At 37.6% G+C, this 57,671-nt stretch carries 55 protein-coding genes (2 of these 55 cut by a window edge); 45 read left to right on the forward strand and 10 right to left on the reverse strand.

The features are described 5' to 3' along the window. From dnaJ to recO, 21 genes are all read left to right on the forward strand, one after another. Window positions 1-848, forward strand: partial view of a molecular chaperone DnaJ gene (gene dnaJ, locus JNUCC52_RS21330; RefSeq protein WP_172772092.1) — the 3' portion only. Its footprint begins 274 nt before the window's first position; the window shows 848 of its 1,122 coding nt (coding positions 275-1,122); its start codon lies beyond the left edge, outside the window; its stop codon occupies window positions 846-848. Between the two features lie 21 nt (window positions 849-869). Continuing rightward, window positions 870-1,811 (forward strand): 50S ribosomal protein L11 methyltransferase, encoded by a 942-nt coding sequence (gene prmA / locus JNUCC52_RS21335; RefSeq protein ID WP_172772091.1) that lies wholly within the window; start codon window positions 870-872, stop codon window positions 1,809-1,811. Between the two features lie 77 nt (window positions 1,812-1,888). Further along, window positions 1,889-2,626: a 16S rRNA (uracil(1498)-N(3))-methyltransferase gene (locus JNUCC52_RS21340; protein WP_172772090.1), complete on the forward strand. Its 738-nt coding sequence runs from the start codon at window positions 1,889-1,891 to the stop codon at window positions 2,624-2,626. A 15-nt stretch (window positions 2,627-2,641) separates the two neighbouring features. Beyond that, window positions 2,642-3,976, forward strand: a complete 1,335-nt coding sequence (mtaB, locus tag JNUCC52_RS21345; RefSeq protein WP_172772089.1) for a tRNA (N(6)-L-threonylcarbamoyladenosine(37)-C(2))-methylthiotransferase MtaB — start codon at window positions 2,642-2,644, stop codon at window positions 3,974-3,976. Between the two features lie 196 nt (window positions 3,977-4,172). Further along, window positions 4,173-4,844, forward strand: coding sequence for a deoxyribose-phosphate aldolase (gene deoC, locus JNUCC52_RS21350; protein ID WP_139860630.1), 672 nt, complete (start codon window positions 4,173-4,175; stop codon window positions 4,842-4,844). Window positions 4,845-5,052: 208 nt separating this feature from the next. Further along, window positions 5,053-5,280: a spore coat associated protein CotJA gene (locus tag JNUCC52_RS21355; protein ID WP_139860633.1), complete on the forward strand. Its 228-nt coding sequence runs from the start codon at window positions 5,053-5,055 to the stop codon at window positions 5,278-5,280. Continuing rightward, a complete protein-coding gene (locus JNUCC52_RS21360; protein ID WP_139860636.1) occupies window positions 5,273-5,536 on the forward strand; it encodes a spore coat protein CotJB in 264 nt (87 codons plus the stop codon). The genes JNUCC52_RS21355 and JNUCC52_RS21360 overlap by 8 nt, the downstream gene beginning before the upstream one ends. 39 nt (window positions 5,537-5,575) lie before the next feature. Then, a complete protein-coding gene (locus JNUCC52_RS21365) occupies window positions 5,576-6,145 on the forward strand; it encodes a manganese catalase family protein (protein ID WP_139860639.1) in 570 nt (189 codons plus the stop codon). Between the two features lie 362 nt (window positions 6,146-6,507). After that, a complete protein-coding gene (gene rpsU / locus JNUCC52_RS21370) occupies window positions 6,508-6,681 on the forward strand; it encodes a 30S ribosomal protein S21 (protein ID WP_004227078.1) in 174 nt (57 codons plus the stop codon). A gap of 335 nt (window positions 6,682-7,016) precedes the next feature. Further along, window positions 7,017-8,345: an NfeD family protein gene (locus JNUCC52_RS21375; RefSeq protein WP_337980769.1), complete on the forward strand. Its 1,329-nt coding sequence runs from the start codon at window positions 7,017-7,019 to the stop codon at window positions 8,343-8,345. Between the two features lie 4 nt (window positions 8,346-8,349). Continuing rightward, the gene (floA, locus tag JNUCC52_RS21380) at window positions 8,350-9,354 is read left to right on the forward strand and encodes a flotillin-like protein FloA (protein ID WP_139860794.1); all 1,005 of its coding nucleotides are present in this window, start codon (window positions 8,350-8,352) and stop codon (window positions 9,352-9,354) included. 27 nt (window positions 9,355-9,381) lie between these two features. Next, window positions 9,382-9,882, forward strand: a complete 501-nt coding sequence (locus JNUCC52_RS21385; RefSeq protein ID WP_139860792.1) for a YqfB family membrane protein — start codon at window positions 9,382-9,384, stop codon at window positions 9,880-9,882. Between the two features lie 55 nt (window positions 9,883-9,937). Continuing rightward, window positions 9,938-10,198: a hypothetical protein gene (locus JNUCC52_RS21390; protein WP_172772087.1), complete on the forward strand. Its 261-nt coding sequence runs from the start codon at window positions 9,938-9,940 to the stop codon at window positions 10,196-10,198. After that, window positions 10,188-11,300 carry a sporulation protein YqfD gene (locus tag JNUCC52_RS21395; RefSeq protein ID WP_172772086.1) on the forward strand — a complete coding sequence of 371 codons (1,113 nt, stop codon included), beginning with the start codon at window positions 10,188-10,190 and terminating at the stop codon, window positions 11,298-11,300. Before JNUCC52_RS21390 ends, JNUCC52_RS21395 begins: the two co-directional genes overlap by 11 nt. Window positions 11,301-11,302: 2 nt before the next feature. Further along, on the forward strand, window positions 11,303-12,259 hold the full coding sequence (locus JNUCC52_RS21400; RefSeq protein WP_172772085.1) for a PhoH family protein: 957 nt from the start codon (window positions 11,303-11,305) through the stop codon (window positions 12,257-12,259). A gap of 719 nt (window positions 12,260-12,978) precedes the next feature. Further along, window positions 12,979-15,099 (forward strand): HD family phosphohydrolase, encoded by a 2,121-nt coding sequence (locus JNUCC52_RS21405; RefSeq protein WP_172772084.1) that lies wholly within the window; start codon window positions 12,979-12,981, stop codon window positions 15,097-15,099. 9 nt (window positions 15,100-15,108) lie between these two features. Continuing rightward, the gene (ybeY, locus tag JNUCC52_RS21410) at window positions 15,109-15,582 is read left to right on the forward strand and encodes an rRNA maturation RNase YbeY (protein ID WP_172772083.1); all 474 of its coding nucleotides are present in this window, start codon (window positions 15,109-15,111) and stop codon (window positions 15,580-15,582) included. Further along, window positions 15,583-15,933 (forward strand): diacylglycerol kinase family protein, encoded by a 351-nt coding sequence (locus tag JNUCC52_RS21415; protein WP_337980770.1) that lies wholly within the window; start codon window positions 15,583-15,585, stop codon window positions 15,931-15,933. 230 nt (window positions 15,934-16,163) lie between these two features. After that, on the forward strand, window positions 16,164-16,577 hold the full coding sequence (locus JNUCC52_RS21420) for a cytidine deaminase (RefSeq protein ID WP_172772081.1): 414 nt from the start codon (window positions 16,164-16,166) through the stop codon (window positions 16,575-16,577). Then, entirely contained in the window at window positions 16,564-17,481 is a 918-nt protein-coding gene (gene era, locus JNUCC52_RS21425; RefSeq protein ID WP_172772080.1) for a GTPase Era, read from the forward strand. Before JNUCC52_RS21420 ends, era begins: the two co-directional genes overlap by 14 nt. A 177-nt stretch (window positions 17,482-17,658) precedes the next feature. After that, the gene (gene recO / locus JNUCC52_RS21430; protein WP_172772079.1) at window positions 17,659-18,453 is read left to right on the forward strand and encodes a DNA repair protein RecO; all 795 of its coding nucleotides are present in this window, start codon (window positions 17,659-17,661) and stop codon (window positions 18,451-18,453) included. A gap of 35 nt (window positions 18,454-18,488) precedes the next feature. Here the strand turns inward: recO and JNUCC52_RS21435 are convergent, their stop codons facing one another. Beyond that, window positions 18,489-19,919, reverse strand: a complete 1,431-nt coding sequence (locus JNUCC52_RS21435) for an S-layer homology domain-containing protein (protein ID WP_337980771.1) — start codon at window positions 19,917-19,919, stop codon at window positions 18,489-18,491. 753 nt (window positions 19,920-20,672) lie between these two features. On the opposite strand from JNUCC52_RS21435, the gene JNUCC52_RS21440 reads away from it, so the two are divergent. Continuing rightward, complete coding sequence (locus JNUCC52_RS21440; RefSeq protein ID WP_337980772.1) at window positions 20,673-22,391, forward strand: HD-GYP domain-containing protein; 1,719 nt, start codon at window positions 20,673-20,675, stop codon at window positions 22,389-22,391. 288 nt (window positions 22,392-22,679) lie between these two features. On the opposite strand, the gene JNUCC52_RS21445 is transcribed toward JNUCC52_RS21440, so the two are convergent. Beyond that, window positions 22,680-24,065: a glycine--tRNA ligase gene (locus JNUCC52_RS21445; RefSeq protein WP_172772075.1), complete on the reverse strand. Its 1,386-nt coding sequence runs from the start codon at window positions 24,063-24,065 to the stop codon at window positions 22,680-22,682. A 488-nt stretch (window positions 24,066-24,553) separates the two neighbouring features. On the opposite strand from JNUCC52_RS21445, the gene ccpN reads away from it, so the two are divergent. The 16 genes from ccpN to JNUCC52_RS21525 all read left to right on the forward strand — a co-directional run bounded on the left by ccpN (window position 24,554) and on the right by JNUCC52_RS21525 (window position 39,615). Next, window positions 24,554-25,186, forward strand: coding sequence for a transcriptional regulator CcpN (gene ccpN / locus JNUCC52_RS21450; protein ID WP_172772074.1), 633 nt, complete (start codon window positions 24,554-24,556; stop codon window positions 25,184-25,186). A gap of 18 nt (window positions 25,187-25,204) precedes the next feature. Then, window positions 25,205-26,017 (forward strand): pyruvate, water dikinase regulatory protein, encoded by an 813-nt coding sequence (locus JNUCC52_RS21455; protein WP_172772073.1) that lies wholly within the window; start codon window positions 25,205-25,207, stop codon window positions 26,015-26,017. A 209-nt stretch (window positions 26,018-26,226) separates the two neighbouring features. Continuing rightward, the gene (gene dnaG, locus JNUCC52_RS21460) at window positions 26,227-28,059 is read left to right on the forward strand and encodes a DNA primase (RefSeq protein ID WP_173477651.1); all 1,833 of its coding nucleotides are present in this window, start codon (window positions 26,227-26,229) and stop codon (window positions 28,057-28,059) included. A gap of 32 nt (window positions 28,060-28,091) precedes the next feature. Then, on the forward strand, window positions 28,092-29,219 hold the full coding sequence (gene rpoD, locus JNUCC52_RS21465; protein ID WP_172772072.1) for an RNA polymerase sigma factor RpoD: 1,128 nt from the start codon (window positions 28,092-28,094) through the stop codon (window positions 29,217-29,219). Between the two features lie 255 nt (window positions 29,220-29,474). Continuing rightward, complete coding sequence (locus JNUCC52_RS21470; protein WP_337980773.1) at window positions 29,475-30,038, forward strand: hypothetical protein; 564 nt, start codon at window positions 29,475-29,477, stop codon at window positions 30,036-30,038. A 497-nt stretch (window positions 30,039-30,535) separates the two neighbouring features. Then, a complete protein-coding gene (gene cccA, locus JNUCC52_RS21475; RefSeq protein ID WP_172772070.1) occupies window positions 30,536-30,886 on the forward strand; it encodes a cytochrome c550 in 351 nt (116 codons plus the stop codon). A 155-nt stretch (window positions 30,887-31,041) separates the two neighbouring features. Beyond that, window positions 31,042-31,734, forward strand: coding sequence for a tRNA (adenine(22)-N(1))-methyltransferase (locus JNUCC52_RS21480; RefSeq protein WP_337980774.1), 693 nt, complete (start codon window positions 31,042-31,044; stop codon window positions 31,732-31,734). Between the two features lies 1 nt (window position 31,735). Next, entirely contained in the window at window positions 31,736-32,857 is a 1,122-nt protein-coding gene (locus tag JNUCC52_RS21485; protein ID WP_337980775.1) for a Nif3-like dinuclear metal center hexameric protein, read from the forward strand. A 9-nt stretch (window positions 32,858-32,866) separates the two neighbouring features. Beyond that, window positions 32,867-33,097, forward strand: coding sequence for a hypothetical protein (locus tag JNUCC52_RS21490; RefSeq protein ID WP_337980776.1), 231 nt, complete (start codon window positions 32,867-32,869; stop codon window positions 33,095-33,097). 346 nt (window positions 33,098-33,443) lie between these two features. After that, a complete protein-coding gene (locus JNUCC52_RS21495; RefSeq protein WP_337980777.1) occupies window positions 33,444-33,788 on the forward strand; it encodes a lactococcin 972 family bacteriocin in 345 nt (114 codons plus the stop codon). Window positions 33,789-34,123: 335 nt separating this feature from the next. Next, the gene (locus tag JNUCC52_RS21500; RefSeq protein ID WP_337980778.1) at window positions 34,124-34,552 is read left to right on the forward strand and encodes a lactococcin 972 family bacteriocin; all 429 of its coding nucleotides are present in this window, start codon (window positions 34,124-34,126) and stop codon (window positions 34,550-34,552) included. A gap of 81 nt (window positions 34,553-34,633) precedes the next feature. Then, entirely contained in the window at window positions 34,634-36,646 is a 2,013-nt protein-coding gene (locus tag JNUCC52_RS21505) for a hypothetical protein (protein WP_337980779.1), read from the forward strand. Window positions 36,647-36,668: 22 nt separating this feature from the next. Continuing rightward, window positions 36,669-37,295: an ABC transporter ATP-binding protein gene (locus JNUCC52_RS21510; protein WP_337980780.1), complete on the forward strand. Its 627-nt coding sequence runs from the start codon at window positions 36,669-36,671 to the stop codon at window positions 37,293-37,295. A 124-nt stretch (window positions 37,296-37,419) separates the two neighbouring features. Then, window positions 37,420-37,668 (forward strand): DUF2164 domain-containing protein, encoded by a 249-nt coding sequence (locus tag JNUCC52_RS21515; RefSeq protein WP_337980781.1) that lies wholly within the window; start codon window positions 37,420-37,422, stop codon window positions 37,666-37,668. 304 nt (window positions 37,669-37,972) lie between these two features. Next, window positions 37,973-38,509, forward strand: coding sequence for an NADPH-dependent FMN reductase (locus JNUCC52_RS21520; RefSeq protein WP_172772062.1), 537 nt, complete (start codon window positions 37,973-37,975; stop codon window positions 38,507-38,509). Between the two features lie 215 nt (window positions 38,510-38,724). After that, a complete protein-coding gene (locus JNUCC52_RS21525; protein WP_337980782.1) occupies window positions 38,725-39,615 on the forward strand; it encodes a PhzF family phenazine biosynthesis isomerase in 891 nt (296 codons plus the stop codon). Between the two features lie 74 nt (window positions 39,616-39,689). Here JNUCC52_RS21525 and JNUCC52_RS21530 read toward each other — a convergent pair whose 3' ends face one another. Both JNUCC52_RS21530 and JNUCC52_RS21535 read right to left on the reverse strand, forming a co-directional pair. Then, a complete protein-coding gene (locus JNUCC52_RS21530; RefSeq protein WP_337980783.1) occupies window positions 39,690-39,887 on the reverse strand; it encodes a YwbE family protein in 198 nt (65 codons plus the stop codon). A gap of 50 nt (window positions 39,888-39,937) precedes the next feature. After that, window positions 39,938-40,474: a tubby C-terminal domain-like protein gene (locus JNUCC52_RS21535; protein WP_172772059.1), complete on the reverse strand. Its 537-nt coding sequence runs from the start codon at window positions 40,472-40,474 to the stop codon at window positions 39,938-39,940. 281 nt (window positions 40,475-40,755) lie between these two features. Between JNUCC52_RS21535 and JNUCC52_RS21540 the strand changes: the two genes are divergently transcribed. The 4 genes from JNUCC52_RS21540 to JNUCC52_RS21555 all read left to right on the forward strand — a co-directional run bounded on the left by JNUCC52_RS21540 (window position 40,756) and on the right by JNUCC52_RS21555 (window position 45,484). After that, complete coding sequence (locus tag JNUCC52_RS21540; protein ID WP_337980784.1) at window positions 40,756-41,604, forward strand: MurR/RpiR family transcriptional regulator; 849 nt, start codon at window positions 40,756-40,758, stop codon at window positions 41,602-41,604. A 64-nt stretch (window positions 41,605-41,668) separates the two neighbouring features. Further along, complete coding sequence (locus JNUCC52_RS21545) at window positions 41,669-43,030, forward strand: GntP family permease (protein WP_337980785.1); 1,362 nt, start codon at window positions 41,669-41,671, stop codon at window positions 43,028-43,030. Between the two features lie 111 nt (window positions 43,031-43,141). Further along, complete coding sequence (gene garR / locus JNUCC52_RS21550) at window positions 43,142-44,041, forward strand: 2-hydroxy-3-oxopropionate reductase (protein WP_337980786.1); 900 nt, start codon at window positions 43,142-43,144, stop codon at window positions 44,039-44,041. Continuing rightward, window positions 44,042-45,484, forward strand: coding sequence for a four-carbon acid sugar kinase family protein (locus JNUCC52_RS21555; protein WP_337980787.1), 1,443 nt, complete (start codon window positions 44,042-44,044; stop codon window positions 45,482-45,484). Window positions 45,485-45,567: 83 nt separating this feature from the next. Here the strand turns inward: JNUCC52_RS21555 and JNUCC52_RS21560 are convergent, their stop codons facing one another. Both JNUCC52_RS21560 and JNUCC52_RS21565 read right to left on the reverse strand, forming a co-directional pair. Next, complete coding sequence (locus tag JNUCC52_RS21560) at window positions 45,568-46,830, reverse strand: dicarboxylate/amino acid:cation symporter (RefSeq protein WP_337980788.1); 1,263 nt, start codon at window positions 46,828-46,830, stop codon at window positions 45,568-45,570. 258 nt (window positions 46,831-47,088) lie between these two features. Beyond that, window positions 47,089-48,135, reverse strand: coding sequence for a TRAP transporter substrate-binding protein (locus JNUCC52_RS21565; protein ID WP_337980789.1), 1,047 nt, complete (start codon window positions 48,133-48,135; stop codon window positions 47,089-47,091). A gap of 86 nt (window positions 48,136-48,221) precedes the next feature. Between JNUCC52_RS21565 and JNUCC52_RS21570 the strand changes: the two genes are divergently transcribed. Both JNUCC52_RS21570 and JNUCC52_RS21575 read left to right on the forward strand, forming a co-directional pair. Continuing rightward, window positions 48,222-49,829: an ATP-binding protein gene (locus JNUCC52_RS21570; protein ID WP_172772056.1), complete on the forward strand. Its 1,608-nt coding sequence runs from the start codon at window positions 48,222-48,224 to the stop codon at window positions 49,827-49,829. 126 nt (window positions 49,830-49,955) lie between these two features. Continuing rightward, window positions 49,956-50,657, forward strand: coding sequence for a response regulator (locus JNUCC52_RS21575; protein ID WP_337980790.1), 702 nt, complete (start codon window positions 49,956-49,958; stop codon window positions 50,655-50,657). A 236-nt stretch (window positions 50,658-50,893) separates the two neighbouring features. Here the strand turns inward: JNUCC52_RS21575 and JNUCC52_RS21580 are convergent, their stop codons facing one another. From JNUCC52_RS21580 to JNUCC52_RS21595, 4 genes are all read right to left on the reverse strand, one after another. Beyond that, the gene (locus JNUCC52_RS21580; protein WP_172772054.1) at window positions 50,894-51,862 is read right to left on the reverse strand and encodes a 4-hydroxy-3-methylbut-2-enyl diphosphate reductase; all 969 of its coding nucleotides are present in this window, start codon (window positions 51,860-51,862) and stop codon (window positions 50,894-50,896) included. Between the two features lie 69 nt (window positions 51,863-51,931). Beyond that, a complete protein-coding gene (gene vrrA, locus JNUCC52_RS21585; protein WP_139860177.1) occupies window positions 51,932-52,471 on the reverse strand; it encodes a VrrA/YqfQ family protein in 540 nt (179 codons plus the stop codon). A gap of 438 nt (window positions 52,472-52,909) precedes the next feature. Continuing rightward, window positions 52,910-53,614, reverse strand: a complete 705-nt coding sequence (locus JNUCC52_RS21590; RefSeq protein ID WP_337980791.1) for a response regulator — start codon at window positions 53,612-53,614, stop codon at window positions 52,910-52,912. Further along, window positions 53,607-56,318 (reverse strand): ATP-binding protein, encoded by a 2,712-nt coding sequence (locus JNUCC52_RS21595; RefSeq protein ID WP_337980792.1) that lies wholly within the window; start codon window positions 56,316-56,318, stop codon window positions 53,607-53,609. The genes JNUCC52_RS21590 and JNUCC52_RS21595 overlap by 8 nt, the downstream gene beginning before the upstream one ends. A 365-nt stretch (window positions 56,319-56,683) precedes the next feature. On the opposite strand from JNUCC52_RS21595, the gene kdpA reads away from it, so the two are divergent. Next, window positions 56,684-57,671, forward strand: the 5' portion of a protein-coding gene (gene kdpA, locus JNUCC52_RS21600; RefSeq protein ID WP_337980793.1) for a potassium-transporting ATPase subunit KdpA. Its footprint extends 707 nt past the window's final position; only the first 988 of its 1,695 coding nucleotides appear in the window; its start codon is at window positions 56,684-56,686; its stop codon lies beyond the right edge, outside the window.

Here is a 57,671-nt window from a genome sequence, read left to right on the forward strand (position 1 = left end):
ATATTTTCAGTTCATTCTTTGGCGGTGGTGGACGCCGACAAGACCCGAATGCACCACGTAAAGGTGACGATCTGCAATACCGTATGAATATTAAATTTGAGGAAGCGATTTTTGGGAAAGAAACAGAAATTGAAATTCCTAAAGACGAAACATGTGAAACATGTCATGGTTCTGGTGCAAAACCAGGTACAACTCCTGAAACATGTTCTACTTGTAAAGGTGCAGGACAAATTAATCAGGCTGTTGATACACCATTTGGCCGCATGATGAATCGTCGTACTTGTACGACATGTCACGGAACAGGTAAAATCATTAAAGAAAAATGTTCAACTTGTCGCGGTGAAGGTAAAGTTCAAAAACGTAAAAAAATTAAAGTGTCCATTCCTGCAGGGGTTGATGATGGTCAACAAATTCGTGTAACAGGTCAAGGTGAACCAGGTATTAACGGTGGTCCAGCTGGTGACTTATACATTATGTTCCGCGTTCAAGGGCACAATGAATTCGAACGCGATGGCGATGATATTTACTACGAATTAAAATTAACATTCCCTCAGGCAGCATTAGGGGATGAAATTGAAGTACCTACTGTACATGGTAAAGTGAAATTACGTATTCCAGCGGGTACACAATCAGGTGCACAATTCCGCTTGAAAGATAAAGGTGTAAAAAATGTTCATGGTTATGGAACAGGTAACCAATATGTAACTGTTAGAGTTATGACGCCAGAAAAATTAACAGAGAAACAAAAACAATTACTACGTGAATTTGCAGAAATTAGTGGCGATATTCCAGAAGAACAAGGAAGCTCACTATTTGATAAAATCAAGAAAAAATTCCAAGGTGAATAATTAGAGGAGCTGAAGAGCTACGTGAAGTGGTCAGAACTATCCATTCATACAAAAAATGAAGCGGTGGAAGCAATTTCAAATATTTTGCATGAAGCAGGAGCTAGCGGTGTTGTAATTGAGGATTCAGCTGAATTCGCGAAGCCACGTGAAGATCAGTATGGTGAGATTTACGCGCTAAATGAAGATGATTTTCCAAAAGAGGGCGTTATCGTTAAAGCTTACTTATCAGAGTCTAGCTTTTTAAATGAAACAGTTGAAGAAATCAAGGCAGCGATTACGAATTTAACGAATTTCAACATTGATATCGGAGAAAATGTTGTTTCGATTGTAGAAGTGAACGAGGAAGATTGGGCGACAGCGTGGAAACAATACTATCACCCAGTTAAAATTTCGGAACGTTTTACAATTGTACCGACATGGGAAGACTATACACCAGTTTCAACGGATGAATTAATCATTGAGTTAGATCCTGGTATGGCATTCGGTACAGGAACACACCCAACAACGGTTATGTGCTTACAAGGTCTTGAGAAAGTCGTAAAAGAAGGCGACACGGTTGTCGATATTGGCACAGGCTCTGGTGTTCTTTCGATTGGTGCAGCAATGCTTGGCGCAAAAAGTGTGCATGCACTAGATTTAGATGAAGTGGCTGTACGTTCTGCCCAAGAAAATGTTGCGTTAAATAAAGTAAGCGATAAAGTTGAAGTTTTCCACGGTAACTTATTAGATACTGTGAAAGAGCCAGCTGATGTTGTAGTTGCAAACATTTTAGCAGAGATTATTATGTCCTTTACTGACGATGCATTTACAATTGTTAAACCAGGCGGATTATATGTCACTTCAGGCATCATCGGAGCGAAACGAGATGATGTGAAAGCAGCACTTGAAGCTTCAGGCTTTGTTATTGAAGAAGTATTATTAATGGAAGATTGGGTAGCAATTATCGCTCGTCGACCACAATAAATTGACCAAGAAAGCGCCAAATCGTGAGCCGAGTGCTTACGGCTTGGCGTTTTCGTTATCAGAAAGGAGTATTAGCTATGCAACGTTATTTCATCGATACATCCATTGATTCAGCACGCATTACGGGTGAAGATGCGCGACATATCATGCGTGTTATGCGCATGAAAGAAGGTGCGGAGATTATCGTCGTTGCACAAGACACAGCTTATATTTGCACAATTACTGCATTTGAAGAGGATGATGTCATTGTGCATGCGACGGGACGAACAATTCCATCGCCAGAGCTTCCTGTTCGTGTAACAGTTGCTTGTGGGCTGCCTAAAGGTGATAAATTAGAACTTATTACACAAAAAGCGACTGAGCTTGGTATGTATGCCTTGTTGCCATTTGAAGCGGAGCGATCAATTGTAAAATGGGATGTCAAAAAGGGTGCGAAAAAACAGGAGCGCTTGCAAAAAATTGCAAAAGAGGCAGCGGAGCAATCACATCGCACGCACATACCCGAAATATACGAGCCAATAAAGTTTACACAGCTTGTATCGCGTATGAACGATTTTGACGCTATATTTATTGCAGATGAAGAGGATGCAAAGGCAGAAAAACGCACAAGGTTTGCGGATAAGCTAAAAAACGTGTATGATAAGGAGTCGAAATCAATCCTTATTATCTTCGGTCCAGAAGGTGGTATTGCGCGGAAAGAAGCTGATATGTTAAAGCAAGCTGGCGCGCAAACAATGTCTCTTGGTCCAAGAATTTTACGTGCAGAAACAGCGCCACTTTATGCGCTATCTGCAATATCATATGAATTTGAATGAAAGAGGTGTTTAGCCTTGTCAAAAGTGGCTTTTCACACACTTGGCTGTAAAGTAAATCACTATGAAACAGAGGCTATTTGGCAACTGTTTAAAGAAGATGGTTACGATCGTACGGAGTTTGATCATCAGGCTGACGTTTATGTCATTAATACATGTACAGTAACAAATACGGGCGATAAAAAATCGCGTCAAGTTATTCGTCGAGCTGTCCGTCAAAATCCAGATGCGGTTATTTGTGTTACAGGCTGTTATGCGCAAACGTCCCCAGCTGAAATTATGGCGATTCCTGGTGTAGATATTGTTGTAGGAACACAGGATCGTACAAAATTACTTGGCTATATTGAGCAATATCGTAACGAGCGTCAACCAATTAACGCTGTACGCAACATTATGAAAAATCGTGTATATGAAGAATTAGATGTGCCAGCATTTACAGACCGAACACGTGCATCATTAAAAATCCAAGAAGGCTGTAATAACTTCTGTACATTTTGCATTATCCCTTGGGCGCGTGGTTTAATGCGCTCGCGTGATCCACAGGAAGTACTAAATCAAGCACAACAATTAGTCGATGCTGGTTATCTTGAAATCGTACTAACAGGGATTCATACAGGTGGCTATGGACAAGACTTGAAAGATTATAACCTTGCTCAATTGTTACGTGATTTAGAGGCGAATGTAAAAGGATTAAAACGTTTACGTATTTCTTCTATTGAAGCTAGCCAACTAACAGATGAAGTCATCGATGTTTTACGTGAGTCAAACATTGTTGTTAATCATCTACACATTCCGATTCAATCAGGTTCGGATACAGTATTAAAACGTATGCGTCGTAAATACACGATGGCATTTTTCGGCGAACGCTTAACAAAATTACATGAAGCATTACCGAACTTAGCTGTTACTTCTGACGTCATCGTTGGTTTCCCAGGTGAGACAGAAGAAGAATTTATGGAAACGTATAACTTTATTCGTGACCATAAATTTTCAGAGTTACATGTGTTCCCATTCTCTCCTCGTACAGGCACACCTGCAGCCCGTATGGAAGACCAAATCGATGAGGACATTAAAAATGAGCGCGTTCACCGCCTAATCGCTTTAAATGACCAACTTGCGAAGGAATATGCTTCTCGCTTCGAAAATGAAGTATTAGAAGTAATACCTGAAGAATTTGTTCATGATGGTAGTGAGGAAGAGGGCTTATTAACGGGTTACACAGACAACTACTTAAAAGTAGTTTTTGAAGGTCCTGAAAACCTGATTGGTCAACTTGTAAAGGTCAAAATTACACAAGCGGGCTACCCTCACTCTAAAGGGCAGTTTGTACGCTTATTAGAAACTGTAAAATAATAGCCTAAGGATTGTCTATCTATTGATGATAGACAATCCTTTTTTTATTGATAATATTACTCTTAAACGGGCATGATAAAGACTATGACAAATTAAAACCATTGTGTAATAACTTAAGACATTAGACGGAAACGTGAAAACATGGTATTATTCCAGAGAGGTACGGACAACTTAAGTTAGAAGGAGTGCTTGTTAAATGACAACAAATTATGCAAATATGATTGATCACACTTTATTAAAGGCTGAGGCGACGAAAGAACAAATTGAAAAGCTATGTGCAGAGGCAAAAGAATTCGGCTTTGCATCTGTTTGCGTAAACCCAACGTGGGTGAAATATTGTAGCGAGCTATTACAAAACTCAGATGTTTTAGTATGTACGGTTATTGGTTTCCCATTAGGCGCTAATACACCAGCTGTAAAAGCATTTGAGGCAAAAGATGCGATTGCTAATGGCGCACAAGAAGTGGATATGGTCATCAATATTGGCGCTTTAAAAGATCAAAACTTCGAACAAGTACAAGCGGATATTGCGGCAGTAGTAGAAGCGGCAAAAGGCAGTGCGATTGTAAAAGTAATTATCGAAACTTGCCTACTAACTGAAGAAGAAAAAGTAAAAGCTTGTGAACTGTCTGTAGCAGCTGGCGCAGATTACGTGAAAACGTCAACAGGCTTCTCTACTGGTGGAGCAACAGCAGAGGACATAGCGTTAATGCGTAAAACAGTAGGACCTGAGCTAGGTGTGAAAGCTTCTGGTGGGGTTCGTAGCTTGGAAGATATGCAAAAAATGGTTGAAGCTGGTGCCACTCGTATTGGAGCAAGTTCTGGTGTAGCAATCATGAAGGGCTTAATTGCTGATTCTAATTATTAATTTCAACAAATAATTTTAATAATGCTTAATAGGAGAAATAGTGTACTGGAATATTTTCTAGTACGCTATTTTTTTGTTTACATTTAAAAATGGTCTGTAAGGAACAACTACAAAGCAAACGCCGTTAAGCTAATTTTTTCATCAGAATAATTATTTTTCCGACCTCATATACTCGAATGATGTAATTGCTTTTAGAAGGGAGGATTTTATGTTTACGCAATATAAGTATTGGCGACCTTATATCAGTCCTTTTGATCCTTGTAAACCGATTGAGGTCAAAAGCTTTGCAACACCTCCACAACTGTATATAGGCTTTCAACCGCCTGGTCTACCACAGTTTCAGACTGCAAGGGAAGCGTTAAAATTTGGTACACTATGGCCTGATTTTTTTAGCCCCTATCCGAACCCAGAGAGAGGTGGGATGAAAGGTGAGTAAACAAATGCCACCAGAGTTTTATCAGCTTCTCGAAGAAATTCAAGCGATTGATTTTGTTATCGTTGAATTAAATCTTTATTTAGACACACATCCACATGATTATGCTGCAATTACCCAATTTAATGAAAATACCGAAAAAAGTATGCGATTAAAAGTAGATTTCGAACAAAAATTTGGTCCGCTTATGAATTTCGGAAGAAGCTATTCGAATTATCCGTTCAATTGGGTTGATACGCCATGGCCTTGGCAAGTGTAAATACAGAATGAAATACATTTGGATTAGGGGGAAAGATGTTTGTGGTATTATGAAAAAAAGCTCCAGTATCCAGTCAAAGTTAGTACTTGTAACCCGATGCTAGCAAAGTATTTAATAGAGCAGTATGGTGGTGCAGATGGTGAGCTAGCAGCTGCACTTCGCTATATGAATCAACGATATACAATACCTGATAAAGTAGTAGGCTTGTTAACGGATATAGCAACAGAAGAGTTTTCTCACCTCGAAATGATTGCTACAATGATTTATAAGCTAACAAAAGATGCAACCCCTCAGCAAATTAAAGAAGCAGGACTCGCAGATCATTATGTTAACCATGATAAAGCACTGTTTTATCAAAATGCATCGGGGGTACCATTTACTGCTTCCTATATACAGGCAAAAGGGGATCCAATTGCTGATTTATACGAAGATATTGCGGCGGAAGAAAAAGCACGTGCCACATATCAATGGATAATTGACTTATCGGATGACCCTGATTTAAATGATAGTTTGATTTTTTTAAGAGAACGAGAAATTATCCATTCGCAGCGCTTTAGAGAGGCTGTAGAAATTTTAATCGAAGATGGCAACACAAAGAAAATCTTTTAACCAATTTACGCCTTTATCAAAACAGTAAAGGAGCGTGGAATTTTTAGTTTGAAGTGTATGAAAATTTTTGTGATGACGAAGAGACATGAATGTACCCTCTCTCAAGAAAGTATTTTTTGTTCTATTGGGTAGAGACACTGCACTCTCTTCTTTACTATTTGTACACAATGACTATCCTTATTGTTATCTGAAGAACAATATAAAATACGGTTAAAATGGATTTTAAAAATTCTCTTTGCGATTTCGAATACTTTCTATTGACCGTTATAAGACAATACGGTATAATTTTTTAGTACACAACAGTTGGTTATTAGCCTAATTGTTTTGTGTATTGACGTGTGTTCGGAGGGAGGGAAAGAGAGATGTCAAAAACTGTCGTTCGCAAAAACGAATCGCTTGAAGATGCTCTTCGCCGCTTCAAACGTACTGTATCAAAAAGTGGTACAATTCAAGAAGTTAGAAAGCGCGAGTTCTACGAAAAACCTAGCGTTAAACGTAAAAAGAAATCAGAAGCTGCACGTAAACGTAAGTGGTAATTTAATTTCCCATTAAAAATCCCTACGTTCAAAACACGCAATTGTATGATTCACTGAGCAGACAATGATATACCTGGAATTAGTTGCAATTGCGATTAATTCCAGGTATTTTGCATGATGCTCTTTTTGCGGTACATATTCGAAAAAGTCGAATGAAATCACTACAGATTTCATTCGGCTTTTTTTATTTATAAGAAAACAGCAACTTTGCTAATCAGCTGAAGGGAAAAAACATACTTCATACTGTATAATAAAAATAAACTTGATTTTGTGAAACTTTTTACAAGGTCAGTCGTATATAGAGTAGAGAAGCATGTTAGAAGGGAGGGAAAAAGATGCGGAAAAGGAGAATCCTTAGCTATATTATTGTGATTTGGATGACTGTTTTGGTAGCGTTTCCACTGACTTCAGCATTTGCAAGTAGCAAGGTGTACCACGTACCGATTCATGATGAAGTTGAACGTGGACTTCACGCATTTTTAGAACGAGCTTTTAAAGAGGCTGAAGAAAACTATGCAGAAGCGATTGTACTCGATATACATACGCCTGGTGGTTTTGTCAATGCAGCAAGCGATATCGCCATGCTTATGGATGCCACTACGATACGTACGATTGCTTTTATTAACAAGGATGCCCATTCAGCAGGTGCTTTTTTAGCCTTACATGCAGATGAAATTTATATGGTTCCTAATGGAACAATTGGCGCAGCAGCAGTAATCGATTCTGCTGGCAATGCAGCTGATAATAAGGCTCATAGTGCGTGGCTCGCGCAAATGCAGGCGGCTGCCGAAACTTCTGGTCGTGATCCGAAGTATGCCTTAGCAATGGCAGATTCGACAATTGATTTGCCAGAATTTCGAGCTGGAGGCGAGAATTTATTAACATTATCGGCTTCAGAGGCTGAAAAGGTAAACTATTCAGAAGGTACTGTTGCTAATTTTCAAGAACTTTTAGCCAAGACAGATTTAAAGGGTAGTGATATTGTATCAATTGAGCCAACCTTTGCAGAAAAAATTGCTCGTTTTATTACAAACCCACTTATCGTACCTATTTTATTGTCTATTGCGAGTTTGGGGCTTGTTATGGAACTGTATTCGCCTGGGTTTGGTGTTCCAGGTACAATGGGGTTATCAGCTCTCGGATTATTTTTCTTCGGTCATATGGTAGCAGGTTTTGCAGGCTATGAAACATTATTAATTTTCATTGCAGGCTTAGCACTCGTCATTGCGGAATTTTTTGTCCCCGGAGGCATTGTTGGTATTTTAGGTGGCGTGCTTATATTACTTAGCTTGCTGCTGGCAGGTGCAAACATGATGCAAATGGTCATGGCGATTTTTATTGCGCTTGTAGTAGCCATAATAGGAATGGTGATCCTGATGAAATTTTTCGGTAAAAAAATGCATGTTTTAAACAAGTTAGTGCTCATGGATGCTACTACAACGGAAGAGGGCTATGTGTCTAACGTTAATCGCACTGAGTTGTTAGGGAAAGTTGGTATAACGTTAACACCACTTCGCCCAGCAGGTACAATTCGATTTGTGAATGAACGAATTGACGTTGTGTCAGAAGGTGGCTATGTTGATGTAGGGAAGAATGTAGAAGTGATTAAAGTAGAAGGCTCACGTATTGTTGTGAGACAAACAGAAAAAGAGATGGAGGAATAACAACATGGGAATTGATTTAGCTTTAGTGGGCCCAATAATCGGGCTAGTCCTACTATTTATTGTCGTCGCTGTATTTTTTACATTTGTACCAGTGGCGCTGTGGATTTCTGCACTAGCTGCAGGTGTCCGCGTTAGTATTTTCACATTAATCGGAATGCGCTTACGTCGTGTAATTCCTTCACGTATCGTCAATCCGTTAATCAAAGCACATAAAGCTGGCTTACCTGTGACAATTAACCAATTAGAAAGTCACTATTTAGCAGGTGGTAATGTAGACCGTGTCGTAAATGCACTAATTGCTGCTCACCGTGCTAATATTGAGCTAACATTTGAACGTTGTGCTGCAATTGACCTTGCTGGTCGTGATGTTTTAGAAGCGGTACAAATGTCTGTTAACCCAAAAGTAATTGAAACACCATTTATTGCAGGTGTGGCAATGAACGGGATTGAAGTTAAAGCGAAGGCACGTATCACAGTTCGCGCAAACATCGAACGTTTAGTCGGTGGTGCAGGTGAGGAAACAGTTATTGCCCGTGTAGGTGAAGGTATCGTTTCGACAATCGGTAGTGCATCAAGCCATACAACAGTCCTTGAAAATCCAGATATGATTTCACAAACAGTATTATCTAAAGGCTTAGACTCTGGGACAGCATTTGAGATCTTATCGATTGATATTGCGGATGTGGATATCGGTAAAAATATCGGTGCCGAATTACAAATTGAACAAGCGCAAGCAGATAAAAACATTGCCCAAGCGAAAGCGGAAGAACGTCGTGCAATGGCTGTAGCAAATGAGCAAGAAATGATTGCCCGCGTACAAGAAATGAAGGCGAAAGTAGTAGAGGCAGAAGCAGAAGTACCACAAGCAATGGCAGAAGCTTTACGTTCTGGTAACCTTGGTATTATGGACTATATGAACTACCGTAATATTCAAGCAGATACGGCTATGCGTGACTCCATTTCAAAAGTAAGTACAGACAAATCAGACCCTAGTGAACCAAAAGCATAATTAACGGAAAGGAGCGAGTGCTAACAAATGGAACAACTTATTATAATTGCAATTATTGCCATAGTCAGCTCTCTTTTCGGAAAATCTAAAAATAAAAAAGAACAAAAACCAATGCCCCCTTTCAATAAAACTGCTCCATCACAACCTTCCGCCCAAATGGAAGTAGATGAACCAACGCATCGTCGCCCAACTACTAAAAGGCAAAGCTTTGAAGACTTTGCGCGTGAATTTGTAGGGGAGCTAAAAACGGAATTTGCGACAGAAAATGACACAGAAAAACGACTGGAGCCAGTAAGAGAAAAAGTGAAGGAACATATTCCTAGTTATGTAGCCCCACCGCTTATTCCAACTGAGCAATTGAGTCGTAAAACCGAACGTCCTAGCATTGGGCGTTTGGCTGCTGAGAAAAAAGACATCTCTGTTGCAACCTCCAATAATGGATTTCAGATACCGAATTCCCAAAAAGCATTGGTGCAAGCAGTGGTGATGGCTGAAATTTTAGGCCCGCCAAAAGCAAAACGAAAATAACTAGCATGTCCTCCTTTTTCGGCGCATATATTGCCGAAGAAGGAGGCATTTTTTTATGAAAAAATTATTTCAATTAACGCCACTACTTGAATTAACACAGTATGAAACATTAAAAATTATCGGACCTTATCGCTTTTTACATGCTGACGCTACGTCGTGCTCGTTTATTTATGCTGATTATCATATTATTGTGCGTGGAAAATCTGTTGAGATAAATGCAATAAAGGAAGAAATGCTCCATCTTTCAGTAGAGGATTTGCAGGAATTACATGTAAAAATGACTAATGATATGGGTGTGAGCAAGAATGTGGAATAATCGACCAATTATAATACGTATAAAGCGCCATGAAAATGTTCATCCTTTTATTCAAGCATTACATGCGCAGCAAGTACCTTTAAAGCGTGTTGTCTTTCGAGATCAGGAAGTTACATTTGAAACGAATATGGGATACTTGCCAAAAATTCGTCGCATTCGTAGTCGGTATCGGTTAAAAATGACCGTTCATTATGCTGATGAGCTTCAAGTTTTTCGGGCACAACTTTGGACATTACTCGGGTTATTTATCATGATTTTAATCCCTTTACTTTGCGCACAAATCATTTGGCGTGTAGAAATTGAAGCGGCGACACCAGAGCTGCAACAACAAATCGAGAAAACATTTCAAGAAACATTTCATTTAGAAACGCCTATGACTAAAAAAGTATTACCGTCAGACGCTGTTATTCGGCAGAGTCTGTTAGAAAAACATCGAGACTTAGCGTGGGTGCATATTGAAAAGCAAGGTGGTCGTGTTACGCTGAGACCACAGGAATCTCCAAAAACAACAGAATTGACAACCGAAAAACTTGCAACACATTTAGTTGCTACGAAAAGCGGTGTCATAACAAACTTTAACATTCAACATGGGGAACGGAAAATTTCTGTTAATGATACAGCTTATGAAGGTGACGTTCTTGTAAGTGGTGTCATTGACAGTGGTGAAGACCATGTCTTTGTTGGGGCAAAGGGTGAGGTTTTTGCGGACTACTGGCTTGAATGCTCCTTTAAAATTCCAACAAAACTAACAATTGAATCAATGCAACAAAAGCAGTGGCGTGTAGTCGTAAAGGGGATTCATAAAGAAGCGGTTGATTATGTACAAAAGAAAGACTTACCAAATTGGCTAGATCCATATGTTTCGATTGTGGAGGAACAGCAAACAAAAACAGTGGAAATTAAATTAGATGAATCGAAAATTGATACATTGTTAATGCCACTACTACATGAAAAGATGCTTCAATCACTTCCTGCAAAAACCGTTATTAAGAAAGAAAACCTTTTACAGGCGAAGTGGGGGAATGGTACAGTTGAAGGGAAAGTTCTATTTTTAGTCAACGAAAACATTGCAAGTCCAATACAAGGGCCACAAGGAGAATGATTATGTCAGAACATTTAACTGTATTACAAGTGGATAATCCAAATGAAGCGGTGATGCTGCTAGGTATTTCCGATGCTAATATGAAATTAATTGAAGAGGCTCTTCATGTCCATATCATTACACGCGGTGAGCAAATTCAGCTTACAGGTGAAGAAGAAGCAAAAGAACAAGCAACATATCTTCTACACGCATTATTAAAAGTTATTCGCAAAGGAATTAATATTGATCAACGTGATGTAGCAACGGCAATTGAAATGACACAAAAAGGGACAATTGAATACTTTGCAGAACTTTACGATGAAGAAATTGCACGCACGACTAAAGGGAAACCGATACGTGCAAAAACAATAGGTCAACGAGAATACATACAAGCGATTCGTCACAAAGACGTTGTTTTTGGTATTGGCCCAGCTGGTACCGGAAAAACGTATTTAGCGGTAGTAATGGCTACGCAAGCGCTTAAAAATGGGCATGTAAAGCGTATTATTTTAACACGTCCTGCAGTCGAGGCAGGAGAGTCTCTAGGCTTCCTTCCAGGTGATTTAAAGGAAAAGGTCGATCCATATTTACGACCGCTCTACGATGCGTTAAACGATATATATGGCACGGAACAAACGCAACGCCTAATTGAGCGAGGAACGATTGAAATCGCGCCTTTAGCCTATATGCGTGGACGCACATTAGATGATGCCTTTGTCATTCTAGATGAAGCTCAAAACACAACACATATGCAAATGAAAATGTTTTTAACACGACTTGGATTTGGTTCAAAAATGGTTATTACTGGCGACAAAACGCAAATTGACCTTCCAAAAAATACGGAGTCTGGTTTGATTGTTGCTGAACGCACATTAAAATATGTCAATTCAATACATTTCCAAATTCTAGAACAAGGCGATGTAGTCCGCCATCCAGTCGTAGCAAAAATCATAAAAGCTTACGAAGATCAGCAACTTTAAAATAACCGCCTAAGGCGGTTATTTTAAAGTCTGTACCGAAAGCGAAGCGACAGGTACAACGAAAGAAAAAAAGTCTGTACCGAAAGCGAAGCGACAGGTACAACAAGTACGATACTGTGCTTATATTTAACCTTAGTTATCTGTAATAGAAACTAATACTTGTTAATTAGAGCGGAGGGTGGGCGACTCCTGCGGGAACAGCACAAAATGTAAGACGCGACAGACGGCGCGACAGCGACGGTTGCGGCTTATATTGTGCCCGCGGAAAGCGCCCGCCCGCAGCGGAAATTAACGGCGATAGTCATCCTTATATATAGGTTGAAGCTGATAACTTTCGAAATTATTCAGAATAACGATACTGTGCTTAAATTTAACCTTAGTTTTCTATAATAGAAACTAATACTTGTTAATTAGAGCAGAGGGTGGGCGACTCCTGCGGGAACAGCACACAATGTAAGCCGCAACAGACGGCGCGACAGCGACGGTTGCGGCTTACATTGTGCCCGCGGAAAGCGCCCGCTCGCAGTCGAAATTAACGGCAATAACCTATACTAAAAATGAAGCGACAAATCCAGCAATTTATGCATATTTAAGGTTGAAAAATGAAAAATGTGACGGCTATACAAATACGTATAGCTGTTTTTTTGCTTTCTTATACATTTTTCGGGAAAAATGTTTTTTGAATTGGTATGATAGAAGATAGATAGAGGAGGTGCCGAATGGAGAAACAACTTCAAAAAATTACGGAGCTTATCGGGTTTCGCTACTTTTTGATTGTCGTTCTCATCCTTACAGGGGCATTACAGTTTACATTTATGTATGGCAATGTAAAGGGTGTTACATACGATTTTAAACCATTGCAACTTGCATCAGAAACAGTAAGATCGACGAAAACAATCGAAGATACAGTTAAGACTCAGCAGGAACGAGAAAAGGCTGCCAATGCAGTTACGCCCGTCTATCAATTTTCAGAGGACGTTGCAAAACAACGTGTAGCAATCGTGACGTCTTTATTTGATTATGTGCTTGAAGTGAAAAAGGCTGTAGATAGTAGTAAAGATCCCGATGCAGATGTCGACCAAGTGGCAAAGCTCCGCAAAAAATTAGAATCTATTGATGTTGATCAAATGCCTGTCATTTTTACAGATGCACAGCTTGAAGGCTTATTACAACAAAGTGAAACAGATTTAAAAAGAACAAGCGTACAACTTTCTAAACTTGTTCAAGAATATTTACAAAAATCAATTCGTAAAGAAAATGTGTTAGCTGCGCAAAATGATTTTGAAACAAAAATTCGTGGTCAGCGTGGCTATCCTGATAAGATTTTAAGCACAGTCATATTAATCGGACGTGCAAGTATTGTTGAAAACGAAACAATCAATGAGGAACAAACAAAAGTTAGAATAGAGCAAGCAAAGGAAGCAGTTGAACCAACGCGTATACTACAAGGTCAAATTATCGTACAGGAAGGGCAGATTATTGATAATGAGACATTTAGGCAATTAGAGTTACTTGGTATGGTGAGTAATAAAGCTTCAATGAAGCCGATTGCAGGGTTGATTATTTTAACCTTCCTTCAACTGATTTTTATGTATATTCTATTTGATCGCTGGGAAATAGAAGAACCTAAAAAGCGTAATGCATTGCTTGTCACAGTAATTGTGTATAGTTTTTCAATTCTTCTAATGAAGTTTATAAGCTTAGTGGCAGATGGTTTTGATGTGACGGTTGCATTTTTATTCCCCACGGCATTAGCGACAATGCTCGTTCGTCTGTTAGCAGATGATCGCGCAGCAGTATTAATTACCGTTATGACTGCTGCTTCAGCAGGGGTTATTTTTCAAGAAGGATATTCATCTGTGATGCAGATGGAAATTACGTTATATATTATATTTGGTGGTTTTGCGAGCCTATTCTTTATGCGTAGTGTAGAAAAGCGCTCACATATTATGCAGGCGGTTGCTGTTATATCACTTGTAAATATGGGCTTTATCGCATTTTATTTACTAATGACGCAATCATCGTATGGCTTGTCTGAGCTACTGTTTTATTTTATCGCTGCGATTTTATCGGCCCTTTTATCGGGTGCACTTACAATGGGGCTATTACCATTTTTTGAGTCGGCATTTAGTTTACTTTCGACATTGCGTTTAATTGAACTGTCTAATCCAAATCATCCATTGTTAAAAAAATTACTAATGGAAACACCTGGCACATATCATCATAGTGTAATGGTGGCAAATTTAGCTGAAGCTGCATGCGAAGCTATTGGTGCAGACGGATTACTAGCCAGAGTCGGCTGTTATTATCATGATATTGGCAAGACGAAGCGTCCAGCGTTCTTTATCGAAAATCAAATGTCAGGTATGAATCCTCACGATTCAATGCCGCCAGAAACTAGTGCAGAAATTATTATTGCACATACTACTGATGGAGCGGACATGCTAAGACGCTATAAAATGCCGCAAGAGATTATTGATATAGCGCTACAACATCATGGAACAAGTTTACTTAAATTTTTCCTTTACAAAGCAAAAGAAGAGGGAAAAGTGATTGATGAGGCAAAGTTCCGTTACCCTGGACCGAAACCACAAACAAAAGAGGCAGCCGTAATTAGTGTAGCTGATAGTGTGGAAGCGGCAGTTCGTTCAATGAAAGAACCAAATGCTGAAAAAATTCACAAGCTCGTGCGTGCTATTATTGATGACCGTGTACAGGACCATCAGTTTGATGAATGCGATATTTCGATAAAAGAGTTAAAATGTATAGAGCAAGTACTTTGTGAGACGTTAAATGGAATTTTCCATTCACGTATTGAATATCCAAAGGCAGATAAGTAGGAGGCACCAATGATTTTAACAATTGATTTTACAGATGAAACAAATGAAGTAACTGCACAACATATGGAGCTGGTAGAGAAGCTTTTACAACATGCAGCAAAAGTAGAAAAGATTGAACCTGAAACAGAAGTATCAGTAACCTTTGTGACTAACGAAGCTATCCAAGAAATAAACAGAGACTATCGCGGTAAAGACCAACCGACAGATGTGATATCGTTCGCCTTAGAGGAATTAGGTGAAGGTGAAATGGAAGTAACGTTTGAAGGGATGCCACGCATTTTGGGCGATATCATTATTTCAACAGATCGCACAAAGGAGCAAGCTGAGGAGTATGGACATTCATTTGAGCGTGAATTGGGCTTTTTAGCTGTCCATGGCTTCTTGCACTTACTTGGTTATGATCATATGGTATCAGAGGATGAAAAGGTGATGTTCGGGAAGCAAGAGGAGATTTTACAATCTTACGGCTTAGGACGTGACTAAATGGACTTACGCAAATATTTACGTTCGTTTGGATATGCTTTTGAAGGTATAATCACAGCATGTAAAGAGCAAAATTTTCAATCACATTTGCTCAGTGCGGGCATTGTTTTAATTGCTGGTTATTTCACAGGTTTATCACGAGTAGAATGGTTTATTGTGCTATTATTAATAGCACTGATGTTTGCGCTTGAAATGGTGAATACCGCTATTGAACGAGTTGTGGACTTAGCTTCAACTGACATTCACCCACTTGCTAAGCAAGCGAAAGATATTGCAGCAGGTGCGGTGCTTGTATTTGCGGTATTCAGTGCTATAATCGGTTTACTAATCTTTATACCAAAATGGTTTTAACTTGATTTTAGCAACCCTTACTTATATAAGTGAGGGAATAAATATTGAATGTGCACTAAAAGCGGTGGAGTTCAAACTTTGGCTATATTAAGGTTAGAGAATGTCGTAGATTTTAAAAGGAGTTCTTTATGAAGCTCCAAAAAATCTGGACGCAATTACACCGAGGCGTAATTGATGAGATGCCTAATGCATAAAGGCATTGATTTTGATGTAGAGGAGAATTAGCATAGATGAAGATAGATATGCATGCGTTACTAGAAGAATCTAAAAAAGCACGTGAGAAGGCATATGTGCCCTATTCAAAATTTAAAGTAGGGGCTGCGCTATTAACAAAAAACGGGGATGTCATCCATGGCTGTAATATTGAAAATGCAGGTTATAGTATGACGAACTGTGCAGAGCGTACAGCGTTTTTCAAAGCAGTCTCAGAAGGTGTTTATGATTTTGAGGCGATTGCTATTGTAGCTGATACAGAGGGCCCTTGTGCTCCATGTGGTGCGTGTCGCCAAGTAATGATGGAATTTTGTGCCCCATCTATGCCTGTATACTTAACAAATTTAAATGGTGATGTCACGGTAACGTCAGTTGGCGAGTTACTACCGTTTGCATTTACAACGGAGGATTTAGAAAATGCTGGAAAATAATACTGGCTATAAGTCAGGCTTTATCTCAATTATTGGACGACCAAATGTCGGGAAGTCTACATTTTTAAACAGAGTCATTGGTCAAAAAATTGCCATTATGAGCGATAAGCCACAAACAACACGAAATAAGGTACAAGGCGTACTAACAACAGACGATAGCCAAATGATCTTTATTGATACACCTGGTATCCATAAACCAAAGCATAAGCTAGGCGATTTCATGTTAAAAGTGTCAAAAAATACATTGCGTGAAGTAGACGTTATTATGTTTATGGTCAACGCGGAGCAAAAGCTTGGTAAGGGTGACGAGTTTATTTTAGAAATGCTTGAAGGCAATCCAACACCTGTATTTTTAGTAATTAATAAAATTGATCAAATTCACCCAGATGAATTAATGGGTATTATCGACAGCTATAAGGAGCGCTATGACTTTGCTGAAATAGTGCCAATCTCAGCTCTTCAAGGGAATAATGTTGAAAACTTACTGTCAACTTTAACGAAGTATTTACCTGAAGGACCACAGTATTATCCTGCCGACCAAGTAACAGACCACCCAGAACGCTTTATCATTTCAGAGCTAATTCGTGAAAAAGTGTTACATTTAACACGTGAGGAAATACCACATTCTATAGCAGTAGTCATTGATAAAATTCGTCGTGATGAAGAAAATGAAGAAAAGATTCGTGTTGCAGCGACAATTATTGTAGAACGTGATTCTCAAAAAGGGATTGTTATAGGTAAACGTGGGGCGCTGCTGAAAGAAGTAGGTATTCGTGCTCGTAAAGATATAGAAATGCTCCTCGGATCTAAAGTGTATTTAGAGCTTTGGGTAAAAGTGCAGAAAGATTGGCGTAATAAATCAACGCATCTTCGTGATTTTGGATTCCGAGATGATGAATATTAATTTCCTTCACTTGGCGTAAATGCTTCGTGATTATAAAATTTTTCGATTTCTTAAAGTGGACTAAGCAGTTGAAATGATGCTTTAAGCCATTTGGGAGAGAGTAAAAATGGAGCTGTCCAAATTTTGTTTGGAGAGCTCTATTTTCTTTGAAAAGTCGCAAAAAAAGGAGGGGGATGGATGCTTTATAAATGGGAAGGCATTGTGCTAAAGGTTCGTGCATATGGCGAATCAAATAAAATTGTGACGCTACTAACGAGAGAGGCTGGCAAAGTGGCAACAATGGCACGAGGTGCGAAAAAGCCCTCAAGCAGATTATCTGCGGTGACACAGCCATTTACATATGGGATGTTTATGGTGCAACATCATACTGGAATGGGCACATTGCAACAAGGAGAGCATCTAAATTCAATGCGCCATATACGGGAGGATATTGTAGCAACTGCCTATGCAAGCTATATAATGGAACTGATCGAGCGTGTGGTGGAGGAAGGTAAAGCGGAGCCTTTTGCATTTGAAGTACTTCTACAGGCATTACAGGCAATTGAAGATGGCTATGATCCAGAAGCCATTACACTTTTTGTAGAGTGGAAGATGTTACCCTACACAGGTGTACAGCCAATACTACATGCTTGTGCATCATGCGGTGCAGTGGATGGAGAATTTGCCTTTTCCTTTGCACAAGGCGGGTTCCTATGTCATCGCTGTTACCAGCAAGATCCATATATTATTCGGCTCACTCCAACTCAGCTAAAGCTGATTCGCATGTTCTACACAGTACCAATTGATCAAATTGGCAAACTAGAATTGAAAAAAGAGACAAAATATTTCATAAAAAAAATTATTACAACCATTTATGAGGAACAAACTGGAATTCGCTTTAAGACAAAGAAATTTATAGAGCAATTAGAAAGAACACCTGAATTACAGTTAAGACCATCTACAGACAAAACAGAAACGCCAGAGGACAACTAACATGTCCTCTGGCATTTTTTTAAATTCGGTCCGTATTAATAGATATCCGAATCATCGTATAAATCGTAATAAGTAGCCCATTTATCTGCAATTTTCATAAACTCAACACTTAAATATGCAGTTTCACCATTTTTTCCAGTTACGTGTAATACTGCATTGCCCTCTGCTAATGGCGTTACAATCAATTTGTTGCCATTGATTACTGCTTTAACAGGTACTTTGTTTGTTGGATCTGAGCTATCCCCTAAATCCTCTAATGCCACTTGTACTGGCTCAAAATTCAAATAATCACTTGTAAATATTAGTTCATTTGAAATTTCATAAAGATCAATACTACGTACAAAATCATAAGTATACACATCTGCCGCCATGATTTGTTGTTGTGTACCATTTGTAAACGTTAATAAGTATTGTCCATCTTGAAAAATAGATAGTGTTGTTACGTTATCTTTCGTATCAAGTGTATAGAAATCAGAAGATAATGCTTGACCATTAGCAGTTTGAATACTTACTTCTGTAGGTGTGAACGATAAATCAGTTTCATTAAGATAAAGAGGTAGATTTTCTAAATAATCTCCTTCATTTACTTCTTCTAGTGTAGCTTGCAGCTTGCCATTGATAGATTTCACATGTACTAAGAAAAAGAAATCAGTAAATTCCTCGGTATCTTCGTTAAAACCAGTGATAACCAATTTACCAGTGCCTTCTTTTAATGGCTTAATTGTAATCGTATTTGTTATTTCTTGTTCGTCATCCCAAGAGAAAATATCCTCTGCTGGCTCAATCCCGCCATAAGATGCAAAGATAAAATCTTGATTAAAATGATCTGCATGAATCATCGCATTATTTTGTGTGTTTTCAGCGCGCACTACAAAAGAGGCTAGTTGAGAACGTTTTACATAGCTTTGAGGACCAAAGGTAGTTGGTGTCGTACCTTTTGTGATGTTGTTAGCAAATAATGTTTGAATATATGGCTCGTATTCACTGCCAGCCTTTACATCTGTAAAAGGTATATCTATATCGTCTGTAATTGTTAAATCAAAGCCTTTTACAAGCATTTTGGATAGTTGACCACGTGTAATTTGTTTTGTCGGATTAAAATAACCATTAGAGCCACTAATGATTCCTGCCTCTGCAAGAGCAGCGATAGCACCATAGTTTTCATTATCAGGGGTAATATCCTTGAAGTGAGGATTTTTTACATGCACAGTATCTAGATGTAAAATGCCTGCTAAAATTTTTGCTGCCTGTGTACGAGTAATAAAATTAGCGGGTTTAAATGTACCGTCAGGATAGCCAGAAATTATACCACGCTCGGCTAAGTTAATAATTGCTTTGCCTTCCTCAGTCGATGGGTTAATATCGGGAAATAATGAAGCGGCATTAGCTGTTTGGGGGGCTATAACGATAGCGCTTGTTGCTAAAGTAGCTGCCAAAGCCATTTGATAAAAACGGTGTGTATTCAATTTGTTTCCTCCAATGAATAGATATACATTTATAGCATTGCTCTTTCTAGTAAGAATCCTTCCTATGTACAGTTTCAAACTTCCGGACGATTGATTGCGAATGGTTGGTATTACTATGTATTGTTAAAAAAACGTACTTTAACATAAAAGAATAACTATAATAATATATTTATATCAAATTGTTGAAGGTGAGAATAGAGGGAATATTATCCACTATAAAATGGAAATTATGTGGTGCATATTGAAATCAAAATAGGAAAAAAAGATTAGGAGAACGTCCGATATACAAATAAGTAAGAAAAAATTTGTTTTTTTTAGCTATACGGTGCATTAATAAAATAATAGTTGTTTTTATAAATAATAACGTTAATTTTTATTAGAATAGGTCATATATCTTAGCATTTAGTTACAACTAATAGCGAAGTTGGTTAAATTTATGAATCTAAAGAATTACTTTTTAAATGGTTTATAATATATGCATAGTATTAACTAATCATTTCAATCCCATATACTAGTTGAAAAGGCATTTTAACCTATGATATTGTAAAGGTAAATAAAATATATATTAGTTATTTTTGCATAATTATACTAATTACATGGAAAATTAGTTTTAATTATTCTTCATTTGACACATAGATGAAAACCAAGCCTCTATCAGCAAACGTATAATAGTACGTTATTAGATTAATGCAGTCCTATGGAAAAGGGAGGGAGGTCACATAATGCTATAAATACGCGTGTGTGGCTGAATAAATGCTAAGAAAAGTGACATTAAGTATTGAGGAAGTAGAAGCAAATGATATTTTAGCAGAAGATATTTTTTCCGAGTATCGCCTATTAGCTAAAAAAGATTTAGTACTAACTGAGAGAATAATTGCATTACTTAAACTAAGAAAAGTAGAGGAATTATCAGTTTATCTATCTTCAGATTCAGTAAGAATTGTTCATGATTTAAGTTTGCAGCGAACAAGAGAGTATGAGGATGTATTTGCACCTCTTTTAGAGCAAAAAGAAGCAATTGATGAATATAAAGTAGCGGTCAATAATCTATTTATGACAACGTTAGAAAATGTTGTACACGAATTGCGTTATGGTCAAATTTTAAAAAGTACTCAGGACACAGCATATGTTAGAGGTGTCTTTGAGAGGATTTTAGAAAAAAAACATCGCTACGATTTACTCTTACGTTTAAGAGAATGGGATGAGTACTCGTTTGTCCATTCCTTCGATGCTTTTGTACTAGGAACTATTTTTGCGCGACATCTAGGCTTAACAGAAATAGAGATGCTAGCGCGTGGTTATCTATTTCATGATATTGGCAAAGTATTTATACCACAAGAAATACTAGGCTTAAAAAGAAAGCTGTCCGAAGATGAATTTGAAATTGTCAAAACTCATACAACGAAAGGCTATGAGCTCCTATTAGAAAATGGTGAAGCAGATATCGCTTATTTAGCACGTGATCACCACGAGCGTTTTGCGGGAAAAGGATATCCGAACCAACTTTGTGCAGACGAGATGAGTGATGGCGTTCAACTATTACAAATTATTGATGTTTATTCCGCAATGACCTCAAAACGTGTATATCATTCGGGATATAACGCAACAGATGCTTTAGCTGTCCTGTATCGGGATCGACATTTATATAACGAAAAGTTTATGCATAAATTTGTAGAGTGCCTTGGCATTTATCCTGTAAACTCAGTTGTATTGCTATCTGATAATCGGAGTGCACAAGTGGAGCTTGTCTACGATTTATTTCCAACATTACCAAAAGTAAAATTATTAGATGAGCAAAGGTCTATGAATTTACCCCTGAATTATAGTGTGAAAATTGTTAAAATGATTGATTATCGTGCAAATAGTTTTGAAGAAATTTTTAACTTATTTATCGAACAGTTAATACGTAATGATGAGAAAACTTTAAAAGTGTATTTCAATAAATTAATTGATCATTTACATCCGAAAGAAATTGTTTTAAAAATCTTCTTACCTGCCTATCGTATTCTGCGGCTACTAACTCGAGAAATTCAAACTGATATGAAGAAATACAAAAATTCCATTCATATATTAAAGCAACTATTGGAAGAACAATTAAATGTATTGTACATGGATTATCAGCATGAGCAAACAACCATTTTAGTCGTTGAAACTTCTATTCGTGAGAACTTTTTTATTAAGCTTGTTCAGAGTATTTTGTATATTGATAAAATCGTGCCGTTCTTTATTAATCCAGGCGATGATCAACGTATAACACAACTAATGGAGCACTGTGGTGTAAATGTTGCCTACTTCATTGAGGAGGAACTGACAATCGATAAAAGAGTTCGTCCTATGCGTGAAGGCACCTTCCTATACTATTCCTTAAGTGATATTGAGGAACTATTAGTAAACTTAGTTGGTATGAGTATGAAAAAGTTTTTATTTGAGGAAAAAATGCAGGAGCGTTTATTTATTTCGTTAAAAGTATAGAACATGGCCAAATCAAAACTTGATTTGGTTTTTATTTATAAAAAGGGATTGTTAGTTAAATAGATTAGAAGATCATAAATCGCCGATAAACTTAGAGAAACAGCCGATAAAAGTCCCTGAATCGCTGGTGAGACAGAAGAAAGCGCCGTTAAAAGTTCGCGAATCGCCTGTAAACCTTCAAAAAGCAACCGCCGAAGCATAGAAAAAAGTGTCAGATTGATTGGCAGTCAATCTAACACTCTTTTCTTTTGTCACAGCCGCTCGGGCTTTAGACAAGTTTAATTTAAATTAAAATTGAAGATGCTTTTCGATATATGCTTTTACATCAGCGATTGGCATACGAACTTGTTCCATTGAATCACGGTGACGAACAGTTACTTGACCGTCTTCTTTTGAATCGAAATCAAATGTAATACAGAATGGCGTACCGATTTCATCTTGACGTCGGTAGCGTTTACCGATTGATTGAGATTCATCAAAATCAACTGGGAACGATTTGCGTAGCTCTGACCATACGTCAGCAGCCTCATCCGATAACTTTTTAGAAAGTGGAAGTACTGCTGCTTTAAACGGTGCTAAAGCAGGATGGAAGCGTAATACTGTACGTTTGTCATCACCCTCTAGCTCTTCTTCATCATAAGCATCACATAAAAATGCTAATGTCACACGGTCAGCACCTAAAGATGGCTCGATACAATAAGGTACATAGCGTTCGTTTGTCACAGGATCAATATAAGTGAAGTCTTCACCTGAATGCTCCATATGTTGTTTTAAGTCGTAGTCTGTACGGTCAGCTACGCCCCAAAGCTCGCCCCAGCCGAATGGGAATTTAAATTCGATATCAGTTGTTGCGTTAGAGTAATGCGATAATTCGTCATCCTCGTGGTCACGTAAACGCATTGAATCTTCTTTCATGCCCAAGTTCAGTAACCAGTTTTTACAGAATTCTTTCCAATATGCATGCCATTCAAGATCTTCACCTGGTTTACAGAAAAATTCAAGTTCCATTTGTTCAAATTCACGTGTACGGAATGTGAAGTTCCCTGGAGTAATCTCATTTCGGAAAGATTTACCGATTTGCGCGATACCGAATGGTGTACGTTTACGCATAGAACGTTGAACGTTTTTGAAGTTTACGAAAATGCCTTGTGCCGTTTCAGGACGTAGGTAGATTTCGTTAGTAGAAGATTCTGTAACACCTTGGAATGTTTTAAACATTAAATTAAATTGACGGATATCAGTGAAATCTGCTTTCCCACAATCAGGACAAACAACATCATATTTCACCATTGTTTCTTTCATTTGATCGAATGTCATACCGTCTACAATAATTTCATCACCTTTAGCTAGTGCAGCATCTTCGATGATTTTATCTGCACGGTGACGTGCTTTACAAGCTTTACAGTCTACCATTGGGTCGTTGAAGTTGCCAACGTGACCAGATGCAACCCAAGCTTTTGGATTCATTAGAATAGCTGCATCGATACCAACATTATGTTCTGATTCTTGAACAAACTTTTGCCACCAAGCTTTTTTAACATTATTTTTTAATTCAACACCAAGTGGACCATAATCCCAAGTGTTTGCTAAGCCTCCATAAATTTCAGAACCTGGGAAGACAAAGCCTCGATGCTTTGCTAATGATACAATTGTTTCCATTGATTTGTTAGCCATTATAATAGCCTCCTTCTTAATTTTCCTTGCAAAAGAGTGAAAAAGTGTTACATGACGAATTAAATGAATGACCAGTGTCATTGTCAAAACTAATTCGCTTCATACGAATATTGCATGATTTAATTTAGCACGAGCTAAATTAAAAATAGCACCCGTCTCCGGGCACAAATAATGCCCAGGGACGAGTGCTAATACCCGCGGTTCCACCCTGATTGTTTTAAACGACCTGTTTAAAACCTCTTTTCAAAAAGTTAGCTCAAGGAGTGCCTTTTCTCTGCTACATTGTAGACTTTCACCATCTTCTACTCGCTAAAAATTGAACAGATACTTTTTTCCTATCATCGCCTGTATAACGCAAGATTGCTCGAAAATACATTTAGAGCAAGCGTATGTGTCAATATTGTAGCATGTAGTTCTTTTCTTCGCAATAACCATTAATATAGTATATAATAATTGAGCATAAGTATAACACTATTAGATTTGAGGCGGTGAGTCCAATCGAACTCAACAAACGTCAGGAAGACATTTTACAAATTGTGAAAGAGAACGGCCCGATAACAGGGGAGCATATTGCAGAACGTCTCAATCTGACAAGAGCAACTTTAAGACCAGACTTAGCAATTTTGACGATGGCTGGCTTTTTAGATGCTAGACCACGAGTTGGTTATTTCTATTCTGGAAAAAAAACATCCGTAACACTAATGGATAGCATTAACAATTTAAAAGTAAAAGATTTTCACTCGGGACCTGTTGTTGTACCTGAAACGATGACGGTATATGATGCCATTTGTTTCATGTTTTCAGAGGATGTTGGAACCCTTTTTGTCGTTGATAAGAACGAATTTTTAACAGGGGTTCTCTCTCGTAAAGATTTACTGCGTACAAGTATTGGCACGCAGGATTTAAATAAAATTCCTGTACATATTATTATGACACGAATGCCAAATATCTCGTACTGTGAAAGATCAGATTCGTTAGTTGTTGCAGCAAATAAGTTAATAGAACGAGAAGTAGATTCGTTACCAGTAATCGAACCTCAAGAGGGCGGATTGACGATAGTCGGCCGTTTAACTAAAACGACCATTACACGTGCATTCCTATCTCTTGCGCAAAATGTCTAACAGTTGAAGGGGAACAGCATGAAGAGATTACGCGTTTTTGTTGTATCTGATTCCGTCGGCGAAACTGGTGATCAAGTAGCTAAGGCAGTTATTAGCCAGTTCCGTCCAGGCTTAGAAAATACGATTATTCGGCGCTTTCCGCATATTCAAACAGAAGAGCTTGTTCGAAAAATAGTCTGCCTCGCTGCGAAACAGAAGGCATTTGTAGTTTATACACTTGTTCGACAAGACATGCGTGCATTATTGCATGACCTTTGCGAAAAAGAAAAAGTTCATGCTGTAGATATATTAGGGCCAGCGTTGAAATCGATGGCAACCTTTATGGAAGAAATGCCATTAGAAACTCCAGGCATTGTGCATCAACTCGATGATGACTACTTTAAAAAAATTGAGGCAATTGAATTTGCAGTGAAATATGACGATGGCAGAGATCCACGAGGCTTATTGCAGGCTGACATTGTACTTGTTGGCGTTTCACGTACTTCTAAAACGCCGCTTTCACAGTATTTAGCACATAAACGTTATAAAGTGGCAAACGTACCATTGGTCCCGGAGGTTGCGCCACCAGAAGAATTATTAAATATTGATGCGAGAAAATGTTTTGGCTTAGTTATTTCTCCTGATAAATTAAACTCAATCAGAAAAGAAAGATTAATGACGTTAGGTTTAAGTGACGATGCCATCTATGCGCAACATGCACGAATTTTAGAGGAAATACAACATTTTGAAAAAGTTGTCGATAAAATAGGCTGTAAAGTGATTGATGTAACAAACAAAGCTGTTGAGGAAACTGCAAACGTTATTATTGAATATCTTGCAAGCTATAAATAAGAAACCAAAATTTAGTAAACCACCTCGGGTTAGTAGAGGCGGTTTTTTTGAGTCGGTTTTTAAAATTGTATAGATAAATACTAAAATTTGTTTTATAATAATAAAATTGTGGTAAAAATATTTAAAATGAGAAAAATCCTATTTTTTTGTCGAGAAATAAAGGATTTTTAAAACGGATATCGAATTGTGTTCTAGAACGTAAATTAAAGATGGTGATGAATTTGGCAGGGAAAATACCAGAAGAAGTGATTGAGCAGATTCGTACACAATCAGATATTGTGGATGTCATAAGCGAATACATGCAGCTGACAAAGCGTGGGCGCAATTGGTTTGGACTCTGTCCTTTTCATGGAGAACAAACGCCATCTTTTTCTGTGTCAACAGACAAACAGATTTTTCACTGCTTTGGTTGCGGTGCAGGTGGTAATGCTATTACTTTCGTCATGGATATCGAAGGGATTTCTTTCCCAGATGCTGTTGTAAAACTTGGTGAACGTGTTGGTATGCATTTAGATGTAGGACCAAGTTTACCAGAGGCGACGACAAAGATATCTAAAGCGGAAGAAAGGATGAAAGAAGCACATGCCTTTGCGGCAGATTTTTTCCATCATTTACTGTTAAACACAGAAGATGGTGAAGAGCCTTTAAATTATTTGCTAGAAAGAGGATTTACAAGGGAACTTATCGAATCTAATAGCATTGGATGGTCTCTCCCAAGCTTTGATGCATTAACGATATTGCTTGAAAGAAAAGGTTATAACTTACAAGAAATCGCAGATAGTGGTCTAGTTATCAAACGTGAAGGGGAAGAACGCTATTTTGATCGTTTTCGAGGACGTATTATGTTCCCGATTCGTGATGAGAACGGTAAGATTATTGCCTTCTCAGGACGAATTCTGTCATCGACAGGTGAAGAGGCAAAATATTTAAATAGTCCAGAATCACCAATTTTTCAAAAGAGTGAAGTGCTATATAACCTAGACAAGGCACGAACCTCTATTAGAAAAAATCGTCAAGTAGTGTTGATGGAAGGTTTTATGGATGTTTTGGCTGCAACTTCTGTGGGCGTAACAAATGCCGTTGCAACAATGGGAACCTCGCTTACGAATCAGCATATCACAAAGCTAAAACGCTTAGTAGAGCAAGTTACGATTTGTTATGACGGTGATAATGCTGGATTTGATGCGGCGAAAAGAGCGGCGCAGTTACTCCAAACGGAACGTATGAAAGTTAATATTGCGGTGATACCAGATAAACTCGATCCTGATGAGTATATTCAAAGTCTAGGTGGACAGGCTTTTAAGGAACAGATTTTGGAAAACCCACATACGTATATTGCTTTTATGATGATGCATGCTAGACGAAATAAGAATTTTCAATTTGAAAATGATACGCTTCAATATATTCAAGAAGTACTCGAACAATTAGTGGGTAGTTCCTCACCAATTGAGCGAGATTTGTATATCCGACAGCTATCAAATGAAACGACGATTTCGGAAGAAGCTATTTATGCCCAATTCCGAAAACTAGAGGCAAATCAAGTACGCTCTGCGAAAGTGGAAATGCCAACGCATACACCTTCGATGCCAGTCACGCAGCAACAAAAGCCTATGGACGCAGCAGAACGTGCCGAACGTTTATTACTGGCTCATATGCTTCATAATATAGATGTAGTGGACAGGGTATTACGTAGTGAGCAAACAGAGCCTTTTGTAAGAGATGCATATATGGCTGTTTTTGTTCGATTGGTAGGATTTTATGAGGAATATGGTCATCCAGATTATCAGCGCTTTGTAGAAATCTTAGATGACGCTGAATTACGCAAAATTGTTATGGAAGCTGCTTTAGTAGAACGTGATCCTGACCAGGCTGAATCAGAAATCGCAGATTCTATCCGACAGCTTCAAAAATATAGAATTGAGCAAGAAATTCATCAAAAGATGCATGAGTCAAAGGAAGCGGAGAAGATGCACGAGTATGCGCGTGCTCTAGAAATCGCCCAACAGATTATTCATTTAAGAAAATCGTTATCGGCGATTTAACCCGATTCGGTTGTTTAGAAGGAGGAAGGTTTATGGCGGACAAGTCTGAACGTTCAAAAGAGGTAGAAGTAGAAATTACATTAGATGAAGCAAAAAAATTACTACAAGAAAAGGCGAAAACAGAAGGTGAAATTTCGATGAAAGAAATTTCAGAGAAATTATTGCCATATGAATTGGAGAATGAAGAAGTTTTCCATTTCGCTGAAGATCTTGAAAAAAATAAAGACATTCAAATTATTGGTAAAGAAGAATTTGAAGAAGAAAGCTTAATGAAAGAAGAAGCTAACGAAGAAACGTTCGATTTAAATGATTTGAGCGTACCACCAGGCGTAAAAATTAATGATCCTGTACGTATGTATTTAAAAGAGATTGGCCGAGTTGATTTACTTTCTGCAGAGCAGGAAATTGCTTTAGCAGAGCGTATTGAGCAAGGTGACGAAGAAGCGCGTAAACGTTTAGCTGAGGCAAATTTACGTCTTGTTGTATCGATTGCAAAACGTTATGTTGGTCGTGGGATGCTATTCCTTGATTTAATTCAAGAGGGGAATATGGGGCTTATTAAGGCAGTTGAGAAGTTCGACTACCGTAAAGGCTTTAAATTCTCAACATATGCAACTTGGTGGATTCGTCAAGCAATCACACGTGCAATTGCCGACCAAGCACGTACAATTCGTATTCCTGTACACATGGTAGAAACGATTAACAAACTAATCCGTGTACAACGTCAATTGTTACAAGACTTAGGTCGTGAGCCATCTCCAGAAGAGATTGGTGAGGAAATGGATTTAACACCTGAAAAAGTACGTGAAATTTTAAAAATTGCGCAAGAACCTGTATCTCTTGAAACACCAATCGGAGAAGAAGACGATTCACACTTAGGGGACTTCATTGAGGACTCTGAGGCACAGTCTCCTTCTGACCATGCAGCATATGAATTGTTAAAAGAGCAACTAGAAGATGTTTTAGATACATTAACAGACCGTGAAGAAAACGTACTTCGATTACGTTTTGGTTTAGATGATGGACGTACACGTACATTAGAAGAGGTAGGTAAAGTATTTGGTGTAACACGTGAACGTATTCGCCAAATTGAGGCAAAAGCACTGCGTAAGTTACGCCACCCTTCTCGTAGCAAACGCTTAAAAGATTTCTTAGAATAATAAACCAATACATTCCATTTATAATAAATGCAAACCCCGCCATCCTTTTTAGTGGCGGGGTTTGCCTTGTTTTGGACATTGTGACGAGCTGAAGAAACCGTAAGAAACTTTAAATAATTGCTAAAGTAATGTAAAAATATATAATTTGAACGGTTCTGTAGTCTCGTTTTTGCGACTTTTTACAGATGCTCTTTCACGAATTGTGAGATAAAATTGTATTACAACCATTATTAAGCAATGTTTGGAGAATATACGATGACAAATCCACGGAAAAAAATTATTTTAAATGAGATATTGTTTTGGAAGCAAAATAAGCTATTGCCAGAGCACTACTGTGACTTTTTAGCGACTCTTTATGCAGAAGGAAATGATATAGAGGAGTTAGAGTCAGCAACTCATAAACAGGCTGTATTGCCTTTAGAAAAAAGAAAAATGATGTTCTTCATTGTGGGATTATGCTTGGGTATGATGGTGCTCTTGTATTTTTATTTTACAGTAACTACTTTATTGCTTTTTTTAACGGGCATTGTAGCGATCGCTGCAGTTACATTATTCATATTCGCTTTCCGTTTTGCGAGCAAAAATAACTTATTAGCACCTGCACTGCATATTATCGCTGCTATTTTGTTATTTAGTTTATCGATTCGCATGTATACTACATATTTTAGTGGAAATAATTTCGCGTTATTCGCTTTTATCGCGGCAAATTGTGCCGTGTGGTTATTTTCAGGGTTAAAAATGAAATTGCTTTATTTCACAGTCTCTGGCGTTCTCGGCCTAGTGGCACTAATTGGCTATTACTTGTATAATTTTATGTAATTTAAATACCCTTCTATGACCTATTCTGTGTGCATAGAAGGGTATTTGTTTTTTTAATATAGCAGTATGACTTTATTGAAAAAGTAATTTTGTGAGAAGTTTAATAAAAAAATAGCGATTAATATTATACCGAAATAATAGTATGGCCTATTTATGCAAATGTCATTATAAATAGACAGCTTAATACAGCACAAAGGTTTAACTAGAAAGTCCTAATTTTATTTTCAGTGTTAGACGTATATGAATGCATTTCAAGTGGCAAAATATTTGCGAGCAGAAAACGAATGTTAGTGTGGAAAGAGTTCTCCATAAGCCCAATTATTGGTTTTAACAAGACATATTTTATCCAATTGATACAGAAATGTCGAAAATGTTACAAACAAAGGAAAACTTAGCGAATGGGGCTTTTCGTTTCATGTGTAATGCAGTACAATATTAGATGTTGACTGATTCTATATTATAATAGAAGTAGATTTATTAATGAGGAGGGGAAACATATGAAAAACAATCCAGTCGTTCCTTACATCTTGATTCTGGCATTTGGTATAGGTCTTATTTTCTTCATGTCTTTACAAGGCGCAGATAACAAGAAAGAAATTGCTGCTGAACATGAGGGTGGTGGCGAAACTACAGAAGCTAATGATGATGGTTCTGCATTAGTACAAACTTGTATCGGTTGTCACGGTGGTGACTTAACTGGTAGTGTTGGTCCAAACCTACATGGTTTAGATGAAGCTCATATCGTGGACGTGTTAACTAACGGTATTCCAGGAACTCCAATGACACCAGGAATGAAAAACGAAGCAGAAGCGAAAGCAATCGCTGAGTACATCTCTACTCTAGAATAGTTTAAAAAAGTGGCTGTACTAAAAGTGTATTTACGCTTTAAGTACAGCTTTTATTATGAAAATGGAGTTGCTCAAAATATGAGACAACTCCATTTGTTTTTTTGTCCAACATCATACATACTAGAATGGACTCTATATAAGGTAGGCGGTAAAAAATGAACGCACAAAAATTATCAAAAAGATTAGAAACAGTGGCAAAATTTGTTCCAACAGGTGCGGTTGTGGCGGATATTGGCAGTGATCATGCTTATTTACCTTGCTATTTAATTCATAAGGGAATTGCTACAGGTGCTGTAGCAGGCGAAGTTGTGAAAGGGCCCTATGATTCAGCGGTTGGACAAGTGAAAAAAGAGGGATTAACGGAAAAAATTACGGTTAGACTGGCAGATGGTTTAGCTGCTGTAGAAGAATCAGACCATGTAGATACAGTAACAATAGCTGGTATGGGTGGACCTCTAATTGTGTCGATTTTAGAGAAACATCCACAAAGTTTACAAGGTGTCACTCGTCTTATTTTGCAACCAAATATTCATGCAAAAGTTATTCGAGAATGGGCTTTAAAAAATAATTGGGCGATTCTGGACGAAGATATTTTAGAGGAAGACGAAAAGATCTATGAGATTCTTGTCTTACAACGAGGACCCATGGAGCTAACAGAAGCAGATATTTTATTTGGACCTAAACTAGTACTTCGAAAATCACCAGCATTTAAGAAAAAATGGAATAGAGAAAAAGAAAATTGGCAACGTGTTTTACATTCTATTGAAGGGGCCGAGCCAACACTAGAAATTAAGGAAAAACGTGCAGAATTAAAAGCGCTACTTCATTTAGTGGAAGGAGTTTTATAGCATGAAATCTGTTAACGGTCAGGAAATTATACAGTTATTTGAATCATGGTCGCCAAAAAAACTTGCCTGTATGGAAAATGATCCAATTGGACTTGCAATTGGCACGTTAAATAAAACAGTAAGTAAGGTTTTAGTCACATTGGATGTCAATGAAGCAGTAGCGGACGAAGCTATCGCTCAAGGATGTGAACTGATTATCGCACATCATCCGCCAATTTTTAGACGCCTAGCCAATATTCGTACTGACAATCCTGCAGGACAATTATACGAAAAGCTTATTAAACATGATATTGCTGTATATGCTGCACATACAAACTTAGATGTAGCGGAAGGTGGCGTTAATGATTTATTGGCTGATGCATTGATGCTGGAAAATCGTTCCATTTTAGAAGAAACGTATGCGGAGGATGTTCTAAAGCTAGCTGTATTCGTACCAACTGCAAATGCGGATACATTACGTGAGGCATTAGCGAAGGCAGGTGCTGGTCGTATAGGGGCATATGAAGCATGTAGCTATACAACAACTGGAGAAGGACGATTCCGAGCATTAGAAGGGGCTAATCCATATGTTGGTTCTGTTGGTGAATTACATGTGGAGGAAGAAGTCAAAGTGGAAGTTGTATTCCCAACGCCTATTAAAAATCGTGTGTTAAAAGCGATGTTAAATGCCCATCCATATGAGGAGCCAGCGTATGATGTAATTCGATTAGATCAGCAAACGAACATTATGGGATTAGGCCGTGTTGGCTATTTACCTGAAGAAATGACGTTAAAAGACTTTGCAGAGTTTGTAAAGAAACAACTAGATGTACCAGCTGTTCGTGTTGTCGGCGATTTGCAATCAAAAGTAAAAAAGATTGCCCTTGTTGGCGGAGACGGAAATAAGTATATTTATACGGCGAAGCATGCTGGAGCAGATGTGTTTTTAACAGGTGATATGTATTTCCATACTGCACAAGATGCACAAGCAATTGGTTTACAAATTGTAGACCCAGGTCATCATGTAGAAAAAGTAATGATTGCAGGGGTTGCGAAAAAAATGGCGACGATGTGTGAAGCAAAAAAATATACAGTAGAATTTGTTCAATCTACTATTCATACAGAACCATTTTTATTTGTTTAAGAGAGGGGAATGGGAGTGGCAAATGGGAGACCTGCTGGCAATAATGCGGGCAAGTTATGGATTATCATTGGTTTACTAATTGCTGTGTTCGGCGGCGGCATGACAATCATGACGAATATGATGAATGAGAAAAAGATAGACGCAATGACCGAGCAATGTGAGGACGATGGGGGCAAAGCCATTGTATCGAAAGAAAAGAATTTTTTATCAACGAACTATTCGTTTGAATGTAAAAAATAGTATGTAAATAATCGCAACTTTTAGAGGATGTTCCTTTAAAGGTTGCGTTTTTTGTTGTGGCTTAAAGAAGGAAAATCTACTATTTTTTTATCGGTAATAAATATTTTGAATATATTGATTTTTACATTAATTCATGCTATATAAAAAATAAATAAATGAGAATCGATTGAGAATGCAAATGGAACTAATATAGAAAAGTGTTGGCGACAACAATAATGCTAGAAATAAGAGGGGTGTTTCTAAATGAAAAGAGACGATAAAATTAAAAAGTCTCCAGCACCATACATAATAAAAAAGTAGCTATTAAACAGAATTCTTCCTTGTCAAATGAAAGGAGGTGAATAAAATGTTAGCCAAAAGAACTGTGAGGGTGAAAATAGTCGTGTTAGCGTGGGTGGCATTATTATTATTATTGCCATCTGTGAATGGGGTTTTGGCAGTGTCTCATAATGCTATTCATGATTCTTTAATTGCTGCAACATCAACGGTTGCAACACAAAGAGATCAATTCAACCAAGAAGATGTTTCCCGTAAATGGCTAGCACCAGGACCAATCACACAATATCCAAATGAAGGTGGCACTTGGCAGTATGGATTTTGGAATGCTAAAGTTCGTTCCTACTACGCAGTGGATCGCTGTCATGGAAGCACGGTGATACTGAATTACTGTGACCAATTAAAATCTACTTAGCATAATTTGAACAATCATATATGCAAACTTGAATAGAATTATTGATTTTTGGAGGGGTATTTCTGTATGAAAAGAGGGGTGAAAATGCTGTGAAAATTAAAAAAATTCCAGCACCATATGTTTATCTAATGCTAATATTTATTTCGTTACAATCATTAATAAGCGATTATAAAAGTCAGCCTATTTGGATAACGGTTTTTGCGATAATTAGCATTTTAGGATTTTCAGTTTTCACCTATTTGGATAGAGATAAATTTTTCAAAAAGTAAAATGCTTTATTTATACATTCTATTTTAAAAAATAATAAAGAGCTCAAATGAAAGGAGGTGAGCCATATGTTAGCCAAAAAAACTGTGAGGGTGAAAATAGTTGTGTTAGCGTGGGTGGCATTATTATTATTGCCATCTGCAAATGGAGTTTTGGCAGTGTCTCACCATGCTATTCATGATCCTTTAATTGCTGCATCATCAACGGTTGCCACACAAAGTGATCCATTCAACCGAGGAGATGTTTCTCGTAAATGGCTAGCACCAGGACCAATCACACAATATCCAAATGAAGGTGGCACTTGGGAGTATGGATTTTGGAATGCTAAAGTTCGTTCATACTACACAGTGGATCGCTGTCATGGAAGCACAGTAGAGTTGAATGGTAATCGATCAAGATCAGCTGATACAGCACCAGGACAAAGATCTATTGCTGAACTTTGGGCTGTGCAGTACCCTACCCACGTTGATCGTTATTACTATCGTGTATGCGATTAATTACTAAAGATTCCATACTTTAGAGGCTTGGAATGTCTTTCGCAGTAGGCTTTCCAAGCTTCTCAATTAAGGAGGAGAGTCATGCTTAAAAGAGCAATACAATTGACATCTTTGATTTGTGTAATTATGCTGTCCCTGCTTATTTTTCAATATACGTCACTTGTCCAACAACGGTTGCCATTAGGCACTACCAATCAATTTGATTTAAATCTTGCTGAAACCACGATTGCAAAAGATCAATTGGTTTCGGACCTTAATCAACTAACAGATCAATATAAAGCGATCGTAGTAAAAACGTCTGTTGACCCCGAAAACTATGACAACAAAAAGGATATTATTTATTTTGGGACTGCTAAACCAGCATTTCATGGTTTGCTTATAGAGCACAATGAGATTAAGTGGTTCGAATCTTCTTTAACAGGTGAATTGCTTTCAACTGCAGATATAGGCACCCGTTCCTTATCGGGCATCTATGCTTTTAACGCCGAGAAAGATTTCCGAGAAGCACTTGAACATTGGGCGCAACAGCATCAAATTAGGATTTTATTTGTTCAAGAACCATCTATACTAACGATAGTTTATGCATACTTATTTCAAAATGGTACAGGAAATGCAGTGCTCGCTTCCTTTCTGTTATTAGTAACGACCATTATTACTTGGATATTTCAACATGCAAAAGCAAGGTCTATTCGATTATTAGGCGGTGTTAAAGCAGGGAAAATCCATGTGGAGGATACAACGACAATAGTATCTTTTATCATTGTCGGATTTTTGTTAGGTTTGTTTATTTCATTAGGCTATGTAGGTGTAGTAAAGGACATTCGACAAATTCCATTGGTATTGAATCTTCTACTACTCTGTCTCGTGCTATTCTTATTTGTCGTTAGCATCATCACAGCATTGCTTTCGCTAATTGCTAGTCCAAAAGCTGCCCATATAGCGAAAAGACAAATTCCGTTAAAGCGGTTTTCCGTCATGGGAAAGCTAAGTCATGTTCTCGTTATGATTTTATCGCTAATTGTTATCCCGACCATCATCACCTCTATACTAATAACCAATCAACTGTCGAAAGAATATGCGCTTTGGGACAAAATGCACAATATCGTTCGGCTCTCCATGTTTGACTTGGATTCATTAGAACAAGAGGCGACTCTTCCCGAGGTAGAAGCTTTTTTTTCTAAAATGCAAGAAGCTAATAATTTAAGTCTTTCTTTCGTTATCGATAAAGCGATTTTTTTAGAGCCATATCGAATGGGTGGCTATGATCATATTATTATGACAGATCGTGCTTGGATTGATTTGCTAGAAATAGGTGTGGAAACAGAAGGCAAGGGCGGGAAACTCATTGCAAAGGATGTTAAAGATTTACCAGATGATTTGGCTTCGTTTTTAGAAGGGCAAATTCCGCTATGGACGAAACATAATGATGTTTATCCAGCGCAAGGTTTGAATTTTTACGAATATAAGGGAACGAAATTTCTTGCATTACCACCAAATGTTGGTTTAGCAGGTGAAACAGTACAAGCAGAAAATCCGTTAGTTATATTGATAGATGGTCAGCTAACAGACATTGTAAAATCGAAAGGGTTCTTAATATCTTTAGCTTCTAGTGGAAATATCGTTTTTTTTGATGAAGTTCATTTACAAGCCGCTTTAGCTAACTCCGTTATGAAACCTTCTATCACGTCGATTAATGGGATAGCAGACGTTGCTTTGGAAACGGCTCAAAGGTTTAAACAACAATACATTTACTATATTGTAGCGGGACTGCTAATTTTCATAACAATGTTTTTGACTGCTGTATTGAATGGCAGACTGTGGGCTGGCACGAATGGTAAACGTATTTTCACCTTGCATACCTTTGGTTTACCATACACATCGATTATTGGACCAGTTTTCAAGCGACAATTATTTATCATCATCATAACAACAATTGTCGGTTCTATAATTGGTTATTTGGTACACCACGTGCAACTTAGCGTATTACTTTTATCTGCTTTGCTTGTCGGAATTTTATATGGGATAGGAAGTTACCTTTCTTTTAAGAAATCTGCAAAACAAGCTTTTTATCGTACGAGTCATCGGTACAATTAAATGTACTAAAGGAGTAATGGATATGATTATTCAAACAAAAAATATTGGCATTGAAATTAGTGGAAAAACGATTTTATCTAATATTTCCTTAGAGATTAACCCGAATGAAATGATTGCCATTACTGGTCCATCTGGTAGTGGCAAAACAACACTTTTAAATTGTTTAGGGCTTATTCAATCAGTTAATAGTGGGGATATTCTAATAGAAAATCAACATGCTAGTAAATGGAAAGAAAAAGAAAAAACAAGTTTTTGGAAAGAAAAAGCGGCATTTATTTATCAAGACTATGGCATCATTGAAGATGAAAACGTCAGTTATAATGTGACATTAAATAAGCGACAAGCAAAAACAAAGGTTGTTAACGAAATTCTACATACAGTTGGACTAGGTGGAAGAGGGCAAGATATGGCAGCTGTTTTATCGGGAGGAGAAAAACAGCGACTAGGCATAGCGCGTGCAATTTATAAGAAAGCCACTATTATCTTTGCGGATGAACCAACAGCCTCGCTAGATAAATCAAACAGAGAAATGATTATTAATCTATTAAAAACATGTAGTCAAAACGGTGCGAGTGTCATTATTGCGACCCACGATGAACGGCTCGTCAATGTTTGTGATAGAAGTATCAATTTGTTTGAATTTAATTGATTGAGGGAAAACGGCTAGTAATCGAAGAAGTGACTTTGGATTTGAAAAATTTGCAATGACCACTATACAAAATGCTACCTTAGTCTATACTTGATTTAATGGAATGCAAAAAGGGAGTGGCTACATGTTTATCCGATTAACAACAGAGCAACAAGAGCTTATCATCGCTGATATTCAACGCTTTTTCTATAATCAGCGTGATGAAGATATTACTGAATTTGAAGCGGAACGAGTGTTTGAATTTATTAAAGAAAATATCGCTCCGTATATTTATAATGCAGCGATTTCAGATGCAAAATATGTAGTGGATAGTCAATTATCCGCAATTGAAGATGAGCTAGTTGCTTTGGAGCGCCCTATTAAAATTAAATAAATAACAAAAGGAGAAACAATTGCTAGCAGATTGTTTCTCTTTTTGATAAAAGAGAAAGCTGAATTATTTGACAACTAAAAGTAACATATGGTAATTTTATCTCGAATTGAAGATAAATGATCCCAAAGTAAAGGCACGCTATCATTCATTGATTTTTTATCTTGAGTTCAAATTTAAAGATAGCTTGATGAATAGAGTACTGTTTATCTGAACACCATGGGTAAGAGCGCAGTTTTTTTGAAAATCATCAAAGATTAATGCAATCAGCAATGCACTTTTTAGGTATGAATAAGGAGGAATAGTGATGTTGAAAATTGGGATTATTTTAGGTAGTACACGTGAAGGACGTGTAAGTCCACAAGTTGGTCAGTGGGTAAAGGAATTAGCAGAAAAACGTCGAGATGCTGAATATGAAATTATCGATATTGCCGATTTCAAGTTACCGCTTTTAGGAGAACCAGGAGGCGATGCTTCTGGAGCCGCAGCATGGTCACAAAAAGTTGCTGCTTGTGATGGGTTTGTTTTTATTGTGCAAGAATATAATCACTCTATCTCAGGAGCGCTTAAAAATGCTTTAGATTATTTACGTGAGGAATGGAATAATAAAGCAGCAGGTATTGTGTCATACGGTTCTGTAGGTGGGGCACGTGCGGCGGAACATTTACGTGGTATTCTTGGAGAATTATCGGTTGCGGATGTACGTGTACACCCTGCATTGTCTTTATTTACTGATTTCGAGAATGGCAATGTGTTTAAACCAAAAGATGTGCAAGCTGATTCAGTAAACCAAATGTTAGATCAAGTCATTCCATGGGCAACAGCTTTAAAAACAATTCGCTAATAAACGGTGGAATAATAGATTGCAAATAGCATGCTGGCATATGTCCAGTATGCTATTTTTTTGTTTTTTTTGGTGTCAGGCACCCAAACAATTTTGAAAAAAAAGAAAATTCCCCATTGGTCACTCCATTGCGTTATGTTAATATAGCCGTATAACATTAGTTAGTTCTTCCGTGAAATCGAAATTCACATTCTAATTACAAGGTGGGGAAGTATATGAAAACTATAACTGTTCAACATTATGATGCATTTAGTCACGTACCAAATAAGGGGAATCCTGCTGGAGTTGTAGTGGAAGGAAATCAATATAGTGAGCAAGAAATGCAAGAAATTGCGAAAATGGTTGGCTTTAATGAAACAGCCTTTGCTTTGACATCTGAAAAAGCTGATATACGCATTCGTTATTTTACACCAGGTCATGAAGTCGATTTATGTGGACATGCCACAATGGCGACGATTTATGCATTACAAACACAAGGTTTATTAGCAAACAAAACGTCTATCACAATTGAAACAAAAGCAGGTATATTACCCATTCGTCTAGAGGAAAAAGATGAAAAGCTATACATAACAATGCAGCATGCTGCACCACAGTTTAAAGCATTTAATGGCTCTCGAGCTGCGCTTGCTGAGTCAATCGGTATTGACGAGGATGAATTGCATTCAGACTTACCAATTGTCTATGGTAGTACAGGATTGTGGACCTTATTAATACCTGTTAAACAATTAAGCTCTTTCAAAAAAATGGACCCACAAACGGCTATATTTCCGTCTATCTTAAAGGAAATGCCAACAGCTTCCTTGCATCCATTCTGCATGGAGGCATTAGATGAAACGGCAGACATGCATGCGAGACATTTTTCTTCACCGTACTCTGGCACAATTCAAGATATCGTAACGGGAACAGCTTCAGGTGTAATGGGAGCATACTATGCGAAGTATGTTAAGAATGAATTAACATACCCGAAAACCCTTATTGTTGAACAAGGACAAGAGCTTGAGCGAGATGGTCGTGTGTATGTACATGTAAATAAAGCAGACAACCATTTAGACATTTCGATTACTGGAACGGCTGTCTATGTCACGGAATTGAAAGTGCAAATATAAGTGCCAGTCACTCAAACAATTCTCACACAATTTTAAACAAAAGAGACTGTTCATCTCCCGAACAGTCTCTTTCATTATTTTTGAAAAATATCACAAACTCTACCTATTTGGCCATCTGTTAGACGAACTTTAATGCCGTGTGGATGATGTGAAGAATTGGTTAAAATATCTTTGACAATCCCTCTTGTTTTCACCCCTGTTCGTTGATCTTTTTTGAGGACAATGTTGACCTCAAGCCCTGGGTGAATATCTTTTCTATTTTGACCGTTCATATTTAACCTCACATGTATATAGAATGATTCAAATTATAGCATAGATGCAGTTAGTTACCAATTGCGAAAAGTGATTGAAAGAGTGAGGCTAATAAAGCAACGAATAATGTATCGTCCGTCTGGAACAGTTTATAAACAATGCCTTCTCGTACAATTCCATCTTCTATGTAGTTAGCACTGGCAATTTTTTCATCATTACAATATAAATAAGCTGTTGATGTGAAATCTTTCTCAAAGCGAAAAATAAGACCATCCATCGTAAAGGAATAGGAAGATTCTAATAATTGAACAGTTTTTCTTTGAATAGGTATGATACTCCTATCAGGCATGATGATTTCATGACTGACACCTTTTGTGAGTAGTGTAGAACGTACTTGAAAAAGGGGTTCTCCGTGAATTGTCCGTGTTTCGTAACGGTGCGGTAACGGTTGCTGCGATGCTATTAGTGAGGCTGCATTAAGCACTTTCCCGATGTTTGAACGCTCAACTTTTTGAAGTAAGCAAACTGTTTCATTTTGACTGTTTACAATTGGTAATTTTGAAAGTCTATCAAATGCTTTTGGATATGCAAGTGTAAATGTTGCCATAAAAAACCTCCAATCTACTTACTATACGAGTAAGTTAGACTGGAGGTTTCACTATTTTGAATAGAAATAAATATCCCGCTCAATGCACGTTTTCTTGAGTGGAATGATTCATTGCGTATTGATGTAATAAAACTACATACGATGGTAATTCCACTACATAGCCGTAATAATATTTCGAGAAAAAAAGCGAATAAGTAACAATATTATGCCTTTTTAGAAAAATGAACTTGTGGTGAAATTGCGATTGTAGTAAAATTACATTAGTTTCAGGAGGTGATTTATTGTTAAGTTTTGAAGAACGAATTAAAAGTAAGGTGAATACGCTAACAATTTCGGAGATGAAAGTTGTTGAACAGCTGAAAATGCATAAACAACCATTTTTGTTATCCATGAACGAACTCTCAACATTAAGTAATGTGAGTGAGCCGAGTGTGGTTCGTTTATACAGAAAGCTTGGATATGCTAGTTACCAAGAGTTGAAAGTGGCACTCGCTCAAGAGCAAGTGAGTAACCATTACACCTCAACGTCGAATCAAAATGAGATTAAGGATGAGGATCTTGCAAATGTTGTTTTTGATAAAATAGCAGATCAGCTTTCTATAGCTATGGCGATGACTAAGGAGAAAATAAATATCACCCAGATGGAAGAAGCTGTTCAAATTATATCTAAAGCAAGAAGACTTTTTTTCTTCGGACAAGGTCTTTCAGGTACGATTGCAGAGGACGGCGCCCATAAATTTATGAGAATTGGCGGTACGACTATTGCTGTTCAAGATCCACATTATCAAGCGATATATGCCAACCATATGAATAGTGGAGATGTTGTCATTGTAATTTCTCATTCGGGAGAAACGGTCAATATTATAGAAGTTGTTAAAATGAGTCAAAAAAGCGGAGCATTTGTCATTGTGATTACATCAAATGCAAATACAACGCTTGCCAAAATGGCTGATATACTACTCCTTACTCAAGCACAAGAGACTGAAATGCGGTCGGATGCGATGGTAAGTCGCCTTGTACAACTAGCTTTAATAGACACATTATTTACTAGGGTTGTTGCCATTGGAGGTAGCCAAGTAAAAGAAGCTATCAATATTTCACGCTTAGCTGTTACAAGAATGAAAAAATAAGCGTTTAACAAAAGTGTATGCGTTGTCACCTTAGAGATAAATGAATTTAAGGAGGATACATTAAATGTTAACAGGTAATTCACTCATTATCGGGTTTATTCTTGCTCTCATTGTTTTATTTGTCCTTATTATTCGATTCAAGTGGGATGCTTTCGTCTCTCTTTTAGTAGTCGCCCTTAGCCTCGGCTTATTATCAAGCATTCCTGCTAAAGAAGTTCCGAGCATCATCGCCACAGGATTTGGCAACACGCTAGCTGGTGTCGGTATTTTAATCGGACTTGGGATAATATTTGGTCAATTTTTAGCATCATCAGGTGCGATTAATAAAATTGCTACTGGAATACTTCGCGTCTTTGGAGTCAAAAAATCTCCATACGCAATTGCAATGACATCCATTACTGTGTCAATTCCTGTATTTTTTGACGCAGCATTTATTATTTTACATAAATTAATTCAAAACCTTTCTTTTAAAACAAAAATCTCACTTACTACTTTTGTTGCGATTCTTTCGATTGGGTTAATTACAGCTCATAGTGTAATTATTCCAACACCAGGACCATTGGTTGTGGCAGACCAAACAGGGGCAGATATTGGGATGTTCTTTATTTATGGATTGTTAGTTTCTATTCCTGGTGTACTAGTAGGCGGTGTAATCTATGGGAAAATTATTGGTAAGCGAATTACAAATGAGAGCCGTCTTGATGAATCAGACATTTCGGATGTAGACAGCTCGCTTTCAGGAAGAAAAGAAATTTCAACCGCTCTTTCTTTTGGAATGCTCGCTTTACCAATTATCTTGATTTTATCGAATACGTTAATTAATTTACTGTTCAGAGATAACGCTGAACAGTTCATTGCGACATTCTTCTCTATTATTGGTGATAAAAATGTTGCGCTGTTAATTAGTGTGCTTGTCGCAATGTTTGTCTTAAAGCCATACATCAAGGAGGAGACTAAAACCGTTTTTGCCAAGGCTTTAGACCAAAGTGGAACGGTCATTCTTATTACGGGTGCAGGGGGCGCCTTTGGTAAAGTTGTTCAAGAAACGGGCATTGGTGATTTAATTATTAGCATGATGCAAGGGCTAAACATTCCTGCTATATTACTGGCTTTCTTATTTGCACAAATTCTTCGTGCTTCGCTCGGATCTGCAACAGTTGCTCTTGTTACAACATCTGCCATTATGGGGCCGTTAGCGGCAGACCTAGGTGTATCACCAGTCGTGTTAGGTCTTGCAATCTGTGCTGGTGGTATCGGTTTGTCACTACCTAATGATTCGGGTTTTTGGGTAGTAAGTAAATTTGGGCGTTTATCGATGACGGAAACAATTAAAGTTTGGTCAATCGGTGGTTTCTTATCAGGGGTGACAGTATTAATTTTCGTTTTCGTTCTAAGCTTGTTCCAAGGAATTTTACCAGGTTTATAATTTACTTGTTTAATAGGCGGATGGCTAGTCCACCGCTATATTGAGTTGATTAAGTAGTCATGAGGTACTTTATATCAGTGAATGAACAACTAGATTGGAGCTGAAGTTAAATTGAAGAAAAAAATAGGATTCATTGGACTTGGCATTATGGGCACGCCTATGGTTCGCAACCTTTTGAAAAAAGGGAACGAGGTGACTGTTTTCGACCTAAATACAATTGCGGTCGAAACACTAGCAAAAGAAGGGGCAAAGACAGCTACTTCTGGAAAGGAGGTAGCATTAGCAAGTGATGTTGTAATTACAATGTTGCCAGAAGGGAGACATGTTCAGCAAGCTATTTTTGGAGAACATGGCGTTATGCAAGGTGCTCGTGAAGGTATGGTCATTATCGACATGAGCTCTGTCACACCAGTTGAATCTAAAGAAATGTTCGAGCTTTCTGCAAAACAAGGAGTTCATTTTCTTGATGCACCAGTTAGTGGGGGAGAGCCAAAAGCAATTGATGGGTCACTAACTATCATGGTTGGTGGAAAAGAAGATGTTTTTGAAAGTGTAAAAGACATTTTATCTGATATGGCGAGTGACATTGTCCTTGTCGGTGACTCAGGCAGCGGATCTACGGCAAAGCTTGCCAATCAAATTATTGTAAACCTAAATATTGCTGCGATATCAGAAGCACTTGTGTTTGCGACAAAAGCAGGTATTAATGTGGAAAAAATGTATCAGGCAATTCGCGGTGGTCTGGCAGGAAGTACTGTAATGGATGCAAAAATTCCAATGATGCTGGATCGGAATTTTAAAGCGGGTGGACGTGTCGACATTAATCTTAAAGATCTAAACAATGTAATGCATACTGCTCACGAGCTAGCTGTTCCACTTCCGTTTACAGCACAGCTTTTAGAAATTTTCTATTCTTTAAAAGCTAATGGAAAAGAAACCCTTGATCACGCAAGCATTGTCCAGCACTATGAGAAATTAGCAAATGTTGAAGTTTCAAGAGAGGTGCGATAAATGACAACGAGTAAAGCATCTGAACTATTAGTAGGCTTTCATGAACCAAGTCGCGAGCAAATTCAAGCAAAACTAGAGGATGCTCGAAAAGGGTTTAACCATAAAATCGTTATTCTTGATGATGACCCAACAGGTGTACAAACCGTTCATGGTGTTTCCGTTTATACGGATTGGACAAAAGCAAGCATTAAGCAAGGGTTCCGTGAGCAAAATCAAATTTTTTTCCTGCTAACAAACTCCCGTAGTTTTACCGCTGAGGAAACTATAGTTGTTCATCAGGATATAGCCCGCCGTGTACATGAGATTTCCGTACAAGAGGGAATTCCTTATCTACTAGTTAGCCGTGCAGATTCTACATTGCGAGGTCATTATCCGATCGAGACGGAAACAATGAAAAATACGATTGAGGAAATTTCTAATACGAGGTTTGACGGGGAAATCCTTATTCCTTTCTTTAAAGAAGGCGGCCGTTTAACAATCAACAATATCCATTTTGTTCAGTATGGTGAAGAGCTTGTTCCTGCTAGTGAAACGGAATTTGCTAAAGACCGTACGTTCAGCTTTAGTTCTTCACATCTAGGCGAATGGATTGAAGAAAAAACAAATGGTGTTTATAGAAAAGACGACACAATTTATATTAGCATTGAGGATTTACGTTCACAAAATATTGAAGCCATCAAAGCACAGTTGATGGAAGCTAAAAACTTTAAGAAGGTCGTTGTAAATGCTGCTGTTTACAGTGATGTTGAAGTGTTTGTAATTGCCTTACTTCAAGCTATAAAAGCAGGAAAAACGTTTATTTTTCGAAGTGCCGCCTCCTTAACGAAAGTACTAGGAGGTATTTCAGATAAACCATTTTTAACTAGAGCAGAGCTTATTGCCGAAGAGCCCTCAAATGGAGGACTTATAGTAGTTGGCTCACACGTTCAAAAGACAACAGATCAATTGTATGCTCTTCTTGATAGCGGTCTCGTAACAGGTGTAGAGTTTAATGTTCATCTTGTGCATGATAATGAAAAATTTCAACAGGAAGTTAACCGTGTCCGTATAACGTGCGAACAGCTGATTACTTCTGGAAAGTCCGTAGTTTATTATACGCGTCGGGAAAGATTGGACTTAGGTGAGGATCAAGGAGAAAACGAGCTTCAATTGTCTGTTAAAATATCACAAGCAGTGACAAGCATTGTCCATGACTTAAAAGTACGACCGAAGTACATAGTTGCAAAAGGTGGAATCACTTCTTCAAGTGTGGGAACAGTGGGATTATCAGTTAAGCGAGCTGAAGTAGTTGGTCAAGTTAAACCAGGCATTCCAGTGTGGAAAATAGGAGAAGAAAGCAAGTATCCAGATTCATCTTTCATTATCTTCCCTGGCAATGTTGGGACAACTAACACGTTAAAAGAAGTTATTGAAGTATTAGAGGGGAAATCAGTCATACGTTGAAGGAATTATAGAGATATAAATGTGTAAAAAAACCTCCAATCTACTTACTATACGAGTAAGTTAGACTGGAGGTTTCACTTTTATTAATTGGAAATCACTTTACCTGATAAAGCACGTTTTTCTTGCTCTGGATCGAATTCATTTTCCATTTTAGATACAACAACTGTCGCTACACCGTTACCAATTAAGTTTGTTACAGCGCGTGCTTCAGACATAAAACGATCGACACCGATTAACAGAGCAATCCCTTCTACAGGAATCATAGGGAATGCAGCGAGTGTTGCAGCAAGTGTAATAAAGCCTGAGCCAGTTACTCCTGCAGCTCCTTTAGAAGTTAACATTAATATAGCGAGTAAAGTAAGCTGATGCCAAATATCTAAATCAACCCCATAAGCTTGTGCGATAAAGATAGCCGCCATTGATAGATAAATGGAAGTGCCGTCCAGGTTAAAGGAATAACCTGTTGGAATTACAAGACCTACAACTTGTTTCGAACAGCCGTAATTTTCTAATTTGCGCATCATCGAAGGAAGTGCAGATTCAGAAGATGATGTACCGATAACGATAAAAATTTCATCTTTAATATATTTAATGAATTTAAAAATACTAAAGCCAAAGAAGCGTGTAATTAAACCAATAACGACAACGATAAATATGAACATTGTAATATAGACAGATAACATTAAGAACCCTAAGTTCCCAAGAGATTTTATACCGAAGTTCCCGATAGTATAGCTCATAGCACCAAATGCTCCGATTGGAGAAATTTTCATGACCATATTAACAATTTTAAAGAATATATCTGCTACTTGCTCGAAAAATTTGATAACAGGTTTAGCCGGTTCTCCAATAGCCGCTGCTGCTAACCCGAATAATACAGCTGAAAATAAAACAGGTAATAACTCACCATTCGCAAGTGCACCGACAACATTATCTGGGATAATTTGCATTATAAATGCCCCAAAACCATGCTCAGCAGCAGCAGCTTGCTCTGTATATTGTGAAACATCCGCAGCGTTTGCTGCATCTGTATTAAATCCTTTACCAGGTTGAATGATATTAACAATAAGTAAGCCGATTGCCAATGCGAATGTCGAGACAATTTCAAAATAAATTAAGGCCTTACCACCAATTTTACCGACCTTTTTTACATCACCCATGCTACCAATCCCGATAACAACAGTTAAGAAAATAATAGGTGCAATTAACATTTTAATTAATTTAATAAAAATATCAGCTAATATTTTTAAGCTAGCACCGAACTCTGGGAATGCAGCACCAACAATAATACCGAGTACAATGGCGATTAGCACCTGTACCGTTAAGTTTTTAAAATTTATTCGCATAATACTTCCCCCTAAAAATATGTGAACTTTGTGAACGCTTTCATGTGGTTATCATAGCTGAAATTTTCCGACAATAGGTTTTATGGCCGTAAAGTTTCTATTGTTCATTTTGTTCATTTTTTATTTAATTAGGTAGAAAGATAGTAATATCAACGGTTTGAAGCTGTTTTATAGTAGATAGCAATTTTGTTAAACTATTATAATACAAAAGAAAAAACCCCACATAAAGTGGGGATAGATATTTAATGACCAAAAGGTTTAAGGAGATACTATCTTTTGAATTTCAGTCAATACTTTTTGCTGTTTAACATTAGCTCGATAGAAGTCATAAGCAGGTGCTAATTTTTCTTGAAAACGTTGACGTTCCTCTTCACTCATCATATATATTTCAAAATCATTTTCTTGCTGTAGCTTTCGTAAATCAGTGTCATTTATTAACACAGCCTGCTTAAATTGCCATTCGGTTGTTTCCTTCATAGCATCCATAAGCTGATTTTGGACTTTTGTCGGTAACTGTTCCCAAAATTTTTCGTTCATTAAAACTGAATAGCCTAAAATCCCATGATTAGTTAAAGTCATATTTTTTTGAACTTTGTAAAAGCCCTTAGAATAAATATTAGAGGCAGTATTTTCTTGGGCATCGATAGCATGTGTTTCTAAGTCAGTAAAAACTTCACTAAAGGAAATTGGCACAGGCGTTGCACCGACTAAGCTAAACTGCTTTTCAAGTGTTTTACTGGGCATTGTGCGTATACGTAACCCTTGTAAATCTTCAAACGTATGAATGGGATGCTCAGCTGTTAATTGTTTAAAGCCATTGTGCCAAAAGCCGAGTCCCCTTACATGAAAAGGCTTCAGCTCATCTAATAATTGCTCACCAATTGGTCCTGTTAGTACTTGACGAACTTCATCATCTGTATGAAAAAGATAAGGGAGATCAAGCACTTGCCAATCAGGTACATAGGAAGTCATTTTAGAAAAAGTAGGAATAATCATCTCTACTTTCCCATCTTGTAAAGCCTTGAATTCATTTTCATCATTAAATAAAGAGGCATTTGGATAGACATGCACTTTTACCTTCCCATTTGTTTTTTTCTCAACTAGTTCAGCAAATTTCGTTGCAGCTTGTCCTTTTGGCGTATTTTCAGCTACAACATGACTCAAATGTATCGTAATTTGGGTATCGAGGCCCTTTTGTTCATCATCATAGGGGAGCGTTTTCGAAAATAATAATCCTTGCTGTATACTAAATACAATAGTTAAGATCAAAACGGTTGCAATTGTTCCAATAATAAATTTTTTCATATTTTTACACCCAATTGATTCGTATTTTCACATGTTTTTGTTATTCTAACATAAGGCATAAGCTAAAATATAGTAAGAGGGAGGCAATGGTCTTGAAATTTCAAAAGTTATCGATGAAGGGCAAAATCATGTCTCTTACTTTTTTTATACTGTTGTTGTCTTTTAGTATTGGTGGAACTTTTTTGCTTGGGTTTGTTATGAATGAACAGAAAGAAAAGCTGGCGGAACAGGCATTGCTTGTTGCAAAAACAGTCTCACAGCTACCAGAAATGAAAACTGCTATTACTAATAGAGATTTTACAGAAGCGACTGAACATATTAATCCTGTTGTTGAAGAAATAAGAGATATTAATGGGGCGCAGTATATAGTTGTCCTCGATATGCAACGACGAAAATATTCCCATCCAAATGGGGATGAAATTGGTACAATCTCACAGTCTGGTGATTTAAACGCTGCATTTTCTGAACATTATTATACATCGATTGCACATGGTGAGCATGGAGATATGGTTCGAGCTTTCGTGCCAATTATGACAGATGATGGACGTCAAATTGGTGTTGTTATCGTTGGCTATAGTGTATTAACTGTGAGTGAACTTCTATTATCAATCCAAAAAGAGCTATTAATTACAGTAGCTTTGTCCTTATTATTTAGTGCTTGGGGTGCTCACACGTTAGGTCGGCATATGAAAAAACAAATGTTTGGATTAGAGCCCCACGAAATCGCTAAAATGTACGTGGAACGCACTGAAACATTTAACGCGATGCATGAAGGGATTATCGCCATAGATACGGAATTGACGATTACCATTTTTAATGAAAAGGCATGTGATATATTAGGTGTGGCTGAGCGACCATCATCACTAATTGGGAAGAAAATTTTCGAGGTGTTGCCAGATACGCGGCTACCCGAAATATTAGCGCTAGATCGTCCTCTCTATAATCGTGAACTCTATATAAATGATCATAGCATTATGAGTAATCGTATTCCTATACAGGTCAATGGTAAAACTGTTGGTGCTGTAGCGATGTTTAAGGATCGGACAGAGGTGAAGAAATTAGCCGAGGAATTAACGGGAGTCAAGGCGTTTGTTCAGGCATTACGTGTACAAACACATGAACATAAAAATAAATTGCATACGATCGCTGGCCTTTTGCAGCTTGGACATCATGAACAAGCACTTTCCTATTTAACACAAGTAAAGGAAGAGCATGATGAAATCACGAATTTTTTAAATGAGCGCATTAAAAATGAAAATATTTCGGGGTTATTACTTAGTAAAATTGCTCATGCGAAAGAGCATGGCATTACATTAGAGATAGACCGAGCGAGTCGTCTCACAACATTTCCTAAAAATTTAGATCATCATGATTTTGTCATTCTATTTGGGAATTTAATTGAAAATGCATTTGATGCATTAAAAGATAGTCCCGTTGAAGAGAAGATTGTGCATATTTCAGTAGATGAAGATGATGATGTACTTGCAATTTTAGTAACAGATAACGGAGTGGGCATGACGAAAGAAGTAAAGGCACAAATTTTTAAAAATGGCTATTCGACTAAAGAAAAAAAGGGCCGAGGTATCGGACTGTATTTAATAAAAGAAATCGTGCAAAAAGGACAGGGTGAAATCGAAGTAATCAGCGAACCAAGTAAAGGGACAAGCTTTTTAATAACATTTTATCATTCTTAGTGTTCGGAAGTTTTACTTTATAAAGGACATTGTATGAAAGCATACATTATGCACTTCATGTGAGAGAAGTGTATTGAATTCGTTTAATAGAAGAAAGTAGTAATCGATTGTATGGAGGGCTTAATAGTGACGCAGATTAACGTGTTATTAATAGAGGATGATCCCATGGTGCGGGAGGTAAACCGTCAATTCATTGAAAAAGTTGCTGGATTTAAGGTAATAGGGCAAGCGTCGAATGGGGTAGAAGGAATAGACAAAATCCGTACGCTACGACCAGATTTAGTGTTTATAGATATATTTATGCCAGAGCAAGATGGTATAACAAGCTTGCGAAAAATTCGTGAATTCAAAATTCCCGTCGATGTGATAACTGTAACGGCAGCCAATGATATGGAAACGGTAAAACAAGTTTTGCATCTTGGTGTCTTTGATTATATAATGAAGCCATTTTCATTTGAACGAGTGCAAGGTACGCTAGAAAACTACATGCGATTTAAGCAACAAATGCTAACCCAAAAGGAGCTAACGCAAGGAGAGCTCGATCAGTTATTCCATTATCATAGTGGAGAAGGGAAGGCTGAAGTAGCAAGTGAGGAGAAAACCGAAAAAAGCTTGCCAAAAGGTTTTAATCGAGCGACACTGGAGAAAGTGGTCCATTATTTGCAATCGGTAGATGGTGCATCAGCAGAAGATGTGGCAAGCGGTGTTGGAATTGCACGCGTAACAGCAAGACGATACTTAGATTATCTAGAAAAGCAAAAGGAAATAACGATGGATGTCCATTACGGTGGCATTGGTCGTCCAATTAATTATTATTTCAGTAAGTAATAGGAATAGACAGAGACATTATTTTGAAATTTTATAGGGTAAGGTGTTTGTGAAGCAGGCGATATCTGCGATAAAAGCTTACAGGGTTGTCAACTTACGATGTGCACGCAAAAAGCGGTCGCTGTAGCGAACAACTACGTTCACAGCAAAAAAGTGTTAGATTGATGGGAGTCAATCTAACACTTTTTCTTTATTGTCGCAAACTTTCATTCATATCTCCAAAAGTTGGATACAAATTAGTAAGGCATAATTTTATCGACAGGCTTAGGCGTTTTAATTTTTGGTAAAATTTTATCAAGTGTAACGGTACGTTGGATACTATGCGTCGTTTCATCATTTTCATCAAATTGCTCAAGGAAATTAATAACCTCTTTCACAATAGGTGTTGGTGTGGAAGCACCTGCAGTGACAGCAACTGTATTAATTCCTTTTAACCAATCAACTTTAAGTTCAGAAACGTCTGCAATACGATAAGAAGGTGTACCTGCAATTTCTACAGATACTTGTGTTAGACGGTTCGAGTTATTCGATTTAGGATCGCCAACAACAATTAATAAATCTGCTTCTCCTGCTTGCTTCGCAACAGCCTCTTGACGAACTTGTGTTGCTAAACAAATTTCTTTATGAACTTCAATATGTGGGAATTTTTCTTTTAAACTATCCATTAAATGGGCAACATCCCATTGACTCATAGTCGTTTGGTTTGTTACTAGCAATTTATCATTTGTTAAGTTTAAAGCATCAATATCCGTTGAAGATTGTACTAAATGAACATGGTCTGGAGCAACACCGATTGCACCCTCTGGCTCTGGATGACCCTTCTTACCAATATAAATAATATCGTAGCCTTCAGCTGATTTTTCACGAATTAAATCGTGTGTTACTGTTACGTCAGGACATGTAGCATCAATGGATACTAGGCCTTTGCGTTTCGCAATTTCACGAATTTCAGGTGAAACACCGTGCGCAGTGAAAATAACAGTGCCTGTTTCAACCTGTTCAATAATTTCTAAGCGATTATCACCGTCTAGTGTAATGATACCATCTTCTTCAAAGGCATCTGTAACATGTTTATTGTGCACAATCATCCCTAAAATGTAGATAGGTCTTGGTAATGTTTTATCGAGTGCGGCGTTACGTGCAATGACCATCGCATCAACAACACCGTAGCAATAGCCACGTGGATTAATTTTTAATACTTGCATGGTTGTGACTCCTTTCAAGCTTACCTACCTACATTATAACGGACAGGCACGTCGAATACAAAGAAACCTTCACTCCATAGGTGGCTGGAAAATACGTGGCTTAGATGGAAGCGGTTCACGTGGAGTAGTCGACGCATTTTTTTGTGTTGAACGTCTACCTTTAGTGGAACCTGCTGCCTTACTTGCTGCCGCTGCATCAGTAGCCGCAGCGGCCACGCCTGCTGCTGCACCCGCTGCAGGCAGTCCTTGGAAGCCTTTATACAATTTTAAAAGTGAAGGGATGTTTTTCACCATTGGCATTGCTTGTTGTATATAAGGGGTATACGTTTTGGCAGAATTAAATAAACTATTTGCTTGTTGTAAAAAAGAACCGATTTTGGAAGGTTCCTGAACGGGTGGCGTCGGCATTTGCCCTCCGAATCCCCCTCTCATTCCACCAGACATTGGAAAACCACCTGGAATTCGTGGTTGAGGAAAACCTCCAGGCGGGTAAAAGGACTGTGGTGGCATCTGAGGAGGTGTAGGCATCCGCATTTGCGCGGGCATTTGCGCAGGCATTTGCATGCCACCAGGATACATAGGGAATTGATAAGGTGGTCTAAATACCATAATGATCTCCTTTCATTGTATGCTTTTCATTGATGACATACCTGATTATAGATATGATATGCAGACGCTGATGTTAGCGTTCGACAAATGCTAATGATTGAACAATTGAAAGGGCTCCTATGTGCTCTTTCATATTAAGTTATGTAAGTCACGATAGAATGGATTATGAGGAAAAGAAAATTCTAAAAAAAACATAAAACATTTACAATAGCAGGCGAATAATATTTTTGCTTATTTAAGTGAAAATCGGATAGCTTTTTGCAATTAAGTACGTGTCCCAACAAAATTGCTAAGTGAGAAAGTTATATGTGAAAGCAGTAATTAATAAATACAAGGCATAGCTCCATAGAGTTGGAGCCATGCGTACGGATTTTTACCGTAGAGAAAAGTAGTTGTTATAGTTGAATAGCGTATTTGATAGTGCAATTTGATCTAACGTTATTCATCATCATTCACTCGCAGCATTCTATATCCAACCCGAACGTGAGTCTGAATATACTTTGGTTGTGAGGGATTCTCTTCTATTTTCTTTCGAAGAGTTGCCATAAATACTCGAAGGCTTGGAACATCTGACTGGAGAGCATTTTGCCATATCTCCTTCAATAAAAAATTATGTGTAAGTACTTTGCCAACATGCTTGGATAGAACAACTAAAAGTTTATACTCAATAGGTGTCAAGTGCACTTCCATCGCGTTAACAAACACGGTGTTTGCCACGTAATGTATTTCTAATTGACCATTAACAAACACTGCTGACTCTGCTTCTAGCTGATGTTCGCTACTTATTCTTCGTAATGCTACACGTATACGTGCAAGTAGCTCCTCCACGCTAAAAGGTTTTGTGACATAGTCATCCGCACCAGCATCTAATGCGCTTATTTTATCGAGTTCTTCACCGCGGGCACTTACAACAATTATGGGCGTTTGGGTCCAGCCACGTACTTTTCTAATAAAGTCTATCCCGTCCATATCAGGCAAGCCTAAATCAAGGATAATGACATGAGGCTTCAACGAGATAGCTTTTTGTAATGCACTAGAACCATCTTGTGCTATATCGAATTCATAGTGCTGAGTAGTTAAGGTCATTCTAATTAAATTGCCGATTGCTACATCATCTTCTACGACTAAAATCCGTTTATTCATTTATACTGACAACTCCTTTTTTTAAAGTAAAACGAAAGATGGTTCCAGTCGGATAGTTATTTGCAACTTCTAATTCACTATCATGTAATTTTAAAATTGTTTGACATAGTGCTAACCCTAAGCCTAAGCCCCTTCGACTGTCACTACGCTGAACTTTACCTGTTATAAACGGCTCGAACAGTTTTTCTTTTAGCGAATCGTCAATACCTGGTCCATTGTCAGTGATACTAATGTCAACAAACTCGTCTCGATCTTTTGCAATGAAAGAGATGGCACTACCTGCAGGTGTATAGGTTAATGCATTATCGATTATATTTATAATTACTTGAATCATTAGGCGTGCATCCATCAATGCCATAAGTAATTCAGGCTCTACATGATAAGAAATGTTATGTGTATTGTCACGTGGAGTAACATGCAGTAACGCCTCTTGAATAATATCCTCCACAAGCTCTAATTGCATCTCTAATGCAAATTGCCCATCTTCTAACATCGAAACTGCCAGTAGGTTTTCAACCATTTGAACAAGCCATTTTGAGTTCTTGTATATATCTTCGTATAATCGTGTTTTTTCAATTTCAGGAATATGCGCTTTATTTGTTAACAGGATATCTGCATTTCCAGAGATAGTTGTAAGCGGTGTTCGTAAATCATGAGAGATAGCACGTAAAAGGTTAGCTCTCATTTGTTCAAGCTCCGCTTCCCTTGCAACTTGCTCATTTAAACTTTGCAAATACCATTTATCGAGAGCGAATGAAAAATCATTCAAAATAGCATGTAAAATATCGCGCTCAAATGCGGGGAGAGGTGCTTGCTTAGAAAGAGCAATTCCTACAATACCCTTAATGTTTCCACTTGAAATAACAGGTAAATAATAGCCGTTCACTTCAGGGAAAATATCTGTTGATATACCAGCAAAATGTTTATTATTAATGACCCAATGTATTACACCTAATTCATTAGTATCTTGAAAGAGTGATGCTACGTTAGTATTCTCCATATTAGATAGACTTGTTGTTGGGAAAAAAATAGAGTTAGTAATTATTTTTTGCTCTATTTCAAAAAATTGTACAGGTCTTTCTACTAATTTAACAATCTGTGTCATGCCTTCCGTAATGATTTCTTCGATAGATTTGGCGTGTTGTAGTTTGCGATTTGTTTCTAGTAAAACTTCCATTCGATATGATTTACGAACGGCAACGATTGCCTGCTCTTTTATCTTTTTTGTTAAGCTACTTGTGATTATGCCAGAGAAAAACATAATGAGAAAAGTAATAGGATAATCCCGATGATATGCTTCAAGGGAAAATCGTGGCTCAGTAAATAAAAAGTTAAATAGAAGTACAGCTACTGCAGAGCTAATAATGTTCATTAGCCAGCCTGACGACCATATCGCAAGGATTAGCACAGTGAGAATGTAAATCGTAATAATATTGGATTCACTAACTCCTATTGTAAAGAAAAATAAAGCTAAAATAGAGCCTAAGAGAAACACTACTGCCATTTTTATTAAATCCAACCATTCAATCGTTAGTCGATTTCGAACGCCAGTAGGCACATACAATCGTTCATTTTCTTGATCTGGAACTATATGCATAGTTAAATTCGGTGCAAATTCATTGAGCCTGTCACTGATTTTCGCATGTGGCAGCCACCATTTCTTTTTCAAAGCAGTTCTGCCAATTACTAGCTTTGTGACCCCACTTAAATGTGCATAATTGGCTAGTGCAGCTGCGATATCATTCTCTTGAACGATTACAACATGGCCGCCAAGTTGCTCGGTCAATTTCATATGTTGTTGCAATCGTTCATCATTTGCTTTGTTAAAACTACTTTCTTGCACCTTTTGCACATAAAGCGCAGTAAATTTGCCATGTAATGCTTGAGCAAGTCTTGCGGCAGTGCGAATAACTTTTGCATTAGTCGGGGAGCTGCTAATACCTACTAAAATATGTTCTTCAATTTGTTTCGTTTGCCTAATCGATTCGCTATCATTTATCTGTTTGTAATTAACCGTATCTGCAGTCCTGCGTAAGGCAATTTCTCGAAGTGCAACTAAATTTTGTTTGCGAAAAAAGGAAGCTAATGCTTTTTCAGCTTGTTGTTTGTGATAGATTTTTCCTTCTTTTAAACGTTGAATTAACTCATCTGGTTCAATATCCACAATCTTGATAAGTGCTGCTTGATCAATTAAATAATCTGGAATGCGTTCTCGCACTTGTACCCCCGTAATTTCTTCAACTACATCGTGCAGACTTTCAATATGTTGAATATTTACAGTTGTATATACATGGATACCTTTCGCAAGTAATTCTTCTACATCCCCAAATCTTTTTGTATGACGCATAAGTGGAACATTTGTATGAGCCAACTCATCGATTAGTACGATTTCTGGTTTGCGTTGCAATACTGCATCTATATCTAATTCTTGAAAGTTTTTCCCTTTATAATGCAAATTTCTAGTCGGTATTTGCTCAAGTCCGTCAAGTAAGGCTAATGTCTCTGGACGTGGATGTGGCTCAATATAGCCAATTACTACATCTTTGCCAAGTTTTTTTGCTAGATGTGCTGCATCTAGCATGGCATACGTTTTACCTACGCCAGCAGCATATCCGATAAAAATTTTTAGTCTCCCTACAGTTGCTTGCTCCTGATGAATTCTTGCTAAAAATTCCTCTGGAGTGGGGCGCTCATTTTCCATCATCCTTCACCTCATTTGTATTATAGCGTTATCTGACATTAAGAAAGTGTAAAGATTTAACCCCTTTATCGTTTCTTAATACAAAATTCAATTTCCTAACACTACATTAATTTCAAAGTCAGTATGATGAAAACATCAAATGGAGGGAATGGTGATGTGAATTGATGGACTTTTATATGATTGGCTTATTAATCATTAGTTTTGCCAGTCTATATGCGTTAATCATTTGGTGCTACAAATTAGTCGAAGAGTAGGGGGAATCGCTATGGGCATTGTTATTGGAATTATACTTATCTTACTTTTTGGATATTTAGGGTACGCCCTCTTATATCCAGAAAATTATTAATAGGATGCAGGAGGAATAGCGTATGTGGCAAATAGCCATTGTTTGTATTATTTATTTACCGCTTGTTATCCTAATGGGCCATTATCTTTTTCATGTGACAATGCATAAAAAAACATGGCTCGATCCAGTGATGGATAAAGTAGATGGTGTCATTTATAAATTATGTGGCGTAAAGCAAGTGGATATGACTGGAAGACAATATGTGCTGTCGTTAATTATGTCGAATGCTTTTATGGTGTTCATTGGCTATATGCTATTGCGCATACAATCTTTTTTGTTGTTAAACCCTAATGAAATTGAAAATATGGAGGCAACGCTTTCCTTTAATACGATCATTTCATTTATGACCAATACAAATCTGCAGCATTATAGTGGTGAATCAGGTTTAAGTTATTTGTCACAAATGCTCGTCATTATTTTTATGATGTTCACATCGGCAGCGACAGGCTATGCAGCATGTATGGCGTTTTGCCGACGTCTAGTAGCCAAAAGTGATACTTTGGGCAATTTCTATGTAGATTTTGTACGGGTGATTACACGTGTATTAATGCCCATTTCAATTGTGGTTGCCATTATTTTAGTATGGCAAGGTTCACCTCAAACATTAAGCGCCAATAAAACCGTACAAACAATTGAAGGAAAGATGCAAGATATTGCACTTGGACCTGTTGCATCCCTTGAATCAATTAAACATGTTGGTACAAATGGAGGCGGGTTTAATGGAGCCAATTCGACGACTCCTTTTGAAAACCCTTCCGTTATATCCAACATTGTAGAAATGCTATCTATGATGTTGCTACCTGGGGCTTGTGTTATAGCATTTGGTTTAATGGTTGCTTATAGAAAAAAGAAAACGATAGTTGGGAAGCAAGGGCTAGCAATCTTTGGAGCCATGAGTATGCTGTTTCTAATTGGGCTAGTAACAGTGTATATAGCTGAGCGTGCTGGAAATCCACTTATTGATGAGCTAGGTCTTACACAGGCACTTGGCAGTATGGAAGGAAAAGAAA

Source organism: Lysinibacillus sp. JNUCC-52 (assembly GCF_015999545.1).
Classification (GTDB): domain Bacteria; phylum Bacillota; class Bacilli; order Bacillales_A; family Planococcaceae; genus Lysinibacillus.

Coding starts and splice junctions, on each gene's coding strand:
- floA (WP_139860794.1), top strand. CDS start 8,350: ATGGGAATTGATTTAGCTTTAGTGGGCCCAATAATCGGGCTAGTCCTA.
- rpoD (WP_172772072.1), top strand. CDS start 28,092: ATGGCGGACAAGTCTGAACGTTCAAAAGAGGTAGAAGTAGAAATTACA.
- JNUCC52_RS21555 (WP_337980787.1), top strand. CDS start 44,042: ATGACAACGAGTAAAGCATCTGAACTATTAGTAGGCTTTCATGAACCA.
- ybeY (WP_172772083.1), top strand. CDS start 15,109: ATGATTTTAACAATTGATTTTACAGATGAAACAAATGAAGTAACTGCA.
- JNUCC52_RS21520 (WP_172772062.1), top strand. CDS start 37,973: ATGTTGAAAATTGGGATTATTTTAGGTAGTACACGTGAAGGACGTGTA.
- JNUCC52_RS21535 (WP_172772059.1), bottom strand. CDS start 40,474: ATGGCAACATTTACACTTGCATATCCAAAAGCATTTGATAGACTTTCA.
- JNUCC52_RS21570 (WP_172772056.1), top strand. CDS start 48,222: ATGGTCTTGAAATTTCAAAAGTTATCGATGAAGGGCAAAATCATGTCT.
- JNUCC52_RS21355 (WP_139860633.1), top strand. CDS start 5,053: ATGTTTACGCAATATAAGTATTGGCGACCTTATATCAGTCCTTTTGAT.
- JNUCC52_RS21480 (WP_337980774.1), top strand. CDS start 31,042: ATGAACGCACAAAAATTATCAAAAAGATTAGAAACAGTGGCAAAATTT.
- rpsU (WP_004227078.1), top strand. CDS start 6,508: ATGTCAAAAACTGTCGTTCGCAAAAACGAATCGCTTGAAGATGCTCTT.
- JNUCC52_RS21490 (WP_337980776.1), top strand. CDS start 32,867: ATGGGAGTGGCAAATGGGAGACCTGCTGGCAATAATGCGGGCAAGTTA.
- JNUCC52_RS21420 (WP_172772081.1), top strand. CDS start 16,164: ATGAAGATAGATATGCATGCGTTACTAGAAGAATCTAAAAAAGCACGT.
- JNUCC52_RS21445 (WP_172772075.1), bottom strand. CDS start 24,065: ATGGCTAACAAATCAATGGAAACAATTGTATCATTAGCAAAGCATCGA.
- era (WP_172772080.1), top strand. CDS start 16,564: ATGCTGGAAAATAATACTGGCTATAAGTCAGGCTTTATCTCAATTATT.
- JNUCC52_RS21530 (WP_337980783.1), bottom strand. CDS start 39,887: ATGAACGGTCAAAATAGAAAAGATATTCACCCAGGGCTTGAGGTCAAC.
- JNUCC52_RS21390 (WP_172772087.1), top strand. CDS start 9,938: ATGAAAAAATTATTTCAATTAACGCCACTACTTGAATTAACACAGTAT.
- JNUCC52_RS21515 (WP_337980781.1), top strand. CDS start 37,420: ATGTTTATCCGATTAACAACAGAGCAACAAGAGCTTATCATCGCTGAT.
- JNUCC52_RS21580 (WP_172772054.1), bottom strand. CDS start 51,862: ATGCAAGTATTAAAAATTAATCCACGTGGCTATTGCTACGGTGTTGTT.
- JNUCC52_RS21560 (WP_337980788.1), bottom strand. CDS start 46,830: ATGCGAATAAATTTTAAAAACTTAACGGTACAGGTGCTAATCGCCATT.
- JNUCC52_RS21510 (WP_337980780.1), top strand. CDS start 36,669: ATGATTATTCAAACAAAAAATATTGGCATTGAAATTAGTGGAAAAACG.
- JNUCC52_RS21440 (WP_337980772.1), top strand. CDS start 20,673: ATGCTAAGAAAAGTGACATTAAGTATTGAGGAAGTAGAAGCAAATGAT.
- JNUCC52_RS21340 (WP_172772090.1), top strand. CDS start 1,889: ATGCAACGTTATTTCATCGATACATCCATTGATTCAGCACGCATTACG.
- JNUCC52_RS21595 (WP_337980792.1), bottom strand. CDS start 56,318: ATGATGGAAAATGAGCGCCCCACTCCAGAGGAATTTTTAGCAAGAATT.
- JNUCC52_RS21545 (WP_337980785.1), top strand. CDS start 41,669: ATGTTAACAGGTAATTCACTCATTATCGGGTTTATTCTTGCTCTCATT.
- JNUCC52_RS21405 (WP_172772084.1), top strand. CDS start 12,979: ATGGAGAAACAACTTCAAAAAATTACGGAGCTTATCGGGTTTCGCTAC.
- vrrA (WP_139860177.1), bottom strand. CDS start 52,471: ATGGTATTTAGACCACCTTATCAATTCCCTATGTATCCTGGTGGCATG.
- JNUCC52_RS21385 (WP_139860792.1), top strand. CDS start 9,382: ATGGAACAACTTATTATAATTGCAATTATTGCCATAGTCAGCTCTCTT.
- JNUCC52_RS21500 (WP_337980778.1), top strand. CDS start 34,124: ATGTTAGCCAAAAAAACTGTGAGGGTGAAAATAGTTGTGTTAGCGTGG.
- JNUCC52_RS21525 (WP_337980782.1), top strand. CDS start 38,725: ATGAAAACTATAACTGTTCAACATTATGATGCATTTAGTCACGTACCA.
- recO (WP_172772079.1), top strand. CDS start 17,659: ATGCTTTATAAATGGGAAGGCATTGTGCTAAAGGTTCGTGCATATGGC.
- JNUCC52_RS21455 (WP_172772073.1), top strand. CDS start 25,205: ATGAAGAGATTACGCGTTTTTGTTGTATCTGATTCCGTCGGCGAAACT.
- JNUCC52_RS21400 (WP_172772085.1), top strand. CDS start 11,303: ATGTCAGAACATTTAACTGTATTACAAGTGGATAATCCAAATGAAGCG.
- JNUCC52_RS21590 (WP_337980791.1), bottom strand. CDS start 53,614: ATGAATAAACGGATTTTAGTCGTAGAAGATGATGTAGCAATCGGCAAT.
- dnaG (WP_173477651.1), top strand. CDS start 26,227: ATGGTGATGAATTTGGCAGGGAAAATACCAGAAGAAGTGATTGAGCAG.
- JNUCC52_RS21485 (WP_337980775.1), top strand. CDS start 31,736: ATGAAATCTGTTAACGGTCAGGAAATTATACAGTTATTTGAATCATGG.
- JNUCC52_RS21505 (WP_337980779.1), top strand. CDS start 34,634: ATGCTTAAAAGAGCAATACAATTGACATCTTTGATTTGTGTAATTATG.
- JNUCC52_RS21495 (WP_337980777.1), top strand. CDS start 33,444: ATGTTAGCCAAAAGAACTGTGAGGGTGAAAATAGTCGTGTTAGCGTGG.
- JNUCC52_RS21375 (WP_337980769.1), top strand. CDS start 7,017: ATGCGGAAAAGGAGAATCCTTAGCTATATTATTGTGATTTGGATGACT.
- cccA (WP_172772070.1), top strand. CDS start 30,536: ATGAAAAACAATCCAGTCGTTCCTTACATCTTGATTCTGGCATTTGGT.
- JNUCC52_RS21415 (WP_337980770.1), top strand. CDS start 15,583: ATGGACTTACGCAAATATTTACGTTCGTTTGGATATGCTTTTGAAGGT.
- JNUCC52_RS21395 (WP_172772086.1), top strand. CDS start 10,188: ATGTGGAATAATCGACCAATTATAATACGTATAAAGCGCCATGAAAAT.
- JNUCC52_RS21565 (WP_337980789.1), bottom strand. CDS start 48,135: ATGAAAAAATTTATTATTGGAACAATTGCAACCGTTTTGATCTTAACT.
- deoC (WP_139860630.1), top strand. CDS start 4,173: ATGACAACAAATTATGCAAATATGATTGATCACACTTTATTAAAGGCT.
- JNUCC52_RS21470 (WP_337980773.1), top strand. CDS start 29,475: ATGACAAATCCACGGAAAAAAATTATTTTAAATGAGATATTGTTTTGG.